The sequence below is a fragment of the Dyadobacter sp. CY323 genome (genome assembly GCF_021390245.1).
Taxonomy (GTDB): domain Bacteria; phylum Bacteroidota; class Bacteroidia; order Cytophagales; family Spirosomataceae; genus Dyadobacter.
On the sequence record NZ_JAJUXH010000013.1, the window covers coordinates 115343 to 173013 of the forward strand.

A 57671-nucleotide genomic window follows, 5' to 3' on the forward strand; every position below is an offset into this window, starting at 1 on the left:
GAAAGCTCAACGAAGAAATTCCCCAGGTTTGACAAATCGGGACCTGCATTCACTGATACCTACAACCTAATCGAGTTCTTCCCCGATTTTAGAGGAAGTATTTTGCCTTTCCAGACAAATTTCCCTGAGGTCTTTTGAGGCAGATCAATCTCAGCCTGTATGTTGCCCTGCTTCACTTTGTAGCGGACTGCTATCGTCCCGTTCGGATGCGGCATTTCGCCGCTAATGTCATCGATGGAGCCCAAATGCGGGGTAATCAATACTTTGGAAAAGCCGGCAGCGTCACTATCAATGCCAAGAATCGTCCTGAAAAACTCGATGTTAGGACTGGATCCCCACGCGTGACAATCCGAACGTGAGGTACTTACGTCGGAAGTTTCAGCCCAGGTAGTGAGTCCCAGATCCATATTTTCACGCCATTTGCCGAGCCAGCTCAGGTAATCATTCCCAAGTCCGGCTTTGGTAAGCGCCTGATGCAGATAGAATTTGAAGTAAATAGACGCAGGAGCCAGACTCGTATCAGCCAGCATCTTGGTAGCCAAAGGTTTAGCCTGGTCAGCCGCCACAACACCCGAAAGGATTGCCAGCGAATTGGCGTGCTGGGAATAATTATCTTTTTCGGGCGTATTAGCGAAAAGCCCCTTCCCCGCATCCCAATATTTAGCCTGAATGGTTTTTTTCAACTGCGCGGCGCGACTTCTGTAACGTGCTGCCAGATCTTTCAAACCCAAGCTACTTTCCAGCTCAGCTGCCAGCTGGTAAGTCCAGAGTAGCTGCATGTCCAGTACCGCCGACTCGCCATTTTTCCCGATCGGCGCCATTCCAAAATCCCAGCCTTTTCCCTGCGACCAGTCCGTAAAGACCCAGTAGGGAACATTCTTTAATGAGCCATCTTTTTGCTGATAACGTTCAAAAAACGACAGAACCTGCCTTGCTCCCGGGAGTTTATCCTTGATAAAAAGGCTGTCTGGCCGGTATTTGTAATAATCATGCAACATAGCGACCCACCATAATGAGAATGTCGGGATCTGCTGATGCAGATCTGTTGGGTAGCGGCTTAATGTAATTCCCTCGGCAATGCGTGAATGGTCCATCAACGTCAATGCATTCCGGACAAGCCGGTCGTCGCCTGCATTATACATGGAAACCAATGCCTGAATCCTGGCGTCGCCGATGTATTGCAGCTGCTCGTAATAGGGGCAGTCCATATAAGTTTCAAAGGCGCAGAGCCGCGCGGTACGCCAGCCGATGTCCAGCATCTTCCCCATTTCGGCATTCTGGGTTTGAAGTTTGGCTTTTTGCTCAAAAGGATACCCAGTAAACGTGCCGTAAATGTCGTCAATCACCAGCGGATCTGCTTTTGTTTCTATACTCAATTGAATGTACCGGTAAGTCCGCCAGCTCAGCGGCGTGTATTGCTGGTTTGCCCCGCCGCCTGATCGAATGCTGTCCGTCCTGCCGACAAAGATCTTTTCATTCACTTCATTGCGGTTTCCTTTCGGGAGCATAGGCAGTCTGGGGCTGTTCAACAATTCCTTTTTCCCTATATAAAGTCCTTCCGAATAACCCATAGCCAGGCTCGCTTCCTTACCACCGCTGAATTCCAATGTGGGATAGGCATTGCTCAGAAATCCCTGGTCCAGCAGGATCGTTGCCCTGGTATTAGCTGGAATGGTCACGCTTTTTTTGGTAGCCGGAAACCCCGCCGGAACCTGAACGCCCTCCGCCTTTTTGGTAGCCGAAAGACGCTGTACCGTCATTTCCATTTGTGGCAGCTGCGATTGCACCAGCATCCATCCGGAAGAATTCACAGCCGCATCCTTGGTAAGCCCGGGCCCGATCAGGCGCGCTTTTACCCATTTACTTTCATCATACCCCCCCTTCTCCCAGCCACTCACATGCTTGCTCATATCCACGAGCTCAGCCGGGCCAGCTACATAGTAACCCGGCACTTTCACTGACAGAGGCTGGTAGCTGTCATCCTTGATCGTTTTCCAGCTGTCATTGGTGTTGAGAATTTCCTCGGCTGCTGTATTGCCTTGTAAAATAAAACCAGTCAGATACGAAATCTGCGATTCAGGTTTCCACCGGCCTTCATTCCAGACTACGGCGGCCACGATGTTACTGCCTGCATTTAAATACGGTGCAATGTCAACCGTTTCAAAATTCCAAAAATACAGATCACCCCGCGCCGGGCCTTGCGACACGTGCTTGCCATTTACATAAAGCTTGTACCGGTTATCGCCTGAAACGTGGATCACGAATGAGGAAGGTTTTACAGTCAGCTCGATTGTTTTCCTGAATTTATAGATGCCGTATTCTTTCAAAGTCAAATCCGAAGACGCATTGAAACGGTTGATAGGCTTGCCCGGCCCGGTAATCCATTCTGCCTTCCACGGTTTTTGTAGTAAGTCGGCCCTGAGCTGCTGAGCTGCGAGCGGCCAGGCAAGGAGTTGGGTTACCAGTAAACAGCAAGCCAAACGGGCATAGTATATCTTTGGTATCATGTATAGGTCTTGAGATTTTTTTAAATTAAGTAAGGAGCCATAGGTTTATACTTCCCGATTGACCGCCACATGGCGGGCAGAGAATGCGGATGACAACACGCAAGATCAGGATGCCGCCGATCATCCGGCCAGTCCCCATTTGCAGTGGCATTCTTGTAACCACGGGTAAAGAAAAATTAATTATTAAGACTATCTTGCCGCTATTCCAGCGCAGGCGCATCCCGCACCGGTATTTGGTAATACACTTATGCCCCAGAACACATTAATCTACAAACCATAATGGCAACAGATATCTTCGAAATCTTACGACTCAACAAGCAGCAGATCTTACAACTATGGCTGCAAAACCAACAGACCGACACAGAATTCTCGGATAATTTCAACACCGCCGACGAGCTTAGGGCACAGTCTGCTGAATTTGTTGACTTGCTTTTAAGCACGCTCAATGAAAACAACATTCACGATTTTTCTTCGCCAGACCTGGAACCTTTGATCGACTACGTTTCAAGTCTGACGATTTCCAGGGCCCGGCAGGGCTTTTCTCCGAGAGAGACAGCCACCTACATCTTTACCTTGAAAGATTCACTTTTGAAGGTGCTTAGCGACCAGATCAGCGGCGATCTGTCGCAACTTTATCAGGCGACCATCCAGATCAGCAGGTTTGTAGACAATATTGGTATACAAAGCTTTGAGACTTTTATTACCGGCCGGGAAGAAGTGATCTCCCAGCAGTCCGACGAAATGGCTGAACTTTCCACGCCGGTTATCCGGGTTTGGAACGGGATCCTTGCCATGCCCATTATCGGCACCCTCGACAGTGCCCGTACACAGGTCGTAATGGAAAACCTGCTGCAGGGAATCGTTGATACGGGTAGCAGCATCGCCATCCTGGATATATCAGGCGTGCCGGCCGTCGATTCGCTTGTGGCACAGCATTTGATAAAAACGGTCAATGCAACCCGCCTGATGGGCGCAGAATGCATCATTAGCGGCATTCGGCCAGAAATTGCCCAAACAGTTGTCCACCTGGGGATCGATCTTTCGCAGATGATCACCAAGGCTACGTTGGAAAGCGCGCTCAAATTTGCCTTCAACAGCCTGCAATTGGAAGTAAGGCGTATTCAGAAAGATAAAGTAATTTAAGAAGGATAAGCCGCTGACAATATGGAGAAAATTCCTATTCTTAAAATGGGAAAGTTTTTGCTTGTAACGATCCAGGTTGATTTATATGACCGTCTCGCACTGACTTTAGAAGAAGACCTGATAGAGATGGTGTTCAAAACAGGATCAAAGGGCGTACTCATCGATATTTCCGCCTTGTCCATTGTGGATTCTTTTATGGGCAAAATTATCGGCAACATCGCCGGCATGTCCAGCATCATGGATGCGGAGACCGTTGTGGTAGGCATGCAGCCGGCAGTGGCCATTACGCTGATAGAACTGGGGCTGCCGCTCTCCGGCGTGCATACCGCTTTGAACATAGAGAAGGGAATGGCATTGCTTCAATCCCGGATGAAGGCAGATCTTGACGATGATGAGAATGATGGCGACGATTAGAGAAAGCCTGATCGTCCAGCAGGAGCGTGATCTGGTAGTCTGCCGCAACCGCGTAAAGGAAGTAGCAGTCAAAATTGGCATGGGTATTGTAAACCAGACCAAACTAATCACTGCTACCAGTGAGATTGCGCGTAATATGCTCATTTATGGCGGTGGCGGGGTGATGAGGCTGGAAGTGATCACCCGGGGAAAGCAAGAAGGCATTCAATTGGTTTTTGAGGACAAAGGTCCCGGAATAGCCGATATCCAAAAGGCAATGCAAGATGGCTTTACCACCGGCCGCACGCTTGGAATGGGCCTGCCTGGTGCAAAACGCCTGGTCAATGAATTTACCATTCAAAGCACATTTGGAAAAGGTACGACAGTGAAATTATTAAAGTGGAAGAATGGATAGCTTAAAACAAGTGGTTTTTAACCTCACCGAACGCAGCTATCTGAATATATTAAAAAAGGATATCGTCCGGCTTGCCGAGCCCGCAGCTTTACCCGCAAAACGGGTGGCTGAGCTGGAACTGGTTATTTCAGAAATAGCGACCAACCTGTTAAAGCATGCCGGTGGTGGCGAGTTGGTAGTCCGGGTTTTATCTGAAAATGCAAATAAAGGAGTAGAAATCCTGAGCATTGACAAGGGTCCGGGGATGGCTGATCCTAACAAGATGATGGAAGACGGCGTATCTACAACGAACACCCTGGGGCATGGATTAGGCTCGATCAAACGGCTTTCCGATCAGTTCCAGCTCTATTCTTCAAAAGGCTGGGGCACTGTATTATTATCACGTATTTTTTCTCAGCCTGTACAAAGTCAGCAGGCCAGTGCCGGCATTTATCCCATTATTTTACCCAAGCCGGGTGAAAGCCTGTGCGGAGATGCCTACGTCTGGAAGGCTAACCCTTACTTTTTAAAGGTGATGCTTGCGGACGGGCTTGGGCACGGTCCCCTGGCAAACCTGGCCGCGCAGAGGGCATGCGAAGCCTTCCGGAAATCTGTTTTCAACAATCCCAGCGACATTCTCAATGACATTCACCGGCATGTTAAAGGGACCAGGGGCCTGGTGGCAACCGTGGCGGTCTTTGATCTGATCAACAAAGTATGGACGATCTGTGGCGTAGGTAATATCTCGTCCCGGCTGAGTAATGCATTAACCTCCAAAACGCACATGCCTTTTAACGGGATCCTGGGCGTTAATATTTCCGGAAGGTTACAGTCACAGAAAATCGAGAACGATACAGGGAGTTATCTGATCCTTTGTTCGGACGGGATTTCAACCCGGTGGGAAACGAGCAGGCATACTGCGGTTTTCAAGTACGATCTATCCATCCTGGCCGCCGTGATCTACAAGGATTTTGCCCGCCATTCAGATGATATGTCAGTTGTGGTTGTTAAGGTTAATTGAGGGAATTCATGAATGACATCATCGCTTTTAACCTTGAAAACGACCTGGACCTGGTGCTGGCCCACAGAAGATCCATGCAGCTGTGCGAGATGTGCGGCCTGGGACTGGTGGCCCAAACCGGTTTTGCTACCGCGGTTTCCGAAGTTGCGCGTTTTATGATTGATAACAGAAGTGATTCTGTATTAAGCCTTTCATTTAGCAAACCCAAAGACGGTAGGCCGGTGATCTGCGCAAGTATAAAAAGCCCTTCTTTAAACCGCTTAAACGTTTCCAACGAGAACTTTGAATATGCCAGAAGGCTGGTGAGCCATTTTGAGGTTTCGGCCTCATCGGTTTCCATCAGCTGCGAATTACCTAAATCAGTCACACTCACCCAAACGTTATTTGAACGGTGCAGGCAGGAATTTAAAACGGGCCAGCCGATTTCACCCTACGAAGAAGTAAAACGCAAAAACGCGGAGTTACAGCAACTGGCCGACCGTTTGGTCGAAAGTGAAAACCGTTACCAGGAGCTCACCGGTTCTTTGCCATTAATGATGTTTACGCTGGCCGCCGACCACCATATGCTCTATGCAAACCAGTCGTTTCTGGATTTTACCGGCAAGTCGCTGGAAGACCTGAAAGAAACAAATTGGTTGAATTGGATCCAGACACACCATCTGGATGCTGATCTGGAATATCTGAAGGAAAAACTCGAAAACGAGCAGCCGTTCCAGCTGGAAGTCAATCTTTCGGCTGCCGCAAGCCAGGTGTGGCATTTGTTGTCATTAACGCCGCAGCTGGACAGTTCGGGCGAACTGATGCAATGGTTCGGGTTTATTGTTAACATCCACGCACAGAAGGTAGTAGACCAGACATTAAAAGATAATGAAGAGTTGCGGCGGGTGAAAAAAATCATGGAGATCAGGGAAAAACAGCTCGACGACACGATCCAGGAACTCAATCGCAGTAACACCGAACTTGCCCGCTACGCATACATTGCATCCCACGATCTTCAGGAGCCGATCCGGAAAACCAGGCTTTTGGCTGACATGGTCATTGATAAATACCACACGCACATTCCCCCGGAAGCTCAGGATTTACTCCGGCGCCTGAAAGGTTCAGCGGAAAGAATGCAGCTTGTTGTCAAGGATTTGCTGACTTACTCAAAATTGAACTCAGGTCCGGTCTCACTGATCGAAAAGGTTGAGCTTTCCAAATTGGTCCAGCTGGCCACTTCAAACCTGGAATATTTGATCATCGAGAAAGATGCGACAATTTCAACCACTAATTCGCCAGTGATAACCGGCAATGCCTTACAGCTTTTGCTATTGTTCCAAAATCTTTTAGCCAATGCCGTCAAGTTCACAGCACCGGGAATTAAACCTGTTGTTGTTGTCATGGCCGATCTTTTGACAAAACAACAATCGGAGGCACTTAAACTCAACGGCCGTCATAAATGGCTGTGCATTCAGGTCATTGACAATGGCATTGGCTTCGACGAAAAATATACGGACCGGATTTTTGAAGTATTTCAGCGCCTCCATTCACAAAACGATTTTTCCGGCACCGGGATCGGCTTATCGATTTGCAAGAAGATCGTCGACCAGCATGGCGGCAAGATCACAGCCAAAAGCACCCCCGGCCAGGGATCTAATTTCACGATATACCTACCCGCCTAGGCATTTTCTACTAATTAATCCATCCGAAAAGAACTCATGCCCACCCTTTCGAGAAATTTGCGTCACGCGTTTTTTACACTGATTATGCTGCTTGCGATCTGCATTAACGCAGGCGCTCAAACCAGAAAAAACAGCATTCAAAAATTGCCGAACATCATTTACATCTACGCCGACGACATGGGTTACGGTGAACTGGGCTGCTATGGTCAGCAAAAGATCAAAACCCCGAACCTGGATAAAATGGCGAAAGAAGGAATGCGGTTCACCCAGCATTATACCAGTATGCCGGTGTGCGCACCTGCCAGGGCAATGTTGATGACCGGGAAACATGGCGGGCATTCGGCAATCCGGGGGAACCTGGAACTGGGTGGTTTTAAAGATGAAGAAGAACGGGGCCAGAAACCGCTGCCAGCCGGAGAGTTTACCATTGCAGAACTGCTCAAACAAAAAGGTTATGCGACGGCGCTGACCGGGAAATGGGGTTTGGGAATGAACGATACGGAAGGTACACCTACCAAACAAGGATTTGACTACTACTACGGATACCTCGACCAGAAACAGGCGCATAATTTCTACCCGAGCCATCTTTGGGAAAACGACAAATGGGATACGCTAGGCCAGCCGTGGTTTGATGTACACCGAAAACTAAAACCCGAAACCGCCACCGACGCAGATTTCGACGCATTCAAAGGAAAAGACTATGCGCCCGAAAAAATGACTGAAAAAGCGCTGGCATTTATTGAAAAAAACAAAGGAGGCCCTTTCTTTCTGTACATGCCGTACACGATACCGCACGTTTCTTTGCAGGTGCCGGATGAATATACAAAACAGTACATCGGCCGGTTTGACGAAAAACCTTACTACGGCCAGCAAGGCTACACGCCCACCAAATATCCGTTGTCAACGTATGCGGCCATGATCACGTATCTGGATTTGCAGGTTGGGATAGTGATGGCTAAAATCAAGGAACTTGGGCTAGACGACAACACCATCGTCATGTTCAGCAGTGATAATGGCACCACGTTCAATGGCGGTGTCAACGCTAAATTCTTCAATAGCGTAGATGGGTTACGGGGTTTGAAAATGGATGTTTACGAGGGCGGGATCCGCGAACCTTTCATTGCCCGCTGGCCGGGTAAAGTCAGGGCGGGGAGTGTGAGTGAGCATGTATCCGTCCAGTATGACCTGATGGCAACGCTGGCCGAACTGACAGGCCAGAAAGTGGATCAAACAGATGGGATTTCTTTCTTACCCGAACTGCTTGGCCAGAAAAACCGCCAGAAAAAGCACGAGTTCATTTATTGGGAATACCCTGAAAAAGGCGGACAACTTGCAATCCGGATGGGCAACTGGAAGGGTGTCAAAACCGATTTAAGGAAAAACCCCGGAAACGCCTGGCAAATATTCGACCTCAAAAACGACCGCAACGAAACCACAGATATGGCCGCCCAACATCCGGAACTGGCCAGACAGTTTGATGCCATCCTGAAACGCGAGCACCAGGATCCGGGTGTGGAAAACTGGCGGTTTTTAGAAAAGGTGATTGCCGGTGGGCGATAGCGGAGTTGCCGAAAGGCTTTGCCATAATACCTACTCTCACCGAAAAAAAAAGCACGGTTCAAGGATTAAAAAGAGATTGTTTGTGAATTAGTAAATAAAGGGTGAAGCTAATTACATAATAGCTTCGATAATCGCGGCTCTTTATCAGGCAAGATCTTTAAAATTCGCATCGTGACGCCAGCGCAATCCGATTTACAACTTTGGAATAAATTTCGCCAAGGAGACCGTGACGCTTTCCGCCAGATCTACCAGCTATTCGCTGGTGATCTTCTGAACTATGGCTATAAGGTCAGCGGAAACATACAGCTGATCGAAGACAGCGTCCACGATCTTTTTGTTGAGATCTGGCAGCGACGAACCAATTTGTCGGAGACGGACTCGATCCGTTTTTACCTGTTCCGTGCCTTGCGTAACAAGATCAGTACCAGCCAGCGCCGGAACCACCTGCAGGATCCATTCGAATCGCTTGAAACAAGCGCCGATGAATTCTTGATCGAGCAACACCTGATTGACGAAGAGCAGCGCGACGGTTTACTCCGCCAACTTCGCATTAGCTATAGTTTGCTCAGCCCAAGGCAGCAGCAGGCGTTGCATATGCGTTTTTTCCTGCATTTAAGAAACGAGGAGATTGCCGAACTAATGGGGATCAATTACCAATCTGCGTGCAAATTCATTTATTCCGGGCTTAAAGCGCTGCGCGAAACGGTCAGGATCATTTCACTGCTGCTCCCGTTTTTTCTGATCCGATCTTTTTAAAAAGTCTTCAAAAAAAGACATACTCTGAACCACCGTGCCATGACAAATTACCATCAGTATCATGCAGTCGACTTTGCCGCCGACGACTTTTTTAAGAACTGGATATGCGATCCCGATCCACACTCGGATGCATTCTGGAAAGCATTCCTGAAAGAATATCCCGAGAAATATTACGAGCTGGAAGAGGCAAAGATACTTATATCGAACCTGAATAAAATAGAACGGGATATTGCTACAAATGGGCGGATTGAGCGGTTATGGTCGCGGGTGGACGCATCAAGCCGGGATATTCAACCCATTTTTGCCAAAAGACTTTTTCCATTCCGGAAACTGGGCCTGGCTGCGGCCTCTATTGTATTGGCATTGATCGCCTATTCGTTCTGGCTAAAAAAACCGGACACCGGAGTCATACCTGCCAGCGCTCATTTTGCCGCTAGCAGTGAATGGGAAGAAATCAGTAACACATCCGCAAAACCGCTGCTGGTCCGCCTTCCCGATCAAAGCGAAGTGATCTTAAATAAAAACAGCAGCGTGCGATATCCCGCTCGATTTGATGCAAAAAAACGGGAAGTACTGCTGATCGGAGAAGCATTTTTTGATGTAAGTAAAAATCCCGAAAAGCCTTTCCTGGTATACTCTAATGGATTGGTGACCAAAGTATTAGGCACCAGTTTCACGATCAGGTCGGTGGCTAACGAGCCCGACGTGACCGTTTCTGTAAAAACCGGACTGGTATCTGTTTATTCCGAACGGCGGAACAAGGATTCAGACCCCGAGGCCGAAGGTATCGTACTGACTCCCAATCAAAAAGCAGTATTTCAAAAGGATAAAGCTTTGCTGAGCAGAACATTAGTCGAAAAGCCGGAGGTAGTGGTACCGGAAGCTGCACTACCTTCTTTTATTTTCGAAAACGCCCCGGCCGCCGAGGTATTTGAAACGCTCGAAAAAGTCTATGGAGTAGATGTCATTTTCGACGAACAGGTCATGAAAAATTGTACGCTCACCATGGACCTGAGCAAGGCCGACCTCTTTGAAAAGCTGGTAGTGATCTGCAAAGTGCTTGATACTGAATACAAACTGATCGACGCGCAGGTGATCATTTACGGCAAAAGTTGCTAAGTCCCCCGATTTTCCTAACCCTAATGTATATGTGAGATTTATGAAAAAACAACTATTCCTAACCCGTTTCTTTTTCCTGTTCATGCAGATATCCGCGTTCCAGCTGATGCTGGCCGCGGTGTTGGCAGGCGGATCTGTGGCCAGTCCCGTGCTGGCACAGGAGCTGCTCAATCGCAAAGTAAACCTGAAAGCCGAAAAATGGGAGGTTCGCAAGGTTTTGCGCTCGATCGAGCAACAGACGTCGATCCGGTTTGCATACCGGCCAAAATCAATACCGGTCGAGCAAAAAATTTCCCTTTCTGTCAGCAATATGCCATTATCGGAGGTGCTCGAAAGGGTAATGAAGCCATTGCATCTGAAATACGAGGTAGTCGGCGAGCAGATCGTTTTGAGTCCCGAGCAAAACACCCCGGCGGAAAATACCGGCCAACTTTCTTCCCCGGGACCTGCGCAGATCCTGGAACGGACGGTGACCGGGAAGGTTTCGGATGATCATGCAGAAGGACTTCCGGGCGTGAGCGTAGTTTTGAAAGGTACCCAAAACGGTACGATCACCGACGGCGACGGAAGGTATTCCCTGACATTTCCGCAGGATGAAGGCGTGCTGATCTTTTCGTTCGTGGGTTACATGCCCCAGGAAGTAACACTCGGCAGCCAGTCGACCATGGATGTAACGCTCATGTCGGACACCAAAACCCTGGAAGAACTTGTGGTGGTGGGTTACGGCGTTCAGAAAAAAACGGACCTGACAGGCTCGGTGGTTTCAGTAGGAGAAAAGGATTTTACGCAGGGGGTAAATAACTCGGCGCTGCAACTGGTGAATGGAAAGGCTTCGGGTGTGCAGATCAGCCAGTCGAGCTCGGCGCCAGGCGGCGGGATCAGCATCCGTATTCGCGGCGCAGGTTCCATTAACAGCAGCAATGAAGCACTGATCGTCGTGGACGGTCTGCCAGGCGCATCTGCCACTTCCATCAGCCCCGATGATATTGAATCGATACAAATTTTAAAAGATGCCTCGGCCGCAGCGATCTATGGTTCACGAGCGGCAAACGGCGTGGTACTGATCACGACCAAACGGGGCAAAAAGGGTGCTACAAGGGTCAATTACAATGCGTACATCGGCATTCAGACGGTCGCAAAGAAAATGGAAATGCTCGACGGGCAACAATATATGCGGGTACTGAACGAGCTTTCGGCTGATCAGGGCGGCCAGCCACGGTTTACAGAAGAGCAAATGCGCACAGTGGGAACCGGTACCGACTGGCAGGATCAGATTTTCCGGAAAGCGGTGGCGCACAACCACCAGCTTTCTTTCTCAGGGGGATCAGACAAATCGGCTTTTTATCTGGGAGTCAATTACCTCAGTCAGGATGGCGTCGTAAAACGGTCGGGTTTAAAAAAGTATAATGTCCGTCTGAACTATGAGCTCAATCCGAGTGACAAGTTTAAAATAAACCTCAATCTCAATACCAACCGAAGTATCAACAACAGTATTTTAACGACCAATGCGGGGAATGAATCTGCTGGTCCGATCAATACGGCACTTCAGTTCGACCCGACCATCGCGCCGGGGCTGAATGCATCGGGCAGGTATCCATTCAATTCACTCATCTCTCTGGAAAATCCCCTAGCCCTGATCAACGGCGTCGATCAATCCAATGTGAGCAACCGTACGTTTGGAACATTGTCTTCTGAGTACACCATTCTCAAAGGCTGGACTGCTACACTCCGGCTGGGCGGAGACATCGAAAACCAGCGGAGCGATAGTTATGTCAGCACCGCAACCCAGCGCGGACTCGCATCCGGCGGGAATGGAAATGTGATTTCACTTGAAGATAATCACTGGATATCCGAGTTATTTACAACCTACAACCGGACTTTCAACAAACACCAGATCTCTGTGCTGGGTGGGGCTACCCTGGAAAAATACGAATCCAGGCTTGTAGGCGCATCTGCAATGGGTTTTTTGTCTGATGTAAGCCTTACCAATCTGTTGGAGAGCGGCGATGGCGACCGGGGCGACAATGTTCGCAGCAGCCGGTCGACCAATAAGCTGAACTCTTATCTGGGAAGACTTAATTATACATTCAACGAGAAGTACCTGCTTACCGCCTCGATGAGGGCAGACGGTACGTCCCGGTTTTCGGACAAAAACAAATTTGCATTCTTCCCATCCTTTGCGCTGGGCTGGCGGTTGTCGGAGGAATCTTTTCTCAAACAAACCAACCTTTTCAATGATCTGAAACTCCGGCTGAGTTATGGCAAAAGCGGTAATCAGGCGATCGGTAACTTCGAAACTCTCCAAACCTTTATTGCAGGCGGCAGGGCGATCCTCGGTGGCGGACTTGTGCAGGGCGTAGAGCCGGCGCGCATCCCGAACCCGGATTTGAAATGGGAAACCACGGAGGAACTGGATTTAGGCATTGATTTCAGTGTTTTGCAAGGAAGGCTGAGTGGTTCTTTGGAGTATTTTATTAAAAATACCAGTGATCAGCTTTTCAACAAACCTCTTCCGACCACATCCGGATTCGAGAACATCCGTGTCAACTTCGGAACGGTACGTAACCGGGGAATCGATCTGATGCTGGAATCAAGGAATTTTGTCAATAACTTCAAATGGAACACGACTTTTACATTCTCAGCACTTCAAAACGAGGTAGTGGAACTGCCTGATTTCATTCCGCAAGTGATCACAGGAAACATCGGATATACCAGCAATTACGCGATTGTACGGACCGGAGAGGCAATGCGGTCATTTTACGGCTATCAGGTAGAGCGCCTGTTTCAAACAACCGATGATATTGCTTCTTCGGCACAGCCTGGCGCAAAACCAGGGCATCCCAAATTTGTAGATCAAAATAATGACGGAAAAATCGACCCGAACGACCGCGTGATCCTGGGCAGTCCTTTTCCAAAGTTTATTTTTGGTTTGAACAACACCTTTGCCTACAAAGGATTCAATCTGAATGTACTGATTACGGCGGTAGAAGGCATTAAAACACTCGATGGAAACATCATCGAATCCCTGTATCCGATCAATTTCGAAAGAAACCGCCTGACGGCCCATTACCTGGACCGCTGGACGCCTTCCAACACGGACGCCAAATATCCGTCGGGTGTAAATCCCAGTTCGTATGGCGGCGCGCTCGCGATCAATTCCATGACCGTAACCGACGCTTCCTTTGCCCGGCTTAAAACCGTTACGCTGGCTTATGACATTCCATTTTCAGGAAAAAAGATCAAGTCAGCCTCGGTATACCTGGCGGCAGACAATCTGCTGACAATCACAAAATTCCAGGGTTTCGACCCGGACGCCAACGCTTCCGGCACCGCCAACTCGCTTACGGCAAACACGGCCACCGCCGGCGTTCCAGCCGGATCCATCGAGCGCGCCAGCTACAACAGTTATCCGTTGAACCGTACGTTCCGGGTTGGTTTAAACATCGGTTTTTAAATGAGAACGATCATGAAAAAGATACATAACCTCACTACCCTCCTCTCCTTTTTGCTGATTTGCATGACGCAAACGGCCTGTAACGAATTCCTGGAAGAGGACGTTTATACGCAGTATGCGCCCGAGGACTTCGTAAAAAGCGAGGACGGGATCAAGAAAGTGCTGATCGGCGCATATAGCCGCCTGCAGGTGAACGGCGGGATGCGCGAAGACCAGTTTACCCTTTCTGAATTTCCGACAGACATCACGCTGGAAAGCGGCGGACAGTTCGAGAAGGACGCATTGCCTTTTATCAACTTCCAATGGGACGCTTCCTCTGCTTTCCTGCGGACGATATGGGTGCAGATGTATACCGCAATCCGAAATGCAAATGTACTGCTCGAAAATATCGACAATGTTACCTCACTGCCCGCCGAGCGGCTGGCGCAATACAAGGCAGAAGCCCGCTTTATCCGTGGGGAAGCTTATGCGCATTTGCACCGGTATTTCGGCCCCGTGCCGCTGGTGCTCACAACCTCTACCAGCGATTTACAGCCTGCAAAACCTTCCAATGAAGAATTTGTGGCATTTATTTCACAGGAATTATTGGAAGCGGCCCGCGACCTGCCGCTGAAACAGGACCTACTTGGAAAAGCGGACAAAGGGGTAGGCCTGGCGGTTCTGACTAAATTTTATCTTAATACAAAACAATGGCAAAAAGCCGCCGACGCAGCCAAAGAAGTAATCGATTTGAACAAATACAAACTGTATCCGGCGATCGAAAATCTTTTCGCGGTGGAAAATGAAATTAATGGCGAGTACATTTACATTTATCCCTGCGTGGCGCAGGGACCGGGCAACTTGTATATGGCGCACGCATTTCCACCCAACTATCCGATCCGCAGCAATTGGATCAACTATGGCGCGCAGTTCAGGACCTATACGAGTTTCGTAAAATCTTTCCACCCGCAGGACCGCCGCCTCAAAATGTTCGTAACCCAATATACGGATACGAATGGCAAGACATTTAATCTGTTGCAGGATGCCAGCGGAAAGGCGCTCGACGACGCCCGCAGCTTTAAATACACTCCGGACCCGAATGCGATCTCCCAAAATAATGGCAATGACATTCCGGTGATCCGGTATGCCGACATCCTGCTCAGCCGTGCAGAAGCACTCAATGAGCTAAATGGCCCGAATGCGGAGTCGGTCAGTTTGCTTAATCAGGTGCGTGTGCGTGCCGGAGTGCCTGAAATGACACTGGGTAATTTTGCTACCAAGGAAAGTTTGCGAGATCACCTGTTACAGGAACGTGGCTGGGAGTTTTTTACTGAGGGAAAAAGGCGGGAGGACCTGATCAGGACGGGTAAGTTCATATCAAGTGCCCTGGCGAGAGGGAAAACGGCAAAACCGCATCACGTACTGTATCCATTACCTCAATCGGAAATTGATGCGAATCCTAATTTGAAACAAAACGAGGGCTACTAAGCTGTCATTTGAAACAGTAACTATTATAAATCATGCTCAAAAACAGATATTCGGGTCCAATATTTCAGCTTGGGCTGGCAGTTGCTGCTGCTTTGACCTGCCTCGGTTTTTCCTTTCAAAACAAACAACAAGAAGCTACCAAACCTAATTTCCTGTTTTTCCTCGTCGATGACCTGGGCTGGTCTGATATCGGTGCATTCGGGAGTAGCTTTTACGAGACGCCCAATGTAGATGCACTGGCCAGAAAGGGAATGAAGCTAACCAGCGGCTACGCAGCCTGCCCGGTTTGCTCGCCCACCCGTGCCAGTATATTGACCGGTAAATATCCGGCACGAATGAAAACAACAGACTGGTTCGGTGCGCCACAGCCGGAAACGGCCGGCAAGCATTGGACCAAAAACAAACCGCTGCTGCCCGCATCTTATCTGGAGGAAATGCCGCTTGGAGAAGTTACCATCGCCGAAGCGTTGAAAGATAAAGGTTACAAGACTTTTTTCGCGGGAAAATGGCATCTAGGCCAGGAAGGTAACTGGCCGGAAAACCAGGGTTTTGAAATTAATAAAGGGGGATACTGGGCTGGCTCCCCGAGGGGAAGCCATTATTTTGCGCCATATGATAATCCACGTTTGCCCGACGGTCCGGCCGGAGAAAATCTTACAGACCGTCTTGCCAATGAGACTATCTCTTTCATTGAGTCTCAAAAATCTGCTCCCTTTTTTGCCTATCTCTCATTTTATTCTGTCCACACGCCATTAGGCGCACCGCAGGGTCTCATTGACAAATATACAGAAAAGAAAAAGCGGCTGGGACTGGAAGACAAGTGGGGTAAGGAAGACCAGAATAAGGTGCGACTGAACCAATGCCTGCCTGTATACGGAGCGATGGTCGAATCCATGGACATGGCTGTGGGCAAGGTAATGGCGGCTTTGAAAACCAATGGGCTGGACAAAAACACGGTGGTGATATTCATGTCGGACAATGGCGGATTGGCTACATCGGAAGGTCACCCCACTTCGAACCTGCCGTTGCGGGCCGGGAAAGGCTGGCTGTACGAAGGAGGTATTCGCGAGCCGATGATTGTGCATTGGCCGGGTGTCACCAAAACAGGCAGTGTGTCTGATGCCCCGGTGATCAGCACTGATTTTTACCCGACCATACTGGAAATGGCCGGTTTGCCGCCGATGCCAAAGCAACACATCGACGGCAAAAGCATGGTGCCGGTTTTGAAAGGAAAGGCACAACGGCGAGGCCCTGTTTTTTGGCATTATCCGCATTACGGCAACCAGGGAGGCTCGCCTGGCTCTGCGGTGCGCTCAGGCGACTGGAAGCTGATCGAATTTTACGAAGAAGGTCGCCAGCCGGAACTGTACGACCTGAAGAACGACTTATCTGAGCAGCGTAATGTATACAAACAAAACACAGCGAAAGCTACCGAATTGAAAAAAATGCTCGATGCCTGGCGCAACGACGTGCAGGCAAACCTGCCTTCGAAAAACCCGAATAGCGGAAAATGAAACACAAGTATTTACCCCTATAATGATCATGCCGGATCATCGCTTATCTAATTCCGCTTCAACCGGAACAACCCCCTCCAGATGCTTTTTATACGCCGCTACCAGTTCCGCGACCACTTCCGGATATTTTTTCCCGATCTCGAATTTTTCCGACGGATCGTGTTCCAGGTTGTAGAGTAATGGCGGATTATGTTCTTCCGCCGGCTTCTGCGAATAAGAAGCATTGGTTTTGAAATGCGCCTTGTATGCCCCTTTTCTGATCGCATACAGGTTGTTGGCATCGTAATAATACACAACATCGGTAACCTTGTCCGACTTTCCTTTCAGGATATCAATGATGTTATTTCCATCCAGAGGCTTATCTTTTGGTATGTCAATCCCTGTCAATTGAAGAATCGTCGGGTACAAATCCATGGAAGTTGCAACAGCGGAGGATATCTGGTTCTTTACGGTCCCCGGCATCCACGCGATTGCCGGAACACGCATCCCACCCTCGTAAGTGGAAGCTTTCGCTTCGTAAAGCAAACCCGCCGAGCCGCCGGTCTCGTCGATCAGGGACCTGATCAGCCAGGGACCATTGTCACTTAAAAAGATTACCAATGTATTTTTGTCCAACTTATGTTCTTTCAGTTTGCTCAGGATCTGTCCGACACTCCAGTCCAGTTCTTCTACCACATCGCCGTATGGCCCGCGTTTGCTTTTTCCTGCAAAACCGGGAGATGCGTGTAATGGAACGTGTGGGAACGGACTTGCATAATAAATGAAAAATGGCTTGCTGCGATTTTTGGTGATCAGGTCGGTCACCTCCGTGGTAAACCTTTTCGTAAGCAGGTTCTGATCAGGCTCGGTTTCGATCAGTTTATCGTCGCGGTATAATGGCAGCGGCGGGTTGGTTGTTCCAAACGCTTTGCCGTCACGCGCCGCGAAAGAAGGTTCCTTTCCCATATCATTGGAATATGGGATCCCCAGGTAGGAATCAAAACCATAATTCAGCGGCAGAAACTCAGGTAAATGCCCTAAATGCCATTTTCCTACGATTGCGGTCTGATAACCTTTTCCCTTCAATGCTTTTGGCAATGTGGTTTCACGTTTCGGCAGACCGCTGGTGGAATTGGTAAAAAATACTTTATTGGCCGCATTAGTCCCGAAAACGCCATTGCGTATCGGCAGCCTGCCCGTCAGTAAAGCGGCCCGGCTTGGCGAGCAAACATTGGCTGCAACATAAAATTGCGTAAAACGTGTGCCTTCCAGCGCCATCCTGTCCAGATTGGGCGTCCGTATCGTCGGGTGCCCATAGGAACTCAGGTCGCCGTAGCCCAGATCATCGGCAAGGATAATGATGAAATTCGGTTGCCTGGCTGTCTGTGCGAAGCCGGGATTTAATCTGAATAAAAACGAAATAAACAGAACACAGAAGGTATATTTTCTCATTGTTACTATTTTCAAATGCTGCATTTATATTACAAACTTACTTGTACCCCTCATTCTGTTTCAGGTTCGGATTACGGTCAATTTCACTTTGCGGCAGCGGGAAAAGTACCTGGTAATCAAACGCCACTTTCCCCCGCGATTTTGCCAGTTCAATAAATTTCCCATGACGGATCAGGTCCTGACGGCGCAGTTCTTCCGAAAAAAACTCCCACCCTCTTTCTTTCAGGATATGCGCGCGCAAAAGATCTTTTGAAGCGACATCCGCCAGTTTCAAGGGATCAACACCCGCTTTTACACGCACCTGATTGATGAGCTCTATCGCCTCGGCCGTTGGCCCGTTTAATTCATTTAATGCTTCTGCCTTACTTAAAAGAATATCGGCATACCGGACTACCGGAAAATCGTTTCCCAAATCAGCCCCCGTCGCAGGCAAGTCCTCCTCAAATTTAAAACTACGCTTATCATCCTTGCCGAGCACAATGTGTTTGCCGGCCAGATCGTCATACTCCGTCAGAAATACCTGGCGGCGCTGGTCTTTCGGGTCGAATGAATCGTAAAAGCCTGATAATGTTTTCAGTTGGGTCGCATAGTTGGCTTTTGCCGTACCCTTGTATTTGTAGTTTGGCGGGGCAGCATGCGGCAGGTAATTGGTACCCAGGCCTGGCTGCGCAATGTGCGGACGGACATAGATAAATTCGCTGTTTACCTCATTGGACAGCTTGAAAAGATCGGCCCGGTTGGCGCTGTTGAAGAGGCTGTATGCATTCAGAGCAATCACTTTTTGCGCGGTTTCATTGGTCTTTGCCCAGTCTTTGTTGTTCAGGTAAAATTTGGTCAGGAAAGCCAGCGCGGCACCTTTGGTCGCCCGACCATACTGTTTTGCTTTCAGCGGGAGGATTTCACTTACAGCATTCAATTCATCCGTAACAAACTTGACAAATTCCTCTTTGGACGCTCTGGCCGGCCTGTCTTCACTGCTGCTGATGCTGCTCGTGATAATGGGTGTGGGGCCAAAAAGATCGTAGAGGTAAATGTATCCGCTGGCGCGTAGAAACCGTGCTTCGGCAACGATCTGCTTCTTCCTTTCTTCGTCAAAATCAATATTGGGCACATTGTCGATCACCAGATTGGCGCGGTAAATGCCGCTGTAATACCGCGTCCAGCCGACATCGAAAAATTCGTGGGAAGCATTCCAGGTAAAATCTTCCAATGGCTGGGCCAGCCCCCGCAAACCGCCTTCCCGGATAATCAGCAAGTCCGTGGTCACTTCGGCCATCACGAAAATATTCCTGAACCCGTCGGTACCCTGCTTTTGTTCAAGCGCGTAAGCTGCATTTAAAAGTGCCTCGGCATCGTCGGCGGTTTTGAAGAAATTATTGGGGCCAAATGAAGAGAACACTTCCTCTTCCAGCGGCTTGTCGCAAGCTAATACGCTCAGTAATAAAAATATATAAAGTAGCTTTTTCATTTTAAGATCTGCTCAAATGTTATAGGTTGATACTCACGCCTGCTGTAAAAGTGCGGGACAACGGAAATGCATTGTAGTCCGCGCGCACATTGGAAGTTCCGAAAGCGCTCACTTCGGGATCATAGCCCGTGTATTTGGTAATGGTAAAAAGGTTTTGTCCCGTTACGTAAACCTGTACATTCCGTACATGCTTCCACTTCGCAGTCGGGAAATTGTAGGTTAACTGAAGGGTTTTCAGGCGCAGGTAAGACGCATCCTCCACCGCCCGGCTATTCACATTACTCGTGTATGCCACAGCCACCGGAATCGCGGACGAATTTGCATTGGTCGGGTTGGAAGGTGTCCAGCGATCGGTGTAGGTTTCCTCCAGACGGTTGCGGCGGAACGAGATCGGATTCTCAGATTCCGTGCGGTTCAGGTTGAAGAGCTTACTTCCCTGCACACCCTGGAAAAAGAAGGAGAGATTGAATGGACCGTAAGTAAAATCGTTATTGAGCCCGTAGGTGAATTTAGGAAACGGTGATCCCAGGATCGTCCGGTCGGCGGAATTGATCGCGCCATCCTTGTTCACATCGCGGTATTTGTATTCGCCTGGCCTCGACAATGGCTGCGCGGAAGAAGCGATGTTATCGTTTTGCTGAAAAACACCGTCGACCATGTAGCCATAGTACGCATTCAATGGATCGCCTTTGCGGATGATCGTGAAATCATTTGTAAAACCGGCCGAACCACCCAAAATAAAAGGTAACGCGCCCAGGTCCGTCACTTCATTTTTGATCGCAGAAAAGTTAGCGGAAGTCCGCCAGGTGAATGGCGCAGTAATGTTAATGGAGGTCAGGCTCAGCTCAAATCCTGAATTTTTTAGCCCGCCCACATTCTTGAAAGTCGTGGTAAAACCTGTCGTACGCGGTACCGGAAGCTGTAACAACAGATCTTTGGTTTCTTTCTGAAAATAATCAATGCTACCCGTCAGCCTGTTTTCCAGTACACCAAAATCGATTCCTAAGTCCAGTTGGCTCGTTGTTTCCCATTTCAGATCCGGGTTCGGCAGCTGCGTGGTGGAGATACCGACGTAAGGCGTGCCGTCAAAAATGGCTTGGCCCTGCGGACCAAGCAGTACCAGCGACTTGTAACTTCCGATATCCTGGTTACCGGTAAGTCCGTAACTGGCGCGGAATTTCAGATCCGTGATCGCATTGACGTTTTTCAAAAACAGCTCGTCTTTGATCCGCCAGCCCAAAGCCACGGAAGGAAAAATCCCGTACTTTTTGTTTTCTCCAAACCTCGACGAACCGTCGGCGCGGATCGAGGCGGTCAGCAAATATTTATCATACAAATTGTAGTTCACGCGACCCAAATAAGAAAGCAACTGGTTCTTGGTCCGGCCTGAACCCAACGAAAATGTACTTTGTGCACCCGCCGCCAGGTTATCCGTCCCCAATGCGTCCAGCGGGAAGTTCTGCGCGCCGGCTGTTAATGTATTGACCTCAAATTCCTGGAATGTATAGCCGCCCAGGACTTCGATCTGATTGTCCTTGTTCAATGCTTTGTTGTACCGGGCGGTAACTTCGATCAGGTTATTGTATGAATTACTGGTGAGTATATTGGCAACCCCTTTTGTTCCCTCCGCCCTTTTGGTAAGTCTTGAAGTGAAGATATCCCGGCGAGAATCCTGCCTGTCGGTGCCGACATTGATCTTGGCCGAAAGAGAAGGTATAAAGAAGTATTCGGCAAAAACGCTGGCGAAGGTCCGGTTAGTCGTTGCAAAATCGCTTACCTCACTGGCTAACCCCACCGGATTTTCCAGGTTAACGATCTGCGTCTGCGTCCAGTTGCCATTTGCATTTCTGATCGAAAGTGTCGGGTCCTGAAAGATAGCGGTGTTGATCACTCCTGCTCCCTCATTTACGCTGACCCCATTTGGCACAAAATCGTCCTTAACATTACTGGAATTCAGGCTGAGCCCGAATTTGAATTTGTCGTCTGTGTAGTTCAGGTTTACCCGCCCCACGTATTTTTTGATTCCGGAGCTGATCACCACGCCTTTCTGGTCGAGGTAATTCAGCGAGGCGTAGTAATTGAATTTATCCTGGCCGCCGGAAAAACTCAGCTGGTGGTTTTGCACCGTGCCGTTCCTGAAAATTTCATTCTGCCAGTAGGTACCATTTCCGATTTGCGCGATCTGCTCGGAGGTAAATTCCGGCACTTGTTTCTGATCGGCCCGCAGGTCGTTTAGCAGGCTGATATATTGTTTAGCATCCAGCATCGGTACTTTTTTTGCTACCTTGGAAATTCCGCCTGAAACCGAATAATTGACATTCAGCTTTCCTTTTGAGCCTTTTTTGGTGGTAATCAAAATCACCCCGTTAGCGCCGCGGGAGCCATAAATAGCTGTCGCAGAAGCGTCTTTCAGGATTTCAACCGATTCAATATCATTTGGATTGAGCGCATTCAGCGGATTTCTTGGCGCTGTTTCAGAAACCACCGTCGAGCTGGGAACGACTGACGTATTGTTGATCGGCAATCCGTCGATCACGTACAGCGGCTCATTATTGGCATTGATCGAATTGGCCCCGCGGATGCGGATCGTTACCCCACCGCCCGGCTCGGAGCTGGATTGTGTCACCTGCACGCCGGCAGACCGGCCGGAGATCAACTGATCCACAGAGGTTTGCACGCCTTTATTGAAATCTCTACTATCCAGCGAACTCACCGAACCGGTAAGATCCCTTTTCTTTTGCGTTCCGTAACCTACCACAACCAGCTCATTTAGCTGGCGCGTGTCGTCACTCAGCTGCACATTTACCTGCGATCTGCGCTTGACAGCAACTTCCTGCGTCAGATATCCAATACCCGAGATCACCAGCACCGCCTCGTCGCCGACCTGAATTTCGAAAGCACCTTCTGCATTGGTTGTCGTACCGGCCGTAGAACCTTTTACCAGCACATTGATTCCCGGCAATGGCGACTGGTCATTGGCCGAGCTTACTTTGCCTTTAATGAGAGACTGAGAGAAACCAGGAAGTACCAGCAGCAACAGGCCCGCGATAACTACTCCTGAATGATAAAAATGGAAAAGTTTTGACATATTAAGTATTAGTCTATTTAATCTATGGACAAATAACGTTAATGCAAATGTATTTTCCAATTGCTGTAAGGCGTACCTAAATAATCTATTAAGTCTATATAGATTATATTTTTATTTTTAAGCCTCGCTGGCCCGATTATGATGAAGGCGGCAGATTTTCATAAAACACTTTTATTATGAGGTACAAATTACCAATCAGGAAATTGCAGGTAGTCGCAGCTGCGTTTCTGCTTTCAACCGGCCTGGCTGCTGCACAGCAAGGCACGGTAAAGGGCACCGTAAAAGATGGGCAGGAGGTATTGCCCGGTGCATCTATTTTTGTTCAGGGTAGCGGCGCTGGTGTGCTTACCGGTTCCGACGGCACCTTTTCGCTCCCGCTGCCGGCAGGTACGCACATTGTCAATGCAAGCTTTACCGGTCTGGCGCCGGAGCAGCAATCCGTTACGGTCCGGGATGGCGAAACCATTGAGGTGAATTTCGATCTGAAAACAACTTCGCTGAATGAACTGGTTGTGCTAGGCTCCCGGGGCGAGCCGCGTTCTCAGCTCGATACGCCGGTTCCGGTAGATGTGATCGATGTGAAAAACCTGGTCAGGGATGTGGGACAAGTGAACCTGAACCAGATCCTGAATTACGTCGCTCCTTCTTTCAATTCCAATACGCAGGTTCTGGGGGATGGAACGGATCATATTGACCCGGCTTCCTTGCGTGGCCTGGGCCCGGACCAGGTATTGGTTTTGATAAATGGAAAACGCCGCCATACCACTTCCTTAATAAATATTAACGGCACATTCGGGAAAGGCTCCGTGGGAACGGATTTGAATGCAATTCCGACTTCTTCGATCAAGCGAATCGAAATTTTACGGGACGGTGCATCAGCACAGTATGGATCCGATGCCATTGCAGGCGTAATCAATATAATACTGGAAGATAATGTCAATGAGCTGCGGGCCAGCATTACTGCCGGAGGTTTTGTATCAAAAAATTCCGAGGGAGGAATCGACGGGGAAACCGTGCAGGCCAATGCCAATTACGGGCTTGCAATCGGCAGCAAAGGCGGCTTTTTCAATCTGGCAGGATCGTTCGATTTTCGCAATCCGACCAACCGGATGAAGGAATTTACAGGCGTAATTTTTTCTGATTATAACAACCCTGCCCTGTTTCCGGCACCGACCGGCGCCGATATAACAAATGCCGAGCTGCAACGCAGAGGTTTGACACGGTCTGATTTTAATTCGAGGATCGGACAGGCATCTGCCCGCGGCGGCGCCATTTCATTCAACAGTGTGATCCCCTTGGATAATGCCGCTGAAATCTATGCTTTCGGTGGACTCAACTACCGCCACGGCGAGTCGGCCGCTTTCCGCCGTACCCCCTCGCAATTAACCCAGAACATTGCTGAAATTTATCCCCTGGGCTATTTGCCTTTGATTGGAACTGACAACTATGATCAGTCTTTTGCGACCGGTATCCGCGGTAAGGTCGGCCAGTGGAATGCAGACCTTAGCAATACATTTGGCCGTAACCAGATCGACTTTACTACTTCGAGTTCTTTGAATGCTTCTCTTTTGAAAGCCTCGCCTACCCGTTTCACGGACGGTGGTTACCGGTTTGCTCAAAACACCACCAACCTGGACCTGAACCGCAACTTTGACAATGTACTGAGCGGACTGAATGTGGCATTCGGCGCGGAACACCGGTACGAAAATTACCAGATCATACAGGGTGAAGAAAAGTCCTGGGGCGATTACGGCAGGGCTGTACAAGTGGGCGTGGACGCAACCGGGAAGGATATTCTGATCCCGAGTCTGACTGGAAATGTGTTTACCCTGAAAGCTGCAAACGGTGGAAATTATGCCGGCGGAGCGCAGGCATTCCCAGGTTTCAGGCCGGAAAACGCAATCAATGTTTCCCGGACTTCCGTTGGATTATATACTGATCTTGCCTTAAATATCACGCAAAGCTGGTTAATGGACGGTGCATTACGATTTGAGAACTACTCGGATTTCGGCTCTACTCTGAACTGGAAACTATCGACACGTTATAAGATCGGAGAAAACTTTGCGATCCGCGCCGCAGCCAGTACCGGTTTCCGCGCACCTTCGCTGCACCAGCGCTATTTCAGTGCAACTTCAAGCTTATTCGTGGATGGGCAGATCATCCAGTCGGGCACTTTTACCAATGAAAGCAGGCCCGCTCAGTTGCTTGGAATTCCTGAACTGAAACAGGAAACTTCAATCAATTACAGTGCTGGTTTCACAGGAAGTTTCGGAAAATTCAAGGTCACTGTTGACGGGTATTATGTTCGTATCGATAACCGGATCATCTATACCGGACAATTCAGCGGAAGCAATGCGGCTACCGCCAGTCCGCAGGACAGAGAGATCTTCCAATTACTCTCTCAGGCAAATGCTCAAACCGCACGGTTTTTTGCCAACGCCATTGATACCGAAACCAAAGGAATTGACGCGGTTTTGACTTATAGTGAGCGTTTTGGCAAGTCTCGGTTCCGGGCAGACCTTTCGGGAACATTCGTTAAAACCAATATCGTCGGAAACGTGAAAGCATCGCCGCTGCTGGCTGGAAAAGAATCCACTTACTTTGATCCTGCGAGCCGCATCTATCTTGAATCCGCCGTTCCCAGGGTGAAAAGCAACCTGACACTCAGCTATAACATCGGGAAATTCGGTGCTTTTTTGAGAAACGTGTATTTCGGGCCCGTCGATGCCGCCACCAACGTGGAAGCGGATGCGCAGACATTCGGATCGAAAATCATTACCGACCTCTCGCTCAGCTACGATATTTCTACGTCAGTTCGTTTCACACTCGGTGCCAATAACTTGCTGGACGTTTACCCGGACGAAACCATAGGAGGTAATCGCGGGGCAGGATACTTCGTTTATTCCCGTACCGGCCAGCAGTTTGGCTTCAATGGCAGATTTGCATTTGCACGTCTCAGCCTTACCTTGTAATAACTTCAAATGCAAACTCCTGCATTCAGGTCGCAGCTCAAACCGCGACCTGAATGCAGGAGTTACAAACAAAGCTGACGGCTCCTCCCATTAAAAATACCCGCCCTTTTCCGTGATATCCTGAATCGACTGTCCTTCTTTTACCCAGCCAAAAATCACCTTCTCGTTTTCAATAATTTCTTCCGCCCGCAGCAAAACGTCGTATGCTACGGCCCGCGGCACCACCAGCACACCATCGATATCTCCCAGAATAATGTCTCCCGGCTTAATGGTAGCATCGCCGATCTGGATCGTCACCTGGTAATGCGTGATCAGGCAGCGGCCCAGACTACCATTTGAGATCCGGTATTTATAAAAGACCGGAAAATCAGCTTCCAGAATCTGGTGCGTGTCTCTTATTCCTCCGTCAATGCAAGCTGCTTTTACTTTTTTACCTTTGGCGGTGGCAGTCATTACTCCGCCCCACAACGTTGCTTTCTGGTCACCGGTTGTATCCCAGACTACAAAAGAATCTTCATGCATTTCATCCAGCATTTTCACCCGGAACTCCATTTCTCCCTTGATCATGGCATTGGGTGCGCTTTTAACGGTAAATGCAAGGCCCGCAACGGTGCGGTATTCCCGGAGCGGCACAATATGTCCCGGGAGCGCCTGGTTTAGCAGGCAAAATTCCCGCATTACATCATTTACGGCGCCGGTGTACAGTTTCTCGTAACGTTCCAGCAATTCTTTGTCGGGAATGGGAAAAGGCTCTGTTGACCGGCCTTCCCTGAATTCGATGAGCTCCTCCAGGTTCATCATCCCTACCTCTTTTTTATACTGATCTACACTCATGATTTTCGAATTTTAAGCGTTGAATTTTATAGTTTATTGGTGTTTAAAGTCTAATTTTTTGACGTGCCCAATGGCGAAGTCACCAGGGGCGAGTTCCACGATTTGACCGTCAGTACCGGTTTCTGACTTGCATCCGGTTCACGCCAGAGCACATCCATCACGATCTGCCTGGCCTCCCCGGCCGCCAGCCAGAAATAATTATCATCCGCCACGATCGCTCTCTTTACGCCCGAAATATCCATTTTGGTCATAAATGCCGGAGAAGTTCCTGTATTTTTTACGGTTACTTTGATCCGGCTCCGGTCATTGCCGATCTTCTCCTGGCTGTTGGCGACAACGGTCAGCGTGGTTTGGGGTGATTTAGTGATCGTCGGTTTGAGCCACGGGCCTTTGTCGAGTGCGATCCAGGGAATCGGTGTGGAGGTATATTCCTTGAAAAAAGCCTCGTCACGCATTTTGGAAAGTACTCTTGGAAAATAAACCGAGCGCGAGATCAGCTTCCCGGACGGATCTTTCAACTCGGCCAGGACCAGTAAAAAACGGTCGTTGTATTCTGCGGGAATTTTGAATTTGCCAGTAGCACTGCTGGTCACCGAAGTTCCGGCCTGGATCTGTAACGTTTTTTCATTTTCCCAAAGGGTTTTAAATGCGTCATCCAATACGCTGACGGTCAATTTCGCGCCGTTAATTGCAGCAGGCCTGGCATGCGTAACTTTTACCGGCAGGTCCATTTCTTCTCCCGATTTCCACAATAACCTCGGAATATCTACCGCGACGTGCGTGGGTTCATAAGTTCGTTTCAAAAAATAATAAGGAGCTCCTGCGTTGCCGAACCAGTCGATGAGCTGGATCGCGATCACAGGCCAGTGCCGTTTGAAAACCCAGGGCATCAAACCCGTAGTCACCGGATAATTTCCCTGCACCTTTTCTGAAAATACCTGGTAAAACTCCCCCGCGCCCACCTGTGAGGCCTCCGAGATCTCATCGATCGTCGGATCTGCAACATCAATGATATGAGAAGCGCGGCTCAGCATACGCGGCACCCGGCCAGGGCCGTATTCGGTAAAATGATGGATAAATTCCGGATGGTCTTTTTCAAATGTTTTCTCCCACATTTTCCCGAGTCCGACAAATTCTTTGTTATCGACCGTCTCGTAAAAAACACTTGCCTCGGGCAGCGAATGCATCCCGGTTTCCGAAATCCACGGTGCTTTCGCGTAGCTGCGGTTGTACCAGACCGGGTCCATATCGGGATACACGTGTATCGCTCCGTGGTCGGGCGTGGTCCGTTTGAATGGTCTTGCGGGATCGAATATCTTCAAATTGCGTTCCAGTATACCAATGGAAGTGGCGTTACCGGAAGAATAAGCATTGAACTCATTTCCCCCGCACCAGATCGCCAGCGAAGGATGGTTTCTTAGCCGGACGATATTCTGAACCACCTGCGCCTCCCACACATCCTGCGGGTAATCGGGCGTATCCTGGTTACCGATCGGGAAATCCTGCCAGACCATGATCCCCAGCTCGTCGCAGATGTCATAGAAATGTTTGGTTTCCAGCAGCCCACCACCCCAGATCCTGATCAGCTGAACGCCCATTTTTTTGGCCGCCTCCAGAGTCCACCGGTATCGTTCGTAGGGCAGATCGAGCAGAATATCCTGGGGCGTAAAATTCATCCCTTTTACAAAAACTTTTTTGCCATTGATCACAAACTGCCAGTTGTCCCACCGGTCACGGGTACGGGGCCCGGCTGTCGGAAGAAATGCGATGGTACGTATGCCGTGTTTGAAATGGATATTGTCCAGAACTTTATCATTCTGCATCAGTGTAATTTTTACATCATACATATCCGCTTTTCCCAGGCCCGTGGGGTTCCAAAGCTTTGGATTGGCAAGGATAATGTCTTTTTCAAGCCAGTTACGGCCTTGGGTGAGTTCTATTTTCCAGCTCTGTTTACTGACCGGTTTCCCGTCCGACAACAGCTCCATTTGTACCGCGTAATTTCCGTTTTGCGCCTCGAATTTCTGCCCGAAATTGTCCGGGTGGTCGAGCTGCGTATTGTTCCAGGGATGCAGTTTTAAATTGGTAGAAGCTTCATTCGCAAGAAGTTCCAGCGACAAATGAAGGTCCGCCTGTTTATCTGAAGATTTGACGGTGGTCAGGAATGGACGCTCCATATGGACTTTCGGAACAACTTCCAGCCTTACGCCCTGCCACATTCCCACGCTGAAAAACGCTTCTCCACCCGATCCGCCCGAAATGACCCACGGTTTGATGATCTTGCCGCTCACCCTTGGATTGTACCCTTTGCGTTTGGAATAATCAAATTCGCCGGAAGCCGACCGGGGCAGATCTTCCAGTTTGGTTGCCTTGTTTCCCCAGTTACCCGCCCGTACTTCGACTGTAATTTCATTGTCTGATTTCAGAAAACGGCTGATTTCCACCGTCGGCCCGCCGAACATGCCTTCGTGCACGCCTACCAGCGAATCGTTCACCCATACTTTTGAAAAATAATCGACTCCTTCAAAACAGAGAAATACGTAACTATCTGCGGCCTTTTCCGGCATTTTGAACGAACGCCGATAGTACCATACTTTCTCGTCGAGCCACCAGTACTTTTCTGAATTCTTATTGTAGTAAGGATGCGGCAACTTCCCCGCCTTGAAATACGACCAGTGAACCGAATTAGGAATGCTGGTTTTAAAAACGTCCTTTAATTCCGCTAACTCTGACCTGTTTTTGATCGGCTTGTCCGCATGGCCGAGCGTCCAGCCTTCGCCGGACAATTCCACGTGCTGCGCGCCGCTCCGTTCGGTGACGCGGTAGGGTTGCCAGAGATTTTTCTCCACCGGCTGGCTTTGTGCCAGTGTGGTTGAAGAAATTAATAATACGATAATGTATATGCAGATTTTCATGCCATTTGATTAAAGTAATTCAATTACCGCCAGTTTCCTGGTCAGAATTATCCTGGTAAGGTTTGGGTTTTCCATAACCGCGCATTAACAAAAGCCCCCCGTCGACTGTGATGGATTCCCCGGTAAGGTAACTCCCGGAAACCAGTAAGTTGACCAGCACTGCCGCCACCTCATCAGCCAGTCCGAACCGGCCCATTGCAATGCCTTCATTAATTTCCTGGAATGCAGCAGGATTTTCACGCGCTTCCCGGGTCATGTCTGTTTCGATGGCCCCGGCCGCAATGGTATTTACTTTGATTTGATGAGGCGCAAGTTCCAGGGCAACGCCCCTCATTAAGGTTTCCAAAGCACTTTTAGACGCCCCATATGTGCTCTGCCCAATCCCCGGACGAATTCCATTTACGGAAGTAATCGTGTAAATGGCCCCCTCGACTTCATTTTTAACCATGCTGCGGGCGATGGACTGCGTAAGGAAAAACGTCCCTTTGAAATTGGTATCCATAAACAGATCGACATCCTGTTCGGTCGTATCCAGAAAGAGTTTTTTGTGCGATACGCCCGCGTTATTGACCAGAAAATCAATCCCCGACATCGCTTCCCAGGCTTCTTCTGCAAGCGTTTTAACCTGCGTCAGATCCGCAATATCTGCCTGAAAAACATGAGCAATGCCGTTTTGTGATCTGACCAACGCGGCAAGATCTTCGGCCTCTTCCTTATTATTCAGGAAATGTATACCTACCTCACACCCTTCCTGCACAAGTTGCAGCACCACTGCCCTCCCTATCCCCCTGTTAGCTCCGGTGACCAATGCCTTTTTGCCTGCCAATCGATTCATATAAGTTTAATTAAGTACTAACAATCATTGAATACTATATTTTCAACTTACATCTCGTTGATTTTAAAGCTAATAGCTAAAAGCCAATTGCTATTGGCTACTTATATTCAGGATATTAAATACCGCCTACTTTCGGATACCAGTCGGGCCGGTATGGATCCTGGTGGAAACGGGCGTAGTAGTCTCCTTTTTCCTCGTAATATTTTTCGTAAAACTTCATCTTGTCCTCATCCAGACTGACACCCAGCCCCGGCTCGGTGGGTACCTTGATGCATCCGTTTTCATATTCCATTTTACCTCCCTCAATGATGTCGTCGGTCAGATAATGGTAATGGGCGTCGCCTGCGAAGGTCATGGTTGGGATTGTGGCGGCTGTATGGATCATCGCCGCGAGTTCAATCCCAAACTCCGCCCCGCTGTGCATGGCTATCCCCATGTTGAAGGTATTACAGATGGCCACCAGGTCTTTTACGCCGCGGGGACCTTCCCAATAGTGAATGTCCGTCAGCACAATGTCCACGGCGCCCAAGCGGATCGCGGGTGCCAGGTCATCAAAGCGTGCGGGGTACATATTGGTTGCGATCGGAATCCGCACCTGCTGACGAACAGACGCATTTCCCTGCAAACCCCAGGAAGGATCTTCGAAGTACTCAATGTTCAGTTCCTCCATCCGCTTACCCATTTGCACGGCAGTCGGCACAGACCACACGCCATTGGGGTCAATGCGGAGACCGAAATCATTGCCCAGCTTCTGGCGGCACAATTCCAGCACCCTTACTTCCTCCTGCGGGGACATTACGCCGGCTTTCAGCTTCATCGCATTCACTCCCAGGGTTTCATGTAATTCCACGCAGTAATCGGCCAGGTCTTCCGCAGTTTCGTCGTGTTTGCCATCTCCGGGCCGATCGTAACGCCAGAATAAATAAGCGATAAAAGGTACTTCGTCGCGAATGCGGCCGCCGAGCAGATCGCTCATCGGCCGGTTCAAAACCTTTCCCTGAATGTCCAGACACGCCATTTCCAGTGCTGCATACAGCCGCGCATTGGACATATAATAAATGCTGCGCAGCACTTTCAGCTTCATGATTTCAAGCTGAAACGGATCCAGTCCGATGATCCTCGGTTTTAGTTTTTGTAATGCGCCACGCTGGTCACCGCCACCTACTTCACCCAGGCCCACAATCCCTTCATCAGTGATCACTTCCAGAATGGTCCTCAAAAAATAGCCGGGGTGTACACCGGTATTATGTCTCAATTGGGCGTTCAGGGGAATAGCCACGCACCGCGTTCTCAGGTCAACAATTTTCATATTCAGATATCGATGGATAATACGTTTTTCTGGTCTTTTTTAATGGAAAATTTCTTTTCAACAACTTGTTTTCCGATTGAGATTTTTACAGAATAATCGCCATAAAACCCGCGGAAAGCGATGGGATTATTATTCTCAACATTCTGACTGACAGATGTTTTCCATTCTTTATTGATCAGCTCATTCAAAGCATAGTAAGAAGGTTTCGGGCTCATATCTTCATTCAAAAATCCGCCATGCCATTTATCTTCGCCGGCCACAGCGGTTCCGTCCGACACATTCCACCAGATGATGGCTTCAACAGCCTGATGACTGAACCAGGCGCGGTAAAAGTTACGCGTCATTTTGGCCTGGTTTTGCAATCCGGTTTCGTTGTCGGGCAAAGTAGGGATCGTGATTTCGGAGATGTGGATCGGCACGTTGTATTTCCCGTAAAGATCCAGCACATCAAAAACCGTTTTCGGAGTGATGCTTTTGCCCGCTACCACATCATAATGCAGCGCCTCGCTGAAAAAGTGGAACTGCAGACCAATGCCATCGATTTTCGCCCCTTTCAATTTCATGTTTTCGATCAGTACATTGTACGGACTATATTCCCGGTGGTAGTTCGACCAGATGCTCGTGGTTTCGTTAATAAAACCTCGGGTCGTTTTCGGGAAACTTTGGGAAAATTGCTGAAATGCTTTAAGCCCGTAATTGTCAGGCATCTGGATCGCATTGCTGTGATACGAAAGCAGCTCGTTGACCACGTCCCAGGTTTTCACACGCTCGCCATATCGCTCGCCGAGTTGCTTGATACGTGCATTGATTTTTTGCTGGATCACCGCCGTATCGCGCGGGAGCCATTCCGGAGTGGAATGCTTTACATTATCCCAAACCAGCGTGTGGCCTTTTGGGGTAATGCCGTTCTTTTCGCAGAAATCCAGTACAGGATCGGGCGGCGGGCGGCGGTAAATTTCCTTGCTCGACGCTTCATATCTGAGATTGCCAGGCTCCGGTTCCAGTGTTTTCCAGTAAAAAGGCACGCAGGCCGTGTTAAAAAAACGCTTAAAAACCTCTTCGTAACGCTTGTTCTGCTCGGGTTTCTGGTAACCGTTCAGCATGAAAATATTAGAGCCGAACTGAAATTCATGGGTCAGCTGGGTGATCTCAATTTTAGCGTTTTTAGGCAGTTTTCCTTTTTTTGAATGAACGGTAATGCTGGCGTCACCTTTGCGGTGGGTTTCAATTCCCTGTTGAATACGCTGCTCCACAGCAGTATCCGACCACAAGGAATCATATCGGCTCTGGCCCGACGCCCAGGTTGCAACGAGGCTAAATGCAAGAAAAACGAAGACTTTTTTCATTGAAATTCTATTTTATCCTTTTTAAAAAATACCAGTGCCGCGATCACAATGAGCACGCCGCCAATTACGTAAGCGATCGAAAGCAGCGACAGCCCCAGCGAAAGCCCGAGTGTAGGTTTGAGTATGCCCAGCATATAAGGTGAAAATGCCCCCGTCAGGAATGCGCACATCAGCATCAGGCCTGATGCCGACGAACGTATCTGGACCGGAACCACTTCATACAATGAGGCGAAAATATTGGAATCGTAAGCTCCCCGGAACACGCCGAAAATAAACAGCGCGGCATAGGTAAAGAACTGCGTTTCTGCCGCGGCCATCCAGAAAATAAATGGCGAAGCGATTAGAAGTGCAATGCCTTGCAGCAGTAATCTGGCTTTTCTGTCCTTTAAAGAAAGCTTGTCAGCAAGTTTCCCGCCGACCAGCACACCGATGACCGCGCCCACGTGGTGATAGAATAACGAACTAAACCCAGCCTCGGCCAGTGAAAGATTGAATTTGGTAGCTATAAAAGACGGCATCCAGGTGAGGTATCCGACATTCACGAAAACCATGCAGGCGAATCCGGCAGTGAGCAGGATTGCCGTTGGTTTCTTGAAAATAATGGCGGCCGTTTTCAGGATTTCGGTTTTTTCCGAACCTGCTGCGGGCATATCCTTTTCCAGTCTCATGAATACCAATACGCCAACAATAATCCCAAAAGCCCCGAATACAAAAAATGCATTTTGCCAGCCGTAGGTTTCACCGATGTATCCGGCAATGACCCCGCTCAGAATGATGCCAATGTAAACGGCCGACTGGTGCAGCGACAATGCAAATGAGCGGGTTTCTTTGTGGTGCTGACTGATGAGCGCATTGGCCGAAGGCGCATAAAACGCCTCTCCCCCGCCCGTTGCGATCCCGCGGAGCAGCACAAACTGAATGAGGGTCGTACAAAAACCGGTCGACAACGTGGCAATGCTCCAGAAGACCAAACTGAAACCGATAATCCGTTTCCTGGAAAAGCGGTCGCCGAAAAATCCCGCTACCGGCACCAGTAGTCCGTAGGTCCACACCAGCGCGGAGGCGATCAGCCCAAGTTCGGCATCGTTAAGGCCGAGATCTTCGCGGATCAGTGGCAGTACCACGCTGAAAATCTGGCGGTCGGCCTGGTTCAGAAAAAAGGCCAGCCATAGTAAGGCAAGTAGCTCCCACTTGTAACCTGAGCGGCGCTGCAACGCATTAATTTCAGTTTTAAAAGACATTCCCGTTTTTTCAGGAGGCAAATTTTCGATCATAACGCGTATAGATTATTCATTTCCAGTTCGTTCAAAGCGCGGTCGAATACAGCCAGGGCACCCATGTTTCCTTTAAAAAAATTACCCATCTCACCCATTCGGTGCACAGCCCCGACTGTAAAATCAGCGCCTTTTTCACCGCCGTCAAATAGTCCCTGACTGTACGCATACGGATTTCGGCCCTCCCGGAGATCCAATGCCCCATTGAGATACGACTTCACGAGCAGGCCATCGTAGGTAAAACCCACCCACGTCCATTCATTTCTGAGCACCGGGGTTTTTCCGATCGAAGCATCCATACACCACTTCTCACCTTCCGTCGGCCCGCCCACGCCCGACACATGGCCGCAAACCTGGTGGGCGCTATCATGTATCCAGAGATTCAGGAAAAGGCAGTATTGTCTTTTTCTTTCCGATTCAAGCCACATTCCGGCTACGGCTTCGCATTCATCGGGCATGAGCGTTTTGGGTTCCCTTTTCACTAATGCCAAAACAGTTACCTGCGCATTTTTACCGTAAATATTCAGTCCGGGGCAGTCCGACCGGGGTATAAAAAGGTATTGCTCCTCCTCCAACCTGATCGAAAAACCGGTACTTGGGCCCGTCTTCTCTACCTCAATACTGCCCGGCCCACCGGGTTGAAGCTGGTAACGGTATTTGCCTTTCGAATACAGACTGCCATCTTCAAAATCCCAGAGACAGACCAGATTTTCGGTATTTAGAATTTTATCAGTCACCTGGTTTACTATTTTGTTTGTCAATTATTGGGTCAATGTTTAACACTTAATCTAACAATGCCCGAACGCTGAAAATCCGGCAATGCAATCGTATTCCCATTTTTTAAAACCATTTCTTTATCCTTCCACGGATCGTAAAAACTGACTTTTGCAACCTTCACTTTAAAAGGAAGCGTTACGGAAAGCCCGGAAAGTCTTGTTGGTTTTATGCCTTGCCCTAATTCTTTTTCCCAGGTGTTAGCCTGATCGCGGCACCAGAGCAGCACCGTTTTTTTGCCTTGCAAACCATAGACTGTGAGTCCGTTTTCTTCTTTTACAAAAGGTTTGAAATCCTCCGTACGCGGATCCAGTCCCCGGATCGCTTTGTTGAAGCGGGCGAGTTGATACCAGAGATGGTGTTTGTCGATATAGTAATCCCAGTGCCAGCTTTGTCCGGGCCCGGCTGCGCCGGCAAAAAACGCCGCATACAAATAATCGTGAAGCATCATTCCGGCCGAATCTTTCGGGTAGAGTTCGGAGGGTCCCGCGTGATGCGCCTGCACCGCCCCGACTTCCGACAGCAGTACCGGTTTTTTCAAGTCCCAATCCTTCAATGTGCGCACGGCATCGTAGGCAAGTTTGTCCATGGCACCTTTGCTGACTTCCAGTTTTGCGCCGGGATCGAGGTACCGGTGAACCTGCGCGATCTGGTTTCCGGGCATGACCGAGTAATTTCGGTACCATTCCGTAGCGGTTTCGGTATCATAGCTGCCCAGGCTTTGCATCACGAGTTGTTTTGGCACACGCCGTTTTACTTCGCCAAGCATTTCGCTCGTCCAGTCTTCCAGTATCTTTTTGTCTTCGATCCGGACCGAATTCATTTCGTTCCAAAGCTCCCAGCCAAAGACCGTGGGCTCGTCGGCATAACGTTTTGCGAGAAATTCGACCCTTTTTAGATACAGGTCTTTGCCGCGAGCGGTTGTAAAAAAGTCTTTCATGGACGAGAGACCGCCGCCGCCGCTTTTGTCGTAAATGGGTTTATCGAACGGGACCGAACCGGCAAACATCGGCGGCAGGTTGGTCAGCGCCCTGAAATTTTCCAGACAAAACTTGATACGTATCCCATTTCGTTTGGCGATTGCAACCAGGCGGTCGATCCGCCGGGCAATCGTTTCGTCGTAGCTGCCTGCTTTTTCATGCTCCACTTCAAAAGCCGGGGCACTGAGCCAGATACGGGTGAAGTTGCCTCCGTTTTTACCTAACTGATCCAGGTAATACTCCATTTTGTTCATGACCGAATCTTCGCTGGAAACAAAGCGCGGCCAGCAGATATTGATCCCCACCGGAATAAAAAGCGCGCCGTTATCCAGTTCCAGGTATGCGGGATTTAGGGTACTCACGCGAACAAAATTGACCGGGCCAGCCTTTTTAACGGCCACGTCGTTGTTGTGCGCGTCTACGTTTGTCCGGATGTACGCGGCACCGCAAAAAACCAAAACCGATAAGATTAAAAAGCTTGCACGGGACATGTAAAAGATCATTTAATGCCGTCACCGTTTTTCTTTAAAGAGAAAACCTCTTCTCTGTATTCGCCCGACTTATCCTTCCAGGTCACGCGGTATTTGCCTTTATATCCCCGAAAATTCACCTTGTTATTTTTGTCTGTTTTGGCAGTGAGCGAGGTCACCCATTCCTGGGTGATGAGTTTTTGCAGCGCGAAAAAGGAGGATTTAGGCTCCATATTTCTGCTGAACAATCCCGATGTGGTCGGTTCTCCCGGGGCACCGCAGTCGTCAACAATATTCCACCAGGTAATGCCCATCATGTTTTCAATGCTAAACCACATCCGGTATAGATTGTAAGCGATCACCGCCTGAATGTCCCTGCCTTTTTCATTGTCGTCCGGTGCGGTAATGGTTATTTCGCTCAAATGGATCGGCAATTTCGCCTGGCTCATAATCTTCATTTTATCCCAAACCATCTTAGGCGTTTCGATCTCTTTTCCGGCTGCTACATCCAGACATTGCTGGGGATTAAAAAGGTGCATCTGAGATCCGAGGATATCGATGCGACGGCCCTTTGCCAGCAGGTCCTTTACCTGGTCGGTGTAGTTCTGGTTATTCATGTAGTCATTGATATTCAGCAGGACATTTTTCGGGAAAACCGCATTGGCCTTCTCGAACGTCCGGTTGGTGTAATCACCGGGAAGCAGATTTCCGTATTTACTGTTTGTGATGGCATCACCGGTCGTTGCATTTCCATGAAAATCAACGGCACTTTCATTCACCACATCCCATCCAGGAACTTTATCCCCATAGTAAGCTGCCAACTCTTCCACTCTTTTGTCGAATGCGCGGCCCACAGCAGCTACATATTCCGGGGCCAGGGCTGCTACTTCTTTCGCAGTAAGTTTTCCCAGCTCTTCCTTGGTGTATTTGGCCAACTTCTGTTTTTCAGCTTTTGAGCAAAACTGTTCGTATAGCCATTCCGGATGCTGCCACTTCGGATTCCCCCAGGCGATTGTATGCCCATAAGGGCGAATGCCCCGGCTGATGCAAAAATCGACAATGGGATCGGGAGCGGGACGACGCCAATGCGGTTCGTTTTTAGGCTTTTTGACCGCGTTCCAGTACGATTCGGTATCCCAGTATTCCTGTCTGAACCGGGGACGGTTCGGTTCCATTTCAAACTTTTTCCAATAAAAAGGAATAGTGGCCGAGTTAAACAAAGTACCAAACAACTCCTTATACCGCCTGTTCCGCTCGACCGTCCCCAACTGATCGTAGTTAAAAATATTCGCCCCAAAGATAAAATCATGCGATATCTGCTCAATTTTGACTTCGGTTCCCGGCGCGACATCTGTGAAATTCAGTGATGCGTCCGCTTTTCTGTACAGATCAATGTCCTTATCGATTTTACTTTGCACGTCGGCATTCCACAATTTCCAGTAACCTTCCGACATGATTTTTTTGGCAGAAGTATAGTTCCATGACGGATTCTCAGGTTTCGTTTGTGAGACGACCGGCGTCGCTGCTGCCAGCGCACTGATCAGTATTACAACTAATTTTACTCGTTTCATTTTTGGGTAAATATCTGGTTAGAGTTTAGGAATAGGCCGCTTTTCAGTAGCCCGGGTTTTGGTCTTTTGAAGGATCCAGGGCGGTATTGAAATTGAGCTCACCGACGGGCACCGGCCAAAACAAATGTTTGTCGGCTACATCTTTTCCGGTAGCTGCCTTAATGATCTGTTTCAGCTTGGGGGTACCCAATCTTTTCAGGTCCAGCCAGCGTTTGGCTTCGTACTGCGTCTCGTACCCTCTCTCAGCTAGCACCAGGTCGTTGAAAGTGTCTGCCGTATAACCGCTCAAAACAAAATCAACCGCAGATACGCTGGTCGCGGGCAGGCCGTAAGCACGGCGATGCACCTGATTCAATGCCTCCAATCCTGCAGCAGTTGGCCCGTTGTTAACACGGTTATCTGCTTCGGCGAATAGGAGCAGAATGTCCGCGTAGCGATAGATCGGAAAATCATTGCCGGCCGCCGTCTGGTTCGGAGCCAGCGGATCCGAGAATTTCTTGCAAAGTATTGTATTCGGCCCCAATCCGATATCATATTTTATCCAGTTGAAGCTTTTCCGCAGATCGGCATTGTTCCAGCCTTTCTGGACCGGGTTAGTCTGGGTGTCACTGTAATGCGCGTAAAAACCGCCTGCGCCGTGTAATTTTGTGCCCGGATGATGCGCAAACATAGCCAGGTACATGCCCTGATTATTTTGCCTGGTCATTTTCAGATAAAATATTTCCTCCGGAGAAGTCACGACGGTGGGGCCAAAAACCTTGTCGAAATCGGCTGCTACCGTAACCGGAACCAATGAATACTTTTTAGACTGAATGACTTCGTTCGCCTTATCGCGGGCTTCCTTGTATTTGTTTTGCGTAAAATAAACTTCGGCCAGAGCCGCCTTCGCTGCCCATTTGGTCGCCCGGCCCAGCTGGGTTTGGGTTTCAGGCAGATTGGCTTCGGCTTCCAACAAATCACTGACAATTAACTTGTATACTTCTTCTACGGGACTGCGCGGCACATTTGGTTCGTCCAATGTAGCTTCCGTGCGGATGGGTACAGCTCCCCAGTTTCTAACAAGCCAAAAGTAATTGTAGGCACGCAAGAACTTGGATTCGGCGACGAATTTGGCAGCATCTGCGGGGCTAATGGACGAACCTTTGGGCGCATTGGCAATGACCAGATTCGCATTGCGGATACCAAGGTAAAACAGCCGCCAGCCATCATCCGTCCTGGGAATGTTCGTAGAATTCAATCCCTGAAAATCACTCAGCACGAGATAGCTTCCCCTACCATAACTGTAATCTGTATACGCTTCCAATTGCGCACCCAGCTGGCCGCTGATCCCGTTGGCCGCACGCAGCTGTTCGTAAACGGCATTCACCGCCGTTTCCACTTCGCCCGCCGTGTTATAGAAAGTTTCTACGGCGACAGCCTTTGGTTTTTCCGTCAGAATATCCTCACAGGACATGAGCAGGAAAAGGGGTATGATTAGAAATATCTTTTTCATGAAAGTTCTGATAATGATTTGGAAAAATTAAAACCCGACCCGGATACCCGCCGTAACCGACTTGGACGTAGGATAGCTGTAATGGTCTATGCCCTGACCCAGCGAGTTCGCTCCGCCTTGTGAATTGGTTTCCGGATCCCACCAGGAATATTTGGTAAATGTGAGCAGATTCTGTCCGCTCACGTAGATCTGAGCCGAACGCATCCATTTTACATTCCAATCCGAAAGTGGCAGATTGTAAGCCAGTTGTATATTCCGAAGCCTCATGTAAGAACCGTCCTCAACCAGCCTGTCAGAATAGTTATAGGAATTGGCTCTGGAAATGACCGGATATTTGGCGTTGGTGTTAGTCGGCGTCCAGTGATTGGTATACACTTCACGGGGCATGTTCAGACCAAAACCGTAGTCGAGGGTGTTGTTGATCGAACTTACATTCACCAGGTCGTTGCCTTGCGTGCCCTGCAAAAAGATAGAGAGTTCCAGGCCTTTAAAAGACATATTGGAATTGATCCCGTAAATAAAGTCAGGATTAGGATTCCCAATAATGGTTTTATCGAGCTGATTGATCACCGCATCGCCATTCAGGTCTTTATAAATTTCTTTTCCAAGTTCATTGTAGCCATTTTTAACATACCCATAAAATACGCTCATCGGCTCTCCTTCCCGAAGCAGGTTTGCATTGTCGCTGATGAGCGTGACGCCAACACTTCCTCCCAGAATATCCGCACCGTTATAGAGTTTGACCACCTTGTTGCGGTTGAAAGATATGTTTGCACCCAGGTCCCATTTAAATGCCTTATCAAGGATAGTTGCGTCCAGAGCAAGTTCAAGTCCTTTGTTCTGGATCTGACCTACATTTTGAATGGTGCTAGTAAACCCAAAGCCTGTTGGCAACTGGACGGTATTGAGCAGATCGCGGGTATTTTTGATGTAATAGTCTAGCGAAAGCCGATACCGGTTGTTGAAAAAAGCGGCATCCACACCAAAATCCAGCTGCTCGGTCGTTTCCCATTTCAGGTTACCCGGCAACCGGGTCCCGGGAGCAAACGTATTGTAGAGTGCATCATCAAAAACAGTTTTCCCTGCGACAAGATTGTTCAGCGTAGCATAAGCCCCGATAGCCTGACTACCCGTCAGCCCCCAGCTGCTTCTCAACTTAAGATCGCTGATGGAAGAGATATTTTTAATAAAGTCCTCCTCCGAAAGCCTCCATGCGAGGGCCGCCGACGGGAAATACCCCCATTGACCGCCTTTACTGTATTTGGATGACCCATCGGCCCTAAAACTAAATGTAGCCAGATACTTGCTGTTATAACTGTAGTTGATCCGCCCAAGGTATGACAGCAGTGTGCTGAAAGAATAACTTGAACTCGGTATGCCCGGAGAATTTGCAGAGCCCAGGTTAGCCGTTTCCGTCACATTGCTCAGAAATCCGACTCCCGATCCTCCCAGACCTTTGTTGAGGAAATCCTGATAGGTAAATCCTGCAACGGCAGATATGCTATGCTTGTCTGCCAGCGTTTTGATGTAGCTGATCGTATTTTCACTTAGCAAACTCGTTGCCCGGCTGTCGGAAACACTGGCAGTTCCCTGCGAGTTGATAAACTTGGTTGTGGTGTAACCTTCCGTAATATCATCGCTGTTTTCAATACCTCCTGAAATCTTTATCGCAAGCCCGTCAAACGGCTTAAATATCAGCGCCGCATTGGCCAGTATCCTGTTGGCGTCGACGTCATCGGTTTGTTCGTTGATGTAGTTCAACGGATTGGTGAGTACATTGGAAATGAAGGGGTATGCGGTTGCAAGCGCCCAGTACGAGCCGTCATCATTATAGGGTGTAAGAGTAGGTGGCGCTGAAATGGCCGCCGATATCAGCGAAGCGCCGCGGTTCCCCCCACCATTGTTTTGGCGGCTTGTTTTGATTTTGGTAAGTGTAGCGCTGTAATTCAGGCTAAACATCTTACTTACATCCGTCGTCACAGCAGCTCTTAATGAATACCGTTTGTAATTACTGCCGATCACGATCCCTTCCTGGTCGAAAATGCTGCCGCCGATAGAAAACCTGGTTTTCTCAGTTCCACCACTTACTGTCAGGTTGTGCGTCTGCATCGGCGCCTTTCTGAAAATCAGGTCCTGCCAGTCGAAGCCTTCGCCAAAACCATCGATTTGGGCCTGTGTAAAATAAGGTGCCACCTTATCTGTGGCCGCCTGCTCGTTGTAGAACATCGCATATTCCTTCGCATTCATCAGATCCAGCTTTTTCCTTAACGTAGCCTGGCTGTAGCTGCCCTCGTAGTCAACTTGCATTTTACCTGCTTTCCCCTGCTTTGTCGTAATGATCACGACGCCATTGGCGCCTCTGGAACCGTAAATGGCTGTGGCAGAAGCGTCTTTGAGGATTTCTATGCTTTCTATATCGCTATTGTTAATAATGGTCGGATTGGTTCCTGAAGTGGGGAAGCCATCCACCACATAAAGCGGTTCGTTGGCACCCTGGACCGAGTTCGTACCGCGTATCCTAACGCTCACGCCCGCTCCCGGCGCGCCGGTATTCTGTGTTACCTGAACCCCCGGGGCCCTGCCCGACATGGCCTGAAGGACATTGGTTGCCGGAAAAGCATTGATCTCTTTGGCTTTAACCTGAGACAGCGATCCCGTCAGGTCGCTTTTTTTAACCGTGCCATAACCTACTACAACCACCTCCGATAATTGCTGATCGTTTTGCTGCAGGGTTACATTAAGAATGGATTGATTCGCTGTGCTGAGTTCCGTGGAATTGTAACCCACAAACGAAAATATCAGAACCGCGTCACTTGCCGGTAGCCCGATGCTGTAAGCTCCCTGGGAGTCCGTCGTTGTTCCCTGAGTTGTTCCTTTGATCAGGATACTGACACCGGGCAACGCTTCCCTGTCAGATCCTGTAACCTTGCCCGAAACGGTCCGGCTCTGTGCATTTGCGCCATACGCATGCAAAAGCACACATATCGCTAAAAACCTCACGTAAATTATTGCTTTCATCAGGTTGAGGATTACTTGTTAATTTTATATTATAAAATTGAATTTTATTTTATAACAATATTCACACATTAGAAATCTCGTTCCAAATTTTATATCCACTTTTTTACATTTATTTTTGATAATGTCCTAAATACGATATGACAGACTACAAAAAAAGGAGGCACTTTAAGCCTCCTTCGGTTAGAATTTACCCCGGATCAATGTTTGAGTTTCTGAGAAATACGGTCGGCTGTTGATTTGAGCTTCTCAACAAGTGCTATCTTATCCATATTCATGTACCTGTATTCCGGCAGATAAATACTGAGGCTTGCGACGACTTTACTGTTTTTCTGTATGGCAACAGCCAGGCCGATCACCTGCCTCCCGGGCAGAACTTGCAGGGCACACCGCTCTGCCCTTATTTTTCCAATCGCCTCCATTAAGCCTTCCGGACTGTGCGCCTCCTTCCAAACCAGTTCAGAGGGAAGTCCATATTTGGCTATAAAACGCTCTATATCAATGTCAGGCAACATAGCCAGCAGCAATCTTCCCGAAGCCGAATCATAAACATGCTTTTCCTCCGCAGTTCGCACCTGCAATTCCTGCTCAGCGCTGATCCGGTGGATAACAATCCTGTTTTCTCCATTCAGAATAGCCAGGAGGCTGTTTTCATTGATCAAAGCAGTCAACTTTTCCATTTCCGGCGCCGACATCTCGATCAGGTCTTTGCGATAGGCATCGTTGCCTGACAACGTGTACGCCCTGCTTCCAAGCACATATCCCTTCTTTGTTCCGACCTGTTCCAGATACTTTCTGGAAACAAGCGTTTTGATGATGTTGGCGCACGTTCCGTGATTAAGGCCAAGGTTATCAGCAATGTCGCCGAGTGACCTCGGTTTTTCTGGGTTGGCCGAGATGATCTCCAAAATATCTAGCGCCCTATTAATAACCTGTATCATTACATTTAAATTTTACAATATAAAAGTAACAATTTCAGGATAATAACATTGCCTGGGATTTGCAATTTTTTACGGATTAAAGAATTCGGTGTCTTTTACCATCCCCAATCGAACCGGTAGCCGGAAGCTTTTAAGTTCTGCTGGGAATGGGAATTCCTGGAAACACTACTGGCGTTTTTCGGACACTTTTACCAATCGGAAGGAATGGAAAACTGGTTTGTTTGCATTGTAAATCGTATCCACTATTTCCGGAAGGGTCTTTGTTATTTCCTTTTGCCTGGGTTTGTTTGCCAGATAGGATTTAAACTGACCCTGGTAGTAGTTGTATTGAGGGCTTGTTTTAAACTTTTCTTCCAGACGCGTGTTCAGGAATGCTACCTGAGTCTCCCTGGAAGCGTCTTTGAGGGAATCGGGCAGGTGGTGGATCTGAATGGTGACAATATTCCTGTACATCGCCTGGACTTTGCGGTGTTCGGCGTACAAATTCATGATCTTAACGGCCTGCTGGTACTGGGGCGTGTTTGTTTTCGATGCCAGGTTCACTCCTTTCTTTAAGTCTTGTGAAGCATAAATGCCGATCTCATTGTCGTCGATAAAAAGCCGGTAATTTCCTTTCGAAAGCCTTTCAACCTGCAAAATTTCCTGATTAAGATCATCTGTAAATGGCACCAGGGCCAAAGCCGGCGCGATGTCTTCTCCGGCAGCGGGAAATGGCAGACTTTCCTCCTTCACCGTAAAGCGGACACTGTCTTTTCCGAAAACGAGCTCTTTTATCAGGCAATTAGCGCTGTATTGATTACTTTCTTTAACATTAGCCCGCACTTGAATTTTGGAAACATATCGGCTTCCGCCCGTCGATTTTAAAAACTGGTAGGCCATAATCAGATGGCCCGGCGCGGCCGGATGCACCCGGTCTGGTCCGATGATCGTTGCTTTCGGGTCCTTTTGCTGGATTTGTTTATTTACTTCGGTCAAAATGGTCCAGTAATCCACGGTGGGAAGTTTGTATTTCTCCGCCAGTTCCTGCGCGTAGCCTGCACATTTTTTAAGAGCGTCATTCACACCAAAGAAATTTTCAGTTGGCAGGTCTGCGGTCTGGTCGTAAATAGACGGGGTCTGAAGAATAAGCTTACGTCCATTCTCGAGTAATTTCGGGACAATGATTTCCAGGTTTTTGCGGTACACTTCCAGAGCCTGCTGCTTCTTCTCTTCAATCCCGGGTTCGTTTGCTCTGGATTTGGCATATAAATTTCTATTCACATCATTCATCCCGATCATCAACACGGACCAGGTGGGGTTATGAACCAGAATATCAGTTTCCATTCTGTTGATGATGCCCTGCGTTACATCCCCGGAAATACCGCAGTTGATGAACACAACCTTTCTTTCAGGATAACGAGTTGCATAATACAGATTGATAAAGTGATAGAACTGCGCGTTGTTGGTGATGCTGTTGCCGATAAAACAAATCTTGTCGCCGTCTTTAAAAACGGGACCTTTTTCCAAAGACTGCGAGGTAGCCAAATGGACAACCAGGGAGAGGTATAAAGTAAAATGGAGGATTTTGGATACAGGTCGGCTGAGCATTTCTTTGAGTTTCATGCAAAGGTTTAGATGAGATAACAAACTAGTTAAAAACACACAAAGGTCGCACTGAGGGGAATCTATCTGAGTTGGTGATGGCGGTGGATATAAGGAAGCTCTAAACGAATTGAAAAAGACCGGTAAATTTCAGGGCCTTATTTTGTGAAAGCCGGGCGAAGTGCCTGTATATGAACACAGATTGCTCTTGGCTGCTGACCGAGAATAGTGTACCTTTCGCGAATGCAAGCTACTATCAATATACTGATGATTGATGACGATCTGGATGATCAACATCTGATTGAGAGCGCGTTTAAGCGCCAGCCAGTTGATTGTAAATGGACGTTTGCCAGTGACGGCCTGGAAGGACTGGAAAAACTTGAAAGCCTGAAAAGTCCGCCGGATCTGGTTTTATTAGACCTCAATATGCCCCGAATGAGCGGCTTTGACTTCCTGTTGGCACTCAAACGTAAAGTTATGACCCGAATGGTGCCAGTCATAATTTTAAGCACATCTTCACTTCCACAAAACGTAGCCAGAGCATACCAGCTGGGAGCGTCTCAATACTACGTTAAGCCAAATAAGGTGATGAACCTGGAAGCTGTTGTAAGCGATATCCTGAAGTTTGTTGCTGTTTAAGCTTTCCCGCATCATAGCTCAATAATGATAAATTTATCCTTACCTTGAACTGGATGACACTCTCATCAGCTCGTTAAGAATTTCGGGTGAAAGTTGGCGGTTTATACCATGCCTTCTGAACTGCCTCTCTTTTCGCGCTACTGTCTGAATCAAATCAACGTATTTGGTCTAATCTGTTTTTCGATTGCATCCAGCAGATCCTGGAACGGCTTGTTAAACTTTTCAATCCCCTCGTCTTCCAGCTGTCTTGTAACTGCCGACATATCGATCCCGGCCTCCTCTACTCTTTCCAGTATCCTCGCTGCGCCGTCGGGATCGTCTTCCAGCCGGCTTGCCGGATCGCCATGATCGCGAAACGCTTTGAGCGTGTCCATTGGGATGGTATTGACAGTATCCGGCCCGATGAGCGCCTCTACATACTTGGTATCCTTAAAAGCAGGGTCTTTACTGCTGGTGCTCGCCCATAAAAGCCGCTGAGGGACAGCACCTTTTTCAGCCAGTTTTTTCCAGCGATCTGTACTGAACACGCGTTTGTATATCTGATAAGCCATCTTCGCGGACGCAATTGCGACCTGTCCCCTCAACTCACCAAGTCCCTTCTGGTCTAAAAATGGGTCAACTAAAATGTCTATGCGGCTCAAAAAGAAGCTGGCCACCGACGACACCTGTCCTAATGGCAGGCCATCTTGCGCCCGTTTTTCCAGGCCTGCGATATATGCCTCTGCAACGGCTTCATAACGGTCCAGGCTAAAAAGCAAGGTAACATTGACATTGATGCCTTCACTGATCGCCGTTTCGATCGCAATCAAACCAGCCTCTGTCCCGGGGATTTTAATCATTACATTGTCCTTGTCGACTTCCTGCCAGAGCTGGCGAGCCTGCTTGATCGTGGCTTGTGTATCCTTTGCCAGAAAAGGGGAAACTTCGAGGCTTACATACCCGTCGGCTCCGACGACCTCCTCCTCGTTATAGACCGGCCAAAACAGATCGCAAGCCTTTTTGATGTCTGATACGGCAACAGCAAAGAAGATTTCTTCATTTGATATACCGCTTTCTGCCAGCTCTGCAATGTCAGCGTCGTAGTCGGAGCTGCTGCTGATGGCCTTTTCGAAAATGGCAGGATTGGAGGTTACTCCCCTGATTCCGTCCTGCTCAATCATTTTTTGCAACTCGCCGGAAGCGATGACTTTGCGGTCTATGAAGTCCAGCCAGATGCTTTGACCGAAGTCATGTATTTGTTTTACTTTATTTGTAGTCATAACCGATGTGTTTTTAGAATGTGTTGAAAAATTGGGTGGTCATTGCCGACTAACCCAGCCTTAACGGCACCTTTTTACCTGTGCGGGCAGATTCGTAAATGGCCATCAGTATTTTTACGTCCCGCATTCCCATTTCTCCCGGTACACGCGTAGGCCGCCTGTTTTTAACACAAGAAGCAAAGTCGTCCATTTGCAATGCCTGCTGGTTGACTTGTTTGAAGTCAATTTTATCCAAACTGCTTTTTCCGGCAATGCCAGAATATCCATACGCGGGACTTAATTCATACCAACCTTTTTCTGCTTCCACGCGCAAAAGATTCCCTTTGTCCGCATAGCTTGTGGTGCAGTATGAACTGGCGCCGCCGGGAAAGTCCAGGGTAAACTCCATGGACTGTTCTACGTCCGGAAATTTTTCCTTATCCGTCTTTGGTCCTTCTTTCGCGGTCACACCGACCGGGTTTATCCCCATTGCATAAATGGAACCCTGGACGCAATATACCCCAAGGTCCATTACCGGGCCGCCACCCGACCGTTTGCGGTCCAGTCGCCAGACTCCTGCCTCCATTTCCTGGCTATCGATAGCGCGTACCTTGGTAATTTTCCCGTGCACTTTTTCTTTCCCGAATTTGGCAATCGTCATGTTGTGTGGCTCAAAATGGAGGCGGTACCCGATGGAGAGCATCTTACCTGCATCTTTACAGGCTTTGATCATTGCCTCACAATCTTTTACGCTTGTAGCCATGGGTTTTTCACAAATCACATGCTTCCCGGCTTTTGCGGCCCGGATGGTGTATTCGGCATGCATGGAATTGGGCAGTACCACATAGACAATATCGACTTCCGGGTTATTCTTAATGGAGTCGAAATTTTGGTAGTTATAAACATTTTTGTCCGCAATATCATATTTACGCTGCCACTTGGAAACCTTATCAGGAGTGCCGGTCACAATTGCGACAAGCTTACAAGACTGGGTTTCCTGTAACGCCGGCGCGAGCTGTTCCTCACTGTACTGTCCCAGCCCGATCAGCGCTATTCCCAGCTTTTTATCCTGATTACCCGCTAACCCCAAAACCTGGTCACTAAGCAAGCTCAGGCCAGGTACTGCGATAGCCACCTGCCCGAACTGCTGCAGAAACCGCCTTCTTTGATGAAAATAATCCATAATCTTATGTTGATGAAGTGTTAAGTATCATTGCTCCGTACGCTCTACTTTGTAAGTTTCCATTATGCATAGTTGGTTTTAGCTTAATGTAACCTGGTCTGACCGGCGGAATCCGGGCGGCTAACAAAAAACGTACCAACAGGCAGTCGAACGCAAAGGAGAAGTTTAGGGCAGCGAATTCTTGGACACATATACCACGCCCCTGCCGCCTTGACTGTTGCAAAACTTAAATGCCTCACCTGAACCGCAAACTGCATCACTGCCCACGACATAAAGACGCTGCTGATCGTCTAAAAAAAGGCTTTGTATCTGATGAAGTTGTGGCAGATCAACCCTCCGACCAGTTGACGTAATCACACCGGGAGTATTGTATGTGCCGGTAGTTGCATTTGGCCCGTCTAAAAAAACTCTGTTGATCCCGTAAGTATCTTTGCCGGGCGTTACAATGGGATTTATCAAAAATTTGTCAGCAGATCCGTATTCCGGAATATCGTATAAAACATGATTTCCACCCGTGTACCGCTGCCAGGACTTGCCATCATTCACGCTGTAATTATCTGCGGTTATGAGCATTTGTTGGTAGGCAGCTTGCTTGTTCTGGTTAACTATACCATTCATTGCAAATAAAGTATCCTGATATTGCACTATGCCAAATAACGTGGCAGTCGATTCATGGACCTGCTCCCAATGCTTACCTTGGTCACTCGTTCGAAACAGCTTCGACCCGGTTGAGATCACGACCGTTTTATTATAATTTCCCCAAACACCTAATATTGTGTGGTCTACGGGCGCTTTCAGGGTGTACCAGTCGGGATATTCATCCAGAACCGTATCCTGCTCAATGATATCAACATGAGATCCCGGCCTTTTACATGATAAGGCAGCAATGATGAGTAAGCAATAAAGAACAACCTTCATAAGTGCTTTGATTAACTTAAATTCGAATTTTCTTCTCTACTTGGGGGCAGTAATTCGTTGGTTCAAACCAAATTACCTGCGGGACCCAGGTTATCCGTAAACTGTTAACAATGATCTTTTCCGATACTTCGACGATCGTCGGGCGGATGCGATACAGCTTCATGCAAAAGCAGGCTTGATTGAACTGAATGCATCCTGTATAACACCAATGATAATGTAGAATTTATAAACTTCCAAAAATGATGAGAATTGGCATTATACTTTTTTTAACGCTTCTAGCGATCAGCGACATCGAATGTATCGCACAAATTGCATCCCGAAACCAGCGTAGATCAGAAATTGCCACGGGTGCCGACCAGACTGACAAATATTTGTCTTATCTCAAAGGAAAACGAATTGGCCTGGTTGCAAATCAGAGTTCCGTGATCGGCAGGAGAAGCATTGTAGACAGCTTAACGAGCCTTGGAATCAAAATCGTAAAAGTGTTTGGACCTGAGCATGGTTTCAGAGGAAATGCCAGCAATGGAGCTGTGGTGGGCAATGAGATAGATGCCAAAACTGGTATTCCAATCATTTCTTTATATGGCAAAAACCAGAAACCAAATAAAGAACAGCTGGCGGATATCGACCTGATGGTCTTTGATATTCAGGATGTGGGCTGCCGCTATTATACCAATATCAATACGCTCGAGTACGTGATGGAGGCCTGTGCTGAAAACAACAAAGAACTGCTCATTCTTGACCGTCCCAATCCTAACGCATATGTGGTAGACGGACCGGTCATGACGGACGATAAATTTAAATCTGCCATTGGGATCCATTATACACCCATGACGCACGGCATGACGATCGGTGAATTTGCGCAATACCTGAATGGCGAAGGGTATTTGAAGGAACAATGCAAACTGAAAATTATCAAGGTAGCCAACTATGATCATGACAAGCCTTATGTGCTGCCGATAAACCCCTCACCGAATTTAAACACACAGCAGGCTGTGATGCTTTTCCCGAGCCTATGTATGTTTGAAGGAACAGCGATTAATGAAGGCCGGGGAACTTATATGCCTTTTACTATTTTGGGCGCACCTGCATTGAAAGGCAAGTATCCGTTTTCATACAAACCGGTCAGTATTCCCGGAATGAGTGAGAAACCAAATCACAAAGACTCTGTTTGTTACGGTCTTGACCTCCGCAATTATGATATTGCCAAGCTTCGCGAGAGCCGCCAGATTAATTTATCGTGGTTAATCGAACTATACAATGCCTATCCCGATAAAGCCCATTTCTTTACCCAAGGAAGAGCCAACCAGGATGTATCCGCCTTCGATCTGCGCATTGGCACCGATCAATTAAGAAAACAGATCATAGCGGGAGTATCGGAAGCTGACATCAGAAAAAGCTGGGAACCCGGATTGCAGAAGTTTAAAGCCATACGGATGAAGTATCTCCTATATCCGTAATGCATACGCTTTCCTGACAGCAGAGTACAAACACGGGAGCAGCCTGCCTGTTTGTTAAGCTGCAAATGTAATTCAGTGACACCTACTTAACCTTGGTTGAACTGATCGTTATAGTTCTGTTGTTCGATCTGTTGCTCCTTCTTAATAGCCTCTTTTTCGTGCGGGAAATTGGATTCCGGTGTGAGCGAGTAGGGAACGTTCTGCGGAATGTAATCTTCGGCCGCACCCGGCTTGCTGTAATCGTACGGCCAGCGATATACGGCGGGCAACGGGCCTGGCCAGTTTCCGTGCCCGGGATGGACCGGCGTCGTCCATTCAAGCGTATTGGAGTGCCATGGATTGCGCGGTGCCACTTTTCCAGTGAAAATGCTGCTGATGAAATTGTATAGGAAAATGAGCTGTGCAACGAATGTCATAATCGCTGCATACATGATAAATGTGTTCATATCCAAATACTTATTAGTAAACTCGTAACTGGTGAATGCGTAATAACGCCGTGGGAAACCAGCTATGCCAATGTAATGCAGCGGCACAAACACCATGTATACGCCAACGAATGTGAGCCAGAAATGGACCTGCCCCATCGTATAATTCATCATTCTGCCGAACATCTTGGGAAACCAATGGTAAACACCCGCCAGCAGCCCGAACGCCGAAGCGGCACCCATAACCAGGTGAAAATGTGCAACAACGAAATACGTGTCATGCAACTGAATATCCAATGCACTGTTTCCCAGGATGATTCCCGTCAAACCACCCGAGACGAAGAAGGATACCAGACCAATTGCGAACAACATGGCGGGCGTAAAAATGATATTTCCCCTCCATAATGTTGTAATGTAATTGAAGGCCTTCACTGCCGAAGGAACGGCAATAATTAATGTAAGGAACATAAAGATGGAGCCCAGAAACGGGTTCATCCCGGAAACGAACATGTGATGCGCCCAAACGATAAAGGAAAGAAATGCAATGCCCAGCATGGAAGCGATCATAGCGCGGTAACCAAAAATAGGCTTCCGCGAGTTGGTCGCCACGATCTCCGAGGTGATGCCAAGCCCGGGTAAAATCACGATATAAACCTCTGGATGGCCTAAAAACCAGAAAAGGTGCTGGAACAGAATCGGACTTCCCCCTACATTATGTAATGCTTCGCCATTGATATAAATGTCGGAAAGGTAAAAGCTGGTGCCGAAATGCCTGTCAAAGACGAGCAGCAATACGGCTGAAAACAGCACGGGAAACGAAATCAGTCCCAAAATCGCCGTGATGAGAAATGACCAGATCGTCAACGGCAGCTTGCTGAATGTCATCCCGCGCGTCCTTAAATTGATAATAGTGGTGATGTAATTGATCCCGCCAAGCAATTGGGAAACGATAAAAAGTGCCATACTAACGAGCCAGAGCGTCATACCAGCTCCCGAGCCGGGATGCGCCTGCGGCAATGCGCTGAGTGGCGGATACACAACCCATCCTCCCCCGGCCGGGCCGGTCGAGACAAACATGGAAGAAAACATTACTACACTGGCCAGGAAAAAAAACCAGTAAGAAAGCATGTTCATGAAGCCCGAAGCCATATCCCGGGCGCCTATCTGCAATGGAATGAGGAAGTTGCTGAATGTGCCGCTCAATCCTGCCGTCAGAACGAAGAAGACCATGATCGTTCCGTGCATCGTGACCAGCGCCAGGTAAAAGTTCGGGTCAAGTTTGCCCGTAGCAGTAACCCAATCACCGATCACGGGTCTGAGCCAGGTAAAATCCGCATCTTGCATGCCGAGCTGTATCCGGAATAGGATCGACATAAACAGTCCAACTATCGCCCAGAAGATCCCTGTGATCAGATATTGTTTGGCGATGGTTTTGTGGTCCTGCGCGAAAACGTATTTGAACCAAAAATTTTGCGGCTCGTGATGGTGTGCCTCCTGCGCATTGGTTAGTAGAGTTTCTGATGCTGATGACATATCAAGTGGATGTTTAGATAAAATTCTCAATACATATGATGACCTCCGTTTACACTGAGATTGGAACCGGTAATGAAAGACGCCTTGTCGGACACCAGGAAAGAAACCGCTTCGGCCACTTCTTCGATGGAACCTAAGCGTCCGACAGGGATTTGTGCCACGATCTTTTCCCGGATGTCTTCGGCAACTGCCATTACCATATCGGTGCCGATATAGCCAGGCGAAACCGTGTTCACAGTCACACCGTGCCGGGCAACTTCCAGCGCAAGGGATTTGGTAAAACCGTGAATGCCGGCTTTGGCTGCGCAATAGTTTGTTTGCCCGAATTGTCCTTTTTGGGCGTTAATAGAAGAAATGTTAACGATCCTTCCGAATTTCCGTTCAATCATGCCGTCGATAACATGGCGGGCACAATGAAAAACACTGTTCAAATCCGTGTTGATCACATAATCCCAATCGTCCTTGGACATTTTGGTAAACTTTTTATCCTTGGTCACTCCGGCATTATTGATCAGGATATCTACCGGCCCAATCTTTTCTTCTATAGACTTTATCATCTGGCCCACCGAGTCAAAATCACCCACATCTCCCAGTTGAATATCTATTTCATGTTCCAATGCGGTAAGCTCTTCTTGAAGCGCCGCACCTTTTTCTGCGGAGCGGCAATTTCCAACCACCCGGTAACCGCCTTCACATAAGACCTTGCATAGCGCAACGCCAATCCCGCCTGTACTGCCGGTAATGAGCGCCACTTTTTTACCATTACTGTCCATGTTGGTAGATTATAAAGTTTCTGACACCGCACTTTTTTCCTCAATAAACTTCAAAAGCTCATCGTTAAAAGCCTCTGGCATCTGATAAGGAAGATAATGCCCGCATGCAGGCACCGTGACCAATTTAACGTCGCGGATTTGTGAGCTCTCTGCGGCTAATAACCTTGCAAAATCCTCTCCGCGCATGTATGGCCAGGGACTTATCAAGTCTTCTTCACCAACCAAAATCAGGCAGGGTTGGGTGATCTGGTGTAACACTCCATTGATTCCTTCAAGCAGCATTGCTTCCACAGAACGTGACAACAGGATCCCGAAATGGGCTGCTTCATGCTGATACAATGCGATCCCGTTTGCAAATTCAGAAGCTAGTTCGAGGTGGTTGGGAAACCCCAGGATCTGGTTGAGCCGGTTATGCGTAAATGCATTTCCACTTGCCACAATTCCAGTCATCGTATTGATAAGCATCTGCCTTTCAACGGCAGTGTAAGGTTCTACACCCGATGGAGAAACCAGGACAAGCTTGTCAGCAAGTACAGGCTGCTTTATCGCAATGTTAACCGCAATCTGCCCACCCATGGAATGACCTATCAGCGTTAATGCCGGCAAGTCAAGCTTTTTGATAAATGAAATAACACATTGCGTATAGAATTGAATGGTGTAGGGAAAGTCGCCCTTATCAGACAACCCATGACCCGGAAGGTCGAGGGCAATGCATCGGAAGTCTTTTGAAAGGCTATCCATGTTCTTGCCCCAAGCCGAAAGATCCGTACCCATCCCGTGAATAAAAAGTAACACGTCCGCACCCCCGATTCCTTCATCGGTGTAGGCTATTTCAATGTCGTCATCGATTCTTGTTTTCTTGACGGCATACGGATATGCGACGGGCTCGCCAGGCACTTTTTCAGTAAGCGGCATTTTAGCCGAAGGGGAACGATTCCAGAAATTATTCCAGGCATTTAGCAAATTAAACATCAGTATCTCTTTGTTTTAACCATGAAACAATACCGGGCGCAAGTTCTTTTTGCGACCTCGAACCTACAAAAACGCCTATATGACCGCCCTCAAACCGGGTCAGGCACTTGTCTTTGCTACCTACAAGCTCATTAAGCGGAATGGATGCATCCGGTGGGACTAAGTGGTCTTGCTCTGCATAAATGTTCAGCAGCGGAACGGTAATCTCTGATAAATTGACAATCCTTGCGCCTATTTTCAATGTTCCTTTTACCAGTTTGTTCTGCTGGTAAAGGTCTTTCATAAACTTCCTGAAACATTCGCCAGGCTGACTGGGACTATCTGCAATCCATTTTTCCATCCTTAGAAAATTGAGCAACTGAGCCTGTTTGTCCACGGCGCTCAGCATGTTGATATATTTACTGGTTTTGAGCAATGGTTTGAGCATTTCAAAACCCGTATTAAGAAGCTGTCCTGAAATGTTTCCGTAACTGTCTACCAGCGAGTCTACGTCCAGGTGCCTGGCCCATAAGGATAGCATGTCATCTTTTGTATGAAAGTCAATGGGCGTAACGAGGGTAATCAGGTTTTTGATTTTACCAATGTGCAATGCGGAGTAAATCACACTGAATGTCCCGCCCTGGCAAACACCCATCATGCTGATTGATTTCTGATTGGATTCGTGCCTTACAAAATCAACCGCATCATTCAGATATCCGCAGATGTATTCCTCCATTGTATTGAATCGATCTTCTTTTGAAGGATATCCCCAGTCGATCAGATACAGATCAAGACCTGCTGATTGCAGATTACGGATAAAACTCCGGTCGGCCTGAATATCCAGCATGTCATGGCGGTTCACCTGCGCGTAAACAAGGAGCACGGGTGTTTTGAGCAGCGCCGGACTGTCACACTCGTAATGATACAGCGCAACATTGTCCTTTTTCCAGACCATTTTCTTTGGCGTGTTTCCAACATCCAGCGCCTCAATTGTTTTGAGTGCTTCATAACTTTGCGCAAGCTTGCTGGTCACGGTGGCAAACGCGTGTGGCATAACTTCGTCCATGCTGTCCCCTGGCTAGAATGTTATTCAGGATCTGATTTTTTCTCACGCAGCATTTCAGAAACGATCCGCTCCAGTTCACTGATGCGGGCACGCAATTCGTGATTGGTCTTATGCACTTCATCCAGCTGCGATTTCAGGACAACGGGATAGGGTTCCAGGAAACTTTCTATTTGTTTTTCATGCAATCTGCGCATCTCCGCATGCAGTTTTAGCAGCTCGCCTTGCAAGGCCGCGTACTCTTCCGTATTGAAAAGAGCCACAAACTCCTTTTCATTGATCGTTGCCCATTCGTTGTAGAATGCGTCAAAGTTTTTATCGGATTCGCCTTCGAGCGATTTTTCGGCAACCGACTGCATTACTTTCTCCCAGGCAGATACACTCGTTTTATAAAGCAATGCCTGCATCTGGCTCATCTTGGTCGTATAGTCATTCCAAAGCTCGGCCAATTTTGTAAATGACTCTTTTGCAGCCGCAGATCCGGTTGACATTTGCCCGAAGTATGGCATAAAGCTCTTTTGGGCCGTTTGGAATAAGCTGCTATAAAAGTTCAGCATTCCCTCGGGATTCATTTGAGACATTCCATTAAAGAAAGGCACGCCATTTCCAGCCATATGCCCGAAATTCTTCCCGTTCTCCCCCATCGTCGAAATCCACGTTGACATTGCTTTGGTATATTGATCATAAAAGCCCTTCATAATGCTTTCATCAATTCCGAAAAGTTTGTCTACAAAAGATTTGAATGCCTCCTGATCAATGAACTTCCACATGTTCTTGTGATCCAATGGGCCGTTTTCCATCTGACGAAGCACAGGCTGCCACAATTCAAAAAAGCGCGTATAAATGTCCACGCTTTTGAGCATATTCGAGAAGGCATCGCGCATCTGGTCGCTACCGAAGGGATTAAAAGTGCTTCCCGGCTTACCAGATGTCATATTTTCCATCATGGACTGATAACCTTGCATCCATTGCTTCTGGGTCTGCTGCATATTTTCCCAGCCTGCATCACCCCCATCTTTCCAGCCATTGGCCATCGTTTTCCAGCCATCAACCATGTTATTGGTAGTCTTATACCACGCGTCAAAAACACTTTCTTGTTGTGCCATATGATATCCATTTTTTGCCGCGGCGACTATTAATATCATGCCAGCAAATAGGGTTGTTTAGCGAAAATCCCACATTTCCTATTTGCCTCCCTTGTTGACTCATGTGACCAATCAGCATGCACCTGATAACTTCTTTACCCGAAACGGCATTTCTCTCCAAACTCAACCTTCATTCTAAATTTACTTGACTGGTAGCGTCGGTGATTGAGTGGATTACCTGATCAAGTTCATTGGCTGAGGCGATCAGGTAATCATAAACTAACTGCTGCTCGGCGTCGAGTTCAGCCGGCAAAGTAAGCATAGGGAGGAGCGCCATAATGCGTGATAACGGTGCCCGGATCACATGCGATTGCATCCAGGATATCTCGCGGAGTTTTTCGTTCTGAGCCTCGATCGCCTGGATGTATCTGACGCGCTCGGTCACATCGTTAGCCAGCACTACCTTTGCCTTTACACCTTTGTAAGTGATTACATTACTTTGAATATCAACGTTGATGAGAGCACCGTTCTTTTTGCGGTGCCGGAAGACTCCGTGAAGAATAACCTTGTCTCGTTCCCGATTTTCCTGAACCGCCCGCTGTACGAGCGGGATATCCTCAACTGGCCGTATATCCAGAATGGTCATGGCCATGAACTCTTCGTGGCTGTAGCCGTAATGAGCGATAGCTGCCGTGTTGACATCCAGGTACTTTAAGGTCTGCATATCGTAAACGAACATGGGCTGTGGGCTTAGCTGGAAGAGGTCGCTGTAACGCTTTTCGGATTCGGCCAGCGCCTGCATGGTCCTTTTAGTTTCGGTTATATCCTTAAAAAATACGGACAGCCCGTTCTCTGACGGATATGCGCTGACTCCGAACCAGGTTTGCATCTTTGGGTAAAAATCTTCAAAATGCACCGCTTTTCCCGTACTCATCACATGCTGGTAGTGTCGGTAAAAATCCAGGTCCATTGCATCGTAGTAAATATCCCAAAAATATTTGCCCAGCATAGTTTCGCGCCCCATGCCCATTTTTATTTCGGCGGTAGCATTCCAGTAGGTGATGATCCAGTTGCGGTCCACGGCAAAGAAACCGTCACCGATACTTTCCAGGATTACA

41 protein-coding genes (2 of these 41 running past the window's edge) are annotated in these 57671 nt (G+C 48.4%); 15 read left to right on the forward strand and 26 right to left on the reverse strand.

The genetic code is table 11. From position 1 onward, the window contains the following. Positions 1-32, forward strand: partial view of an MFS transporter gene (locus LZG72_RS19165; RefSeq protein ID WP_233876098.1) — the 3' portion only. Its footprint begins 1228 nt before the window's first position; only the last 32 of its 1260 coding nucleotides appear in the window; its start codon lies beyond the left edge, outside the window; its stop codon occupies positions 30-32. A gap of 27 nt (positions 33-59) precedes the next feature. Here LZG72_RS19165 and LZG72_RS19170 read toward each other — a convergent pair whose 3' ends face one another. Next, the gene (locus LZG72_RS19170) at positions 60-2507 is read right to left on the reverse strand and encodes an alpha-L-rhamnosidase C-terminal domain-containing protein (protein ID WP_233876100.1); all 2448 of its coding nucleotides are present in this window, start codon (positions 2505-2507) and stop codon (positions 60-62) included. Positions 2508-2786: 279 nt separating this feature from the next. On the opposite strand from LZG72_RS19170, the gene LZG72_RS19175 reads away from it, so the two are divergent. The 11 genes from LZG72_RS19175 to LZG72_RS19225 all read left to right on the forward strand — a co-directional run bounded on the left by LZG72_RS19175 (position 2787) and on the right by LZG72_RS19225 (position 16989). Continuing rightward, a complete protein-coding gene (locus tag LZG72_RS19175) occupies positions 2787-3650 on the forward strand; it encodes an STAS domain-containing protein (protein WP_233876102.1) in 864 nt (287 codons plus the stop codon). 21 nt (positions 3651-3671) lie between these two features. Further along, on the forward strand, positions 3672-4064 hold the full coding sequence (locus tag LZG72_RS19180; RefSeq protein WP_233876104.1) for an STAS domain-containing protein: 393 nt from the start codon (positions 3672-3674) through the stop codon (positions 4062-4064). Next, positions 4048-4458, forward strand: a complete 411-nt coding sequence (locus tag LZG72_RS19185) for an anti-sigma regulatory factor (RefSeq protein WP_233876105.1) — start codon at positions 4048-4050, stop codon at positions 4456-4458. The genes LZG72_RS19180 and LZG72_RS19185 overlap by 17 nt, the downstream gene beginning before the upstream one ends. Then, positions 4451-5458, forward strand: coding sequence for an ATP-binding SpoIIE family protein phosphatase (locus tag LZG72_RS19190; protein ID WP_233876107.1), 1008 nt, complete (start codon positions 4451-4453; stop codon positions 5456-5458). The genes LZG72_RS19185 and LZG72_RS19190 overlap by 8 nt, the downstream gene beginning before the upstream one ends. Before the next feature lie 8 nt (positions 5459-5466). Beyond that, the gene (locus LZG72_RS19195; protein ID WP_233876109.1) at positions 5467-7119 is read left to right on the forward strand and encodes an ATP-binding protein; all 1653 of its coding nucleotides are present in this window, start codon (positions 5467-5469) and stop codon (positions 7117-7119) included. A gap of 36 nt (positions 7120-7155) precedes the next feature. Beyond that, a complete protein-coding gene (locus LZG72_RS19200; protein WP_233876110.1) occupies positions 7156-8679 on the forward strand; it encodes an arylsulfatase in 1524 nt (507 codons plus the stop codon). A gap of 171 nt (positions 8680-8850) precedes the next feature. Further along, positions 8851-9435, forward strand: a complete 585-nt coding sequence (locus tag LZG72_RS19205; protein WP_233876112.1) for an RNA polymerase sigma factor — start codon at positions 8851-8853, stop codon at positions 9433-9435. Positions 9436-9474: 39 nt separating this feature from the next. After that, positions 9475-10554: a FecR family protein gene (locus tag LZG72_RS19210; protein WP_233876114.1), complete on the forward strand. Its 1080-nt coding sequence runs from the start codon at positions 9475-9477 to the stop codon at positions 10552-10554. A gap of 40 nt (positions 10555-10594) precedes the next feature. Next, complete coding sequence (locus LZG72_RS19215) at positions 10595-14008, forward strand: TonB-dependent receptor (protein ID WP_233876116.1); 3414 nt, start codon at positions 10595-10597, stop codon at positions 14006-14008. Positions 14009-14020: 12 nt separating this feature from the next. Beyond that, complete coding sequence (locus tag LZG72_RS19220; RefSeq protein ID WP_233876117.1) at positions 14021-15475, forward strand: RagB/SusD family nutrient uptake outer membrane protein; 1455 nt, start codon at positions 14021-14023, stop codon at positions 15473-15475. Between the two features lie 32 nt (positions 15476-15507). Then, positions 15508-16989, forward strand: coding sequence for a sulfatase (locus LZG72_RS19225; RefSeq protein ID WP_233876119.1), 1482 nt, complete (start codon positions 15508-15510; stop codon positions 16987-16989). A 36-nt stretch (positions 16990-17025) separates the two neighbouring features. Here LZG72_RS19225 and LZG72_RS19230 read toward each other — a convergent pair whose 3' ends face one another. From LZG72_RS19230 to LZG72_RS19240, 3 genes are read right to left on the reverse strand one after another with little or no spacing between them, the layout of a single operon-like run. Next, the gene (locus tag LZG72_RS19230; protein WP_233876121.1) at positions 17026-18420 is read right to left on the reverse strand and encodes a sulfatase; all 1395 of its coding nucleotides are present in this window, start codon (positions 18418-18420) and stop codon (positions 17026-17028) included. Between the two features lie 37 nt (positions 18421-18457). Further along, entirely contained in the window at positions 18458-19888 is a 1431-nt protein-coding gene (locus tag LZG72_RS19235; RefSeq protein WP_233876123.1) for a RagB/SusD family nutrient uptake outer membrane protein, read from the reverse strand. Positions 19889-19907: 19 nt separating this feature from the next. Next, positions 19908-22976 carry a TonB-dependent receptor gene (locus tag LZG72_RS19240; RefSeq protein WP_233876125.1) on the reverse strand — a complete coding sequence of 1023 codons (3069 nt, stop codon included), beginning with the start codon at positions 22974-22976 and terminating at the stop codon, positions 19908-19910. A gap of 176 nt (positions 22977-23152) precedes the next feature. On the opposite strand from LZG72_RS19240, the gene LZG72_RS19245 reads away from it, so the two are divergent. Beyond that, the gene (locus LZG72_RS19245; RefSeq protein WP_233876127.1) at positions 23153-25948 is read left to right on the forward strand and encodes a TonB-dependent receptor; all 2796 of its coding nucleotides are present in this window, start codon (positions 23153-23155) and stop codon (positions 25946-25948) included. Positions 25949-26038: 90 nt separating this feature from the next. Here LZG72_RS19245 and LZG72_RS19250 read toward each other — a convergent pair whose 3' ends face one another. From LZG72_RS19250 to LZG72_RS19310, 13 genes are all read right to left on the reverse strand, one after another. After that, positions 26039-26782: an RraA family protein gene (locus LZG72_RS19250; protein WP_233876129.1), complete on the reverse strand. Its 744-nt coding sequence runs from the start codon at positions 26780-26782 to the stop codon at positions 26039-26041. A 50-nt stretch (positions 26783-26832) separates the two neighbouring features. Continuing rightward, a complete protein-coding gene (locus LZG72_RS19255; protein ID WP_233876131.1) occupies positions 26833-29697 on the reverse strand; it encodes a glycosyl hydrolase 2 galactose-binding domain-containing protein in 2865 nt (954 codons plus the stop codon). A 19-nt stretch (positions 29698-29716) separates the two neighbouring features. Next, on the reverse strand, positions 29717-30532 hold the full coding sequence (locus tag LZG72_RS19260; RefSeq protein ID WP_233876133.1) for an SDR family NAD(P)-dependent oxidoreductase: 816 nt from the start codon (positions 30530-30532) through the stop codon (positions 29717-29719). A gap of 115 nt (positions 30533-30647) precedes the next feature. Beyond that, on the reverse strand, positions 30648-31841 hold the full coding sequence (locus tag LZG72_RS19265) for an enolase C-terminal domain-like protein (RefSeq protein WP_233876135.1): 1194 nt from the start codon (positions 31839-31841) through the stop codon (positions 30648-30650). Between the two features lie 2 nt (positions 31842-31843). Beyond that, positions 31844-33187, reverse strand: a complete 1344-nt coding sequence (locus LZG72_RS19270; RefSeq protein ID WP_233876137.1) for an endo-1,4-beta-xylanase — start codon at positions 33185-33187, stop codon at positions 31844-31846. After that, complete coding sequence (locus LZG72_RS19275; RefSeq protein WP_233876139.1) at positions 33184-34461, reverse strand: MFS transporter; 1278 nt, start codon at positions 34459-34461, stop codon at positions 33184-33186. The genes LZG72_RS19270 and LZG72_RS19275 overlap by 4 nt, the downstream gene beginning before the upstream one ends. Further along, complete coding sequence (locus LZG72_RS19280) at positions 34458-35222, reverse strand: LamG domain-containing protein (protein ID WP_233876141.1); 765 nt, start codon at positions 35220-35222, stop codon at positions 34458-34460. The genes LZG72_RS19275 and LZG72_RS19280 overlap by 4 nt, the downstream gene beginning before the upstream one ends. An 8-nt stretch (positions 35223-35230) precedes the next feature. Continuing rightward, complete coding sequence (locus LZG72_RS19285) at positions 35231-36706, reverse strand: cellulase family glycosylhydrolase (RefSeq protein ID WP_233876142.1); 1476 nt, start codon at positions 36704-36706, stop codon at positions 35231-35233. Between the two features lie 8 nt (positions 36707-36714). Next, positions 36715-38256 (reverse strand): endo-1,4-beta-xylanase, encoded by a 1542-nt coding sequence (locus LZG72_RS19290; RefSeq protein ID WP_233876144.1) that lies wholly within the window; start codon positions 38254-38256, stop codon positions 36715-36717. A gap of 43 nt (positions 38257-38299) precedes the next feature. Next, complete coding sequence (locus LZG72_RS19295; protein WP_233876145.1) at positions 38300-39748, reverse strand: RagB/SusD family nutrient uptake outer membrane protein; 1449 nt, start codon at positions 39746-39748, stop codon at positions 38300-38302. A gap of 27 nt (positions 39749-39775) precedes the next feature. Further along, positions 39776-42766, reverse strand: coding sequence for a TonB-dependent receptor (locus tag LZG72_RS19300; protein ID WP_233876147.1), 2991 nt, complete (start codon positions 42764-42766; stop codon positions 39776-39778). A 197-nt stretch (positions 42767-42963) separates the two neighbouring features. Continuing rightward, positions 42964-43704, reverse strand: coding sequence for an IclR family transcriptional regulator (locus tag LZG72_RS19305; RefSeq protein ID WP_233876149.1), 741 nt, complete (start codon positions 43702-43704; stop codon positions 42964-42966). 165 nt (positions 43705-43869) lie between these two features. After that, positions 43870-45306 carry an SGNH/GDSL hydrolase family protein gene (locus LZG72_RS19310; RefSeq protein WP_233876152.1) on the reverse strand — a complete coding sequence of 479 codons (1437 nt, stop codon included), beginning with the start codon at positions 45304-45306 and terminating at the stop codon, positions 43870-43872. 222 nt (positions 45307-45528) lie between these two features. On the opposite strand from LZG72_RS19310, the gene LZG72_RS19315 reads away from it, so the two are divergent. Next, positions 45529-45924, forward strand: a complete 396-nt coding sequence (locus tag LZG72_RS19315; protein WP_233876153.1) for a response regulator — start codon at positions 45529-45531, stop codon at positions 45922-45924. Positions 45925-46073: 149 nt separating this feature from the next. Here LZG72_RS19315 and tal read toward each other — a convergent pair whose 3' ends face one another. From tal to LZG72_RS19330, 3 genes are all read right to left on the reverse strand, one after another. Beyond that, a complete protein-coding gene (gene tal, locus LZG72_RS19320; RefSeq protein WP_233876155.1) occupies positions 46074-47183 on the reverse strand; it encodes a transaldolase in 1110 nt (369 codons plus the stop codon). Positions 47184-47232: 49 nt separating this feature from the next. Then, the gene (locus LZG72_RS19325; protein ID WP_233876157.1) at positions 47233-48345 is read right to left on the reverse strand and encodes a Gfo/Idh/MocA family protein; all 1113 of its coding nucleotides are present in this window, start codon (positions 48343-48345) and stop codon (positions 47233-47235) included. Positions 48346-48510: 165 nt separating this feature from the next. Next, positions 48511-49263, reverse strand: a complete 753-nt coding sequence (locus tag LZG72_RS19330) for a hypothetical protein (RefSeq protein WP_233876159.1) — start codon at positions 49261-49263, stop codon at positions 48511-48513. 239 nt (positions 49264-49502) lie between these two features. Between LZG72_RS19330 and LZG72_RS19335 the strand changes: the two genes are divergently transcribed. Next, positions 49503-50723, forward strand: coding sequence for an exo-beta-N-acetylmuramidase NamZ domain-containing protein (locus LZG72_RS19335; protein ID WP_233876161.1), 1221 nt, complete (start codon positions 49503-49505; stop codon positions 50721-50723). A gap of 86 nt (positions 50724-50809) precedes the next feature. On the opposite strand, the gene LZG72_RS19340 is transcribed toward LZG72_RS19335, so the two are convergent. The 6 genes from LZG72_RS19340 to LZG72_RS19365 all read right to left on the reverse strand — a co-directional run. Further along, positions 50810-52681, reverse strand: coding sequence for a cbb3-type cytochrome c oxidase subunit I (locus LZG72_RS19340; protein ID WP_233876162.1), 1872 nt, complete (start codon positions 52679-52681; stop codon positions 50810-50812). Positions 52682-52707: 26 nt separating this feature from the next. After that, positions 52708-53454, reverse strand: a complete 747-nt coding sequence (gene phbB, locus LZG72_RS19345) for an acetoacetyl-CoA reductase (protein ID WP_233876164.1) — start codon at positions 53452-53454, stop codon at positions 52708-52710. Positions 53455-53463: 9 nt separating this feature from the next. Further along, a complete protein-coding gene (locus tag LZG72_RS19350; RefSeq protein ID WP_233876166.1) occupies positions 53464-54426 on the reverse strand; it encodes an alpha/beta fold hydrolase in 963 nt (320 codons plus the stop codon). After that, positions 54419-55471 (reverse strand): class III poly(R)-hydroxyalkanoic acid synthase subunit PhaC, encoded by a 1053-nt coding sequence (gene phaC / locus LZG72_RS19355; RefSeq protein WP_233876168.1) that lies wholly within the window; start codon positions 55469-55471, stop codon positions 54419-54421. The genes LZG72_RS19350 and phaC overlap by 8 nt, the downstream gene beginning before the upstream one ends. A gap of 20 nt (positions 55472-55491) precedes the next feature. Then, positions 55492-56574: a poly(R)-hydroxyalkanoic acid synthase subunit PhaE gene (locus LZG72_RS19360; RefSeq protein WP_233876169.1), complete on the reverse strand. Its 1083-nt coding sequence runs from the start codon at positions 56572-56574 to the stop codon at positions 55492-55494. Between the two features lie 169 nt (positions 56575-56743). Further along, positions 56744-57671: the 3' portion of a PAS domain S-box protein gene (locus LZG72_RS19365; protein ID WP_233876171.1), read on the reverse strand. It continues 1226 nt past the right edge of the window; the window shows 928 of its 2154 coding nt (coding positions 1227-2154); its start codon lies beyond the right edge, outside the window; it ends in the stop codon at positions 56744-56746.

Bases quoted from the DNA above. Each gene is read 5' to 3' on its own strand.
- LZG72_RS19170 (WP_233876100.1), bottom strand. From the start codon at position 2,507: ATGATACCAAAGATATACTATGCCCGTTTGGCTTGCTGTTTACTGGTA.
- LZG72_RS19175 (WP_233876102.1), top strand. From the start codon at position 2,787: ATGGCAACAGATATCTTCGAAATCTTACGACTCAACAAGCAGCAGATC.
- LZG72_RS19180 (WP_233876104.1), top strand. From the start codon at position 3,672: ATGGAGAAAATTCCTATTCTTAAAATGGGAAAGTTTTTGCTTGTAACG.
- LZG72_RS19185 (WP_233876105.1), top strand. From the start codon at position 4,048: ATGATGGCGACGATTAGAGAAAGCCTGATCGTCCAGCAGGAGCGTGAT.
- LZG72_RS19190 (WP_233876107.1), top strand. From the start codon at position 4,451: ATGGATAGCTTAAAACAAGTGGTTTTTAACCTCACCGAACGCAGCTAT.
- LZG72_RS19195 (WP_233876109.1), top strand. From the start codon at position 5,467: ATGAATGACATCATCGCTTTTAACCTTGAAAACGACCTGGACCTGGTG.
- LZG72_RS19200 (WP_233876110.1), top strand. From the start codon at position 7,156: ATGCCCACCCTTTCGAGAAATTTGCGTCACGCGTTTTTTACACTGATT.
- LZG72_RS19210 (WP_233876114.1), top strand. From the start codon at position 9,475: ATGACAAATTACCATCAGTATCATGCAGTCGACTTTGCCGCCGACGAC.
- LZG72_RS19215 (WP_233876116.1), top strand. From the start codon at position 10,595: ATGAAAAAACAACTATTCCTAACCCGTTTCTTTTTCCTGTTCATGCAG.
- LZG72_RS19220 (WP_233876117.1), top strand. From the start codon at position 14,021: ATGAAAAAGATACATAACCTCACTACCCTCCTCTCCTTTTTGCTGATT.
- LZG72_RS19225 (WP_233876119.1), top strand. From the start codon at position 15,508: ATGCTCAAAAACAGATATTCGGGTCCAATATTTCAGCTTGGGCTGGCA.
- LZG72_RS19230 (WP_233876121.1), bottom strand. From the start codon at position 18,420: ATGAGAAAATATACCTTCTGTGTTCTGTTTATTTCGTTTTTATTCAGA.
- LZG72_RS19235 (WP_233876123.1), bottom strand. From the start codon at position 19,888: ATGAAAAAGCTACTTTATATATTTTTATTACTGAGCGTATTAGCTTGC.
- LZG72_RS19240 (WP_233876125.1), bottom strand. From the start codon at position 22,976: ATGTCAAAACTTTTCCATTTTTATCATTCAGGAGTAGTTATCGCGGGC.
- LZG72_RS19245 (WP_233876127.1), top strand. From the start codon at position 23,153: ATGAGGTACAAATTACCAATCAGGAAATTGCAGGTAGTCGCAGCTGCG.
- LZG72_RS19250 (WP_233876129.1), bottom strand. From the start codon at position 26,782: ATGAGTGTAGATCAGTATAAAAAAGAGGTAGGGATGATGAACCTGGAG.
- LZG72_RS19255 (WP_233876131.1), bottom strand. From the start codon at position 29,697: ATGAAAATCTGCATATACATTATCGTATTATTAATTTCTTCAACCACA.
- LZG72_RS19260 (WP_233876133.1), bottom strand. From the start codon at position 30,532: ATGAATCGATTGGCAGGCAAAAAGGCATTGGTCACCGGAGCTAACAGG.
- LZG72_RS19265 (WP_233876135.1), bottom strand. From the start codon at position 31,841: ATGAAAATTGTTGACCTGAGAACGCGGTGCGTGGCTATTCCCCTGAAC.
- LZG72_RS19270 (WP_233876137.1), bottom strand. From the start codon at position 33,187: ATGAAAAAAGTCTTCGTTTTTCTTGCATTTAGCCTCGTTGCAACCTGG.
- LZG72_RS19275 (WP_233876139.1), bottom strand. From the start codon at position 34,461: ATGATCGAAAATTTGCCTCCTGAAAAAACGGGAATGTCTTTTAAAACT.
- LZG72_RS19285 (WP_233876142.1), bottom strand. From the start codon at position 36,706: ATGTCCCGTGCAAGCTTTTTAATCTTATCGGTTTTGGTTTTTTGCGGT.
- LZG72_RS19290 (WP_233876144.1), bottom strand. From the start codon at position 38,256: ATGAAACGAGTAAAATTAGTTGTAATACTGATCAGTGCGCTGGCAGCA.
- LZG72_RS19295 (WP_233876145.1), bottom strand. From the start codon at position 39,748: ATGAAAAAGATATTTCTAATCATACCCCTTTTCCTGCTCATGTCCTGT.
- LZG72_RS19300 (WP_233876147.1), bottom strand. From the start codon at position 42,766: ATGAAAGCAATAATTTACGTGAGGTTTTTAGCGATATGTGTGCTTTTG.
- LZG72_RS19305 (WP_233876149.1), bottom strand. From the start codon at position 43,704: ATGATACAGGTTATTAATAGGGCGCTAGATATTTTGGAGATCATCTCG.
- LZG72_RS19310 (WP_233876152.1), bottom strand. From the start codon at position 45,306: ATGAAACTCAAAGAAATGCTCAGCCGACCTGTATCCAAAATCCTCCAT.
- LZG72_RS19315 (WP_233876153.1), top strand. From the start codon at position 45,529: ATGCAAGCTACTATCAATATACTGATGATTGATGACGATCTGGATGAT.
- tal (WP_233876155.1), bottom strand. From the start codon at position 47,183: ATGACTACAAATAAAGTAAAACAAATACATGACTTCGGTCAAAGCATC.
- LZG72_RS19325 (WP_233876157.1), bottom strand. From the start codon at position 48,345: ATGGATTATTTTCATCAAAGAAGGCGGTTTCTGCAGCAGTTCGGGCAG.
- LZG72_RS19330 (WP_233876159.1), bottom strand. From the start codon at position 49,263: ATGAAGGTTGTTCTTTATTGCTTACTCATCATTGCTGCCTTATCATGT.
- LZG72_RS19335 (WP_233876161.1), top strand. From the start codon at position 49,503: ATGATGAGAATTGGCATTATACTTTTTTTAACGCTTCTAGCGATCAGC.
- LZG72_RS19340 (WP_233876162.1), bottom strand. From the start codon at position 52,681: ATGTCATCAGCATCAGAAACTCTACTAACCAATGCGCAGGAGGCACAC.
- phbB (WP_233876164.1), bottom strand. From the start codon at position 53,454: ATGGACAGTAATGGTAAAAAAGTGGCGCTCATTACCGGCAGTACAGGC.
- LZG72_RS19350 (WP_233876166.1), bottom strand. From the start codon at position 54,426: ATGTTTAATTTGCTAAATGCCTGGAATAATTTCTGGAATCGTTCCCCT.
- phaC (WP_233876168.1), bottom strand. From the start codon at position 55,471: ATGGACGAAGTTATGCCACACGCGTTTGCCACCGTGACCAGCAAGCTT.
- LZG72_RS19360 (WP_233876169.1), bottom strand. From the start codon at position 56,574: ATGGCACAACAAGAAAGTGTTTTTGACGCGTGGTATAAGACTACCAAT.